Origin of the sequence: uncultured Alloprevotella sp. (genome assembly GCF_963536905.1) — a bacterium.
GTDB lineage: Bacteria > Bacteroidota > Bacteroidia > Bacteroidales > Bacteroidaceae > Alloprevotella.
The window spans coordinates 1-45,723 of sequence record NZ_CAUTBW010000019.1; the positions used below are offsets into that span (position 1 = coordinate 1).

At 42.2% G+C, this 45,723-nt stretch carries 38 protein-coding genes and 5 tRNA genes; 11 read left to right on the forward strand and 32 right to left on the reverse strand.

The features are described from left to right. Positions 1-681: 681 nt before the first annotated feature. Entirely contained in the window at positions 682-1,638 is a 957-nt protein-coding gene (locus ABLA33_RS04730; protein WP_347719443.1) for a transporter, read from the reverse strand. A 225-nt stretch (positions 1,639-1,863) separates the two neighbouring features. Between ABLA33_RS04730 and ABLA33_RS04735 the strand changes: the two genes are divergently transcribed. Continuing rightward, positions 1,864-2,799 (forward strand): calcium/sodium antiporter, encoded by a 936-nt coding sequence (locus ABLA33_RS04735; protein ID WP_347719444.1) that lies wholly within the window; start codon positions 1,864-1,866, stop codon positions 2,797-2,799. 206 nt (positions 2,800-3,005) lie between these two features. Here ABLA33_RS04735 and ABLA33_RS04740 read toward each other — a convergent pair whose 3' ends face one another. The 8 genes from ABLA33_RS04740 to ABLA33_RS04775 all read right to left on the reverse strand — a co-directional run bounded on the left by ABLA33_RS04740 (position 3,006) and on the right by ABLA33_RS04775 (position 13,074). Beyond that, on the reverse strand, positions 3,006-4,757 hold the full coding sequence (locus tag ABLA33_RS04740) for a DUF4091 domain-containing protein (RefSeq protein ID WP_347719445.1): 1,752 nt from the start codon (positions 4,755-4,757) through the stop codon (positions 3,006-3,008). A gap of 29 nt (positions 4,758-4,786) precedes the next feature. Then, complete coding sequence (locus ABLA33_RS04745; protein ID WP_347719446.1) at positions 4,787-6,154, reverse strand: hypothetical protein; 1,368 nt, start codon at positions 6,152-6,154, stop codon at positions 4,787-4,789. Between the two features lie 67 nt (positions 6,155-6,221). After that, the gene (locus ABLA33_RS04750) at positions 6,222-8,324 is read right to left on the reverse strand and encodes a tetratricopeptide repeat protein (RefSeq protein WP_347719447.1); all 2,103 of its coding nucleotides are present in this window, start codon (positions 8,322-8,324) and stop codon (positions 6,222-6,224) included. 30 nt (positions 8,325-8,354) lie between these two features. Beyond that, positions 8,355-9,206, reverse strand: coding sequence for an ABC transporter substrate-binding protein (locus ABLA33_RS04755; RefSeq protein ID WP_347719448.1), 852 nt, complete (start codon positions 9,204-9,206; stop codon positions 8,355-8,357). A gap of 785 nt (positions 9,207-9,991) precedes the next feature. Continuing rightward, positions 9,992-11,242 carry a phosphoglycerate kinase gene (locus ABLA33_RS04760; RefSeq protein ID WP_315090191.1) on the reverse strand — a complete coding sequence of 417 codons (1,251 nt, stop codon included), beginning with the start codon at positions 11,240-11,242 and terminating at the stop codon, positions 9,992-9,994. Positions 11,243-11,309: 67 nt separating this feature from the next. Then, the gene (gene nth / locus ABLA33_RS04765; RefSeq protein WP_311491056.1) at positions 11,310-11,957 is read right to left on the reverse strand and encodes an endonuclease III; all 648 of its coding nucleotides are present in this window, start codon (positions 11,955-11,957) and stop codon (positions 11,310-11,312) included. Next, positions 11,957-12,565 (reverse strand): riboflavin synthase, encoded by a 609-nt coding sequence (locus tag ABLA33_RS04770; protein ID WP_347719449.1) that lies wholly within the window; start codon positions 12,563-12,565, stop codon positions 11,957-11,959. Before ABLA33_RS04770 ends, nth begins: the two co-directional genes overlap by 1 nt. An 11-nt stretch (positions 12,566-12,576) precedes the next feature. Continuing rightward, on the reverse strand, positions 12,577-13,074 hold the full coding sequence (locus tag ABLA33_RS04775) for a hypothetical protein (RefSeq protein WP_347719450.1): 498 nt from the start codon (positions 13,072-13,074) through the stop codon (positions 12,577-12,579). 233 nt (positions 13,075-13,307) lie between these two features. On the opposite strand from ABLA33_RS04775, the gene rpsA reads away from it, so the two are divergent. Continuing rightward, the gene (rpsA, locus tag ABLA33_RS04780) at positions 13,308-15,080 is read left to right on the forward strand and encodes a 30S ribosomal protein S1 (protein ID WP_315090196.1); all 1,773 of its coding nucleotides are present in this window, start codon (positions 13,308-13,310) and stop codon (positions 15,078-15,080) included. A 509-nt stretch (positions 15,081-15,589) separates the two neighbouring features. Here the strand turns inward: rpsA and ABLA33_RS04785 are convergent. The 6 genes from ABLA33_RS04785 to ABLA33_RS04810 form a co-directional block, all read right to left on the reverse strand. Beyond that, positions 15,590-15,664 (reverse strand) — tRNA-Arg (locus ABLA33_RS04785). 56 nt (positions 15,665-15,720) lie between these two features. Next, entirely contained in the window at positions 15,721-16,365 is a 645-nt protein-coding gene (locus ABLA33_RS04790; RefSeq protein ID WP_315090198.1) for a hypothetical protein, read from the reverse strand. Positions 16,366-16,457: 92 nt separating this feature from the next. Beyond that, a tRNA-Gly gene (locus ABLA33_RS04795) sits at positions 16,458-16,530 on the reverse strand. A gap of 32 nt (positions 16,531-16,562) precedes the next feature. Continuing rightward, a tRNA-Leu gene (locus ABLA33_RS04800) sits at positions 16,563-16,645 on the reverse strand. A 31-nt stretch (positions 16,646-16,676) separates the two neighbouring features. After that, positions 16,677-16,759, reverse strand: a tRNA-Leu gene (locus tag ABLA33_RS04805). A gap of 27 nt (positions 16,760-16,786) precedes the next feature. Continuing rightward, a tRNA-Gly gene (locus ABLA33_RS04810) sits at positions 16,787-16,859 on the reverse strand. Positions 16,860-17,260: 401 nt separating this feature from the next. Here ABLA33_RS04810 and ABLA33_RS04815 point away from each other — a divergent pair. Then, the gene (locus ABLA33_RS04815) at positions 17,261-17,806 is read left to right on the forward strand and encodes a chromate transporter (RefSeq protein ID WP_347719470.1); all 546 of its coding nucleotides are present in this window, start codon (positions 17,261-17,263) and stop codon (positions 17,804-17,806) included. Continuing rightward, complete coding sequence (locus ABLA33_RS04820; protein ID WP_347719451.1) at positions 17,803-18,375, forward strand: chromate transporter; 573 nt, start codon at positions 17,803-17,805, stop codon at positions 18,373-18,375. Before ABLA33_RS04815 ends, ABLA33_RS04820 begins: the two co-directional genes overlap by 4 nt. 90 nt (positions 18,376-18,465) lie before the next feature. Here ABLA33_RS04820 and ABLA33_RS04825 read toward each other — a convergent pair whose 3' ends face one another. Next, on the reverse strand, positions 18,466-19,653 hold the full coding sequence (locus ABLA33_RS04825) for an aminotransferase class I/II-fold pyridoxal phosphate-dependent enzyme (protein WP_311491050.1): 1,188 nt from the start codon (positions 19,651-19,653) through the stop codon (positions 18,466-18,468). Between the two features lie 193 nt (positions 19,654-19,846). Between ABLA33_RS04825 and ABLA33_RS04830 the strand changes: the two genes are divergently transcribed. Next, entirely contained in the window at positions 19,847-20,893 is a 1,047-nt protein-coding gene (locus ABLA33_RS04830) for a YegS/Rv2252/BmrU family lipid kinase (protein WP_347719452.1), read from the forward strand. 582 nt (positions 20,894-21,475) lie between these two features. On the opposite strand, the gene ABLA33_RS04835 is transcribed toward ABLA33_RS04830, so the two are convergent. From ABLA33_RS04835 to ABLA33_RS04860, 6 genes are all read right to left on the reverse strand, one after another. After that, positions 21,476-22,171 (reverse strand): tetratricopeptide repeat protein, encoded by a 696-nt coding sequence (locus ABLA33_RS04835; protein ID WP_347719453.1) that lies wholly within the window; start codon positions 22,169-22,171, stop codon positions 21,476-21,478. Positions 22,172-22,175: 4 nt separating this feature from the next. Next, positions 22,176-23,192, reverse strand: coding sequence for a VWA domain-containing protein (locus ABLA33_RS04840; protein ID WP_347719454.1), 1,017 nt, complete (start codon positions 23,190-23,192; stop codon positions 22,176-22,178). A gap of 24 nt (positions 23,193-23,216) precedes the next feature. Then, a complete protein-coding gene (locus ABLA33_RS04845) occupies positions 23,217-24,221 on the reverse strand; it encodes a VWA domain-containing protein (protein ID WP_315091497.1) in 1,005 nt (334 codons plus the stop codon). Positions 24,222-24,272: 51 nt separating this feature from the next. Next, a complete protein-coding gene (locus ABLA33_RS04850; RefSeq protein ID WP_347719455.1) occupies positions 24,273-25,352 on the reverse strand; it encodes a hypothetical protein in 1,080 nt (359 codons plus the stop codon). An 87-nt stretch (positions 25,353-25,439) separates the two neighbouring features. Then, positions 25,440-26,306 carry a DUF58 domain-containing protein gene (locus ABLA33_RS04855; RefSeq protein WP_347719456.1) on the reverse strand — a complete coding sequence of 289 codons (867 nt, stop codon included), beginning with the start codon at positions 26,304-26,306 and terminating at the stop codon, positions 25,440-25,442. Between the two features lie 119 nt (positions 26,307-26,425). Continuing rightward, the gene (locus tag ABLA33_RS04860; protein WP_347719457.1) at positions 26,426-27,424 is read right to left on the reverse strand and encodes a MoxR family ATPase; all 999 of its coding nucleotides are present in this window, start codon (positions 27,422-27,424) and stop codon (positions 26,426-26,428) included. Positions 27,425-28,112: 688 nt separating this feature from the next. On the opposite strand from ABLA33_RS04860, the gene dnaE reads away from it, so the two are divergent. From dnaE to ABLA33_RS04875, 3 genes are read left to right on the forward strand one after another with little or no spacing between them, the layout of a single operon-like run. After that, positions 28,113-31,964: a DNA polymerase III subunit alpha gene (gene dnaE, locus ABLA33_RS04865; RefSeq protein WP_347719458.1), complete on the forward strand. Its 3,852-nt coding sequence runs from the start codon at positions 28,113-28,115 to the stop codon at positions 31,962-31,964. Positions 31,965-32,011: 47 nt separating this feature from the next. Then, entirely contained in the window at positions 32,012-32,326 is a 315-nt protein-coding gene (gene trxA / locus ABLA33_RS04870; RefSeq protein ID WP_347719459.1) for a thioredoxin, read from the forward strand. Between the two features lie 3 nt (positions 32,327-32,329). Further along, entirely contained in the window at positions 32,330-32,659 is a 330-nt protein-coding gene (locus tag ABLA33_RS04875; protein WP_347719460.1) for a hypothetical protein, read from the forward strand. 297 nt (positions 32,660-32,956) lie between these two features. Here ABLA33_RS04875 and ABLA33_RS04880 read toward each other — a convergent pair whose 3' ends face one another. Continuing rightward, positions 32,957-34,348, reverse strand: coding sequence for a glycoside hydrolase family 125 protein (locus ABLA33_RS04880; RefSeq protein WP_347719461.1), 1,392 nt, complete (start codon positions 34,346-34,348; stop codon positions 32,957-32,959). A gap of 42 nt (positions 34,349-34,390) precedes the next feature. Here ABLA33_RS04880 and ABLA33_RS04885 point away from each other — a divergent pair, with 42 nt between their 5' ends. Further along, on the forward strand, positions 34,391-35,038 hold the full coding sequence (locus tag ABLA33_RS04885) for an HAD family hydrolase (RefSeq protein WP_347719462.1): 648 nt from the start codon (positions 34,391-34,393) through the stop codon (positions 35,036-35,038). Here ABLA33_RS04885 and ABLA33_RS04890 read toward each other — a convergent pair. The 6 genes from ABLA33_RS04890 to ABLA33_RS04915 all read right to left on the reverse strand — a co-directional run bounded on the left by ABLA33_RS04890 (position 35,035) and on the right by ABLA33_RS04915 (position 39,672). After that, positions 35,035-35,772 carry a Crp/Fnr family transcriptional regulator gene (locus ABLA33_RS04890; RefSeq protein WP_311490902.1) on the reverse strand — a complete coding sequence of 246 codons (738 nt, stop codon included), beginning with the start codon at positions 35,770-35,772 and terminating at the stop codon, positions 35,035-35,037. The genes ABLA33_RS04885 and ABLA33_RS04890 overlap by 4 nt on opposite strands. After that, positions 35,769-36,791: an FAD:protein FMN transferase gene (locus tag ABLA33_RS04895; RefSeq protein ID WP_347719463.1), complete on the reverse strand. Its 1,023-nt coding sequence runs from the start codon at positions 36,789-36,791 to the stop codon at positions 35,769-35,771. Before ABLA33_RS04895 ends, ABLA33_RS04890 begins: the two co-directional genes overlap by 4 nt. Before the next feature lie 100 nt (positions 36,792-36,891). After that, positions 36,892-37,593: a DUF6048 family protein gene (locus ABLA33_RS04900; RefSeq protein ID WP_347719464.1), complete on the reverse strand. Its 702-nt coding sequence runs from the start codon at positions 37,591-37,593 to the stop codon at positions 36,892-36,894. Next, a complete protein-coding gene (locus tag ABLA33_RS04905) occupies positions 37,547-38,050 on the reverse strand; it encodes a DUF6452 family protein (protein ID WP_347719465.1) in 504 nt (167 codons plus the stop codon). The genes ABLA33_RS04900 and ABLA33_RS04905 overlap by 47 nt, the downstream gene beginning before the upstream one ends. Positions 38,051-38,090: 40 nt before the next feature. Then, positions 38,091-39,044, reverse strand: coding sequence for a glycosyltransferase family 2 protein (locus ABLA33_RS04910; protein WP_311490906.1), 954 nt, complete (start codon positions 39,042-39,044; stop codon positions 38,091-38,093). Positions 39,045-39,078: 34 nt separating this feature from the next. Further along, entirely contained in the window at positions 39,079-39,672 is a 594-nt protein-coding gene (locus ABLA33_RS04915; RefSeq protein WP_315091467.1) for a DUF4199 domain-containing protein, read from the reverse strand. Between the two features lie 326 nt (positions 39,673-39,998). On the opposite strand from ABLA33_RS04915, the gene ABLA33_RS04920 reads away from it, so the two are divergent. Next, a complete protein-coding gene (locus ABLA33_RS04920; RefSeq protein WP_347719466.1) occupies positions 39,999-42,119 on the forward strand; it encodes a putative porin in 2,121 nt (706 codons plus the stop codon). A 252-nt stretch (positions 42,120-42,371) separates the two neighbouring features. On the opposite strand, the gene ABLA33_RS04925 is transcribed toward ABLA33_RS04920, so the two are convergent. Genes ABLA33_RS04925 through yihA form a run of 3 tightly spaced genes read right to left on the reverse strand, consistent with a single transcriptional unit; the run spans position 42,372 to position 45,119 of the window. Further along, on the reverse strand, positions 42,372-43,253 hold the full coding sequence (locus ABLA33_RS04925) for a homoserine O-succinyltransferase (RefSeq protein WP_347719467.1): 882 nt from the start codon (positions 43,251-43,253) through the stop codon (positions 42,372-42,374). 14 nt (positions 43,254-43,267) lie between these two features. Beyond that, positions 43,268-44,497: a HAMP domain-containing sensor histidine kinase gene (locus tag ABLA33_RS04930; RefSeq protein WP_347719468.1), complete on the reverse strand. Its 1,230-nt coding sequence runs from the start codon at positions 44,495-44,497 to the stop codon at positions 43,268-43,270. 7 nt (positions 44,498-44,504) lie between these two features. Further along, positions 44,505-45,119: a ribosome biogenesis GTP-binding protein YihA/YsxC gene (gene yihA / locus ABLA33_RS04935; protein WP_311490911.1), complete on the reverse strand. Its 615-nt coding sequence runs from the start codon at positions 45,117-45,119 to the stop codon at positions 44,505-44,507. 66 nt (positions 45,120-45,185) lie between these two features. On the opposite strand from yihA, the gene recR reads away from it, so the two are divergent. Continuing rightward, positions 45,186-45,723: recombination mediator RecR (recR, locus tag ABLA33_RS04940; protein ID WP_347719469.1), on the forward strand; the 538-nt coding region annotated here is incomplete at its 3' end.

Consider the following 45,723-nt stretch of genomic DNA (forward strand, 5'->3'; position numbering starts at 1 on the left):
GGTACCCAACTGGGCGCACAAATGGTTCCGCCACAATGGCTATGTATCAAAAATGCTAAAGTAGAAAGCCTAATCTACAAATCGAGTAGGAGGTAAACGCTAATCAAAGGTATTTACCCCAATTCGATTTAAGAAACGCTCTTTCATGAGTTTCTTAAACCGAATTGGGGTAATAAGGGTATTGCAACACGAGGCATACGTTCCACAAAGCGTGTATAAGAAAGCAGATCGGGGAACTCTTTTTTTAGTTCTCGGCAAACATAGAAGAGATAGAAATGTTTGAAATTCCGAAAAGTATTGCTGTGAAACAAAATAAGAATTGTGATCATTTCGGCATCACTCATTCGTCCTTTTCTCTTGCGATGTTTTGGACTATTGGCAGAGGGATTTGAGAGCGAAAGAGAGGTTTTGTTCAATGCTAAATGATATTCTTTGCAGAAATCATCTGCAATACAATAGATTTCCGTAACTTTGCTGACAAGTTTCATGAGGATTGTTATTTTGTTATATGATTGATTTTCAACAGTAAATATACAAAAAACAATCCTCTTTTTAGGTTAGGCTTTTATTAAAACTTTTTTGAGGAAAAAGAAGAACTGCTTATCCCGAATTGGGGTTATCAGTAATCTCAGTTAGTTGCAATCATAAACCCCAAGAGAACTAACTGATGTCAACTAACCTTCATTTTTTCCTTTTTTCTTTCTGCCAAAGCTCGAAACTATTGATGATATTTTGCCATAGAATATAGCAACCGGGACCTACACTACTAAGAGGATTGAGATAGACAGAAGCAATCCAGATGGCAAAAGCAGTATTTTTTTGTCCCAAAGCCTGACCGCTTTCTATGATACTACCACAGCGAGCGCCTATCCGCCACCCCATGAAAAATTGAAGGAAACAGAGAAGCAAGCTCAATAGGGCTATAAGTAGGAGAAAAGAAGCTGAAGTCTGAGCGTGGCAGATATTTTTCACTGTTGTCCCTGTCACGATTGTCAAAGATGCGGCCCATAAATAGTAGCTCAAGTCTTTCACGTTAATAACCCAACGATGGAAGCTATGAAAGAAATGTTTCACGATATAAGAAAGTCCCATAGGAACAATCAAGACAAGTGCCACTTTATAAAGGATAAGAAAAAATGCTGTTGCAAATCCCATTGTAGCCTTAGACTCAATTAAAGGGAAAAATAAAGGAATGAGTATTGCTGTTATAAAATTAGAGATAAACGTGTAAGTCGTCATACTCTCCAAATTTCCTCCAAGTTTCGCCGTAACCACAGGAGCCGCCGAGGCACAAGGCCCTATAATACATGCCAGTACGCCTTCCGCCAAAATCAAGCTCTCACCTTCTAAAGAAAAAGCCAATATTACCCCTACAACAAGCAATACGAAAATTATTTGCTGCCCTCCAATCCATAGATGCCACTTAGATGGCAACATCTTTCGGAAATCTACCTTGCAGAAGGTCACAAAAAGGATCAAGAACATAAACATTGGTAAAATGGCATTCATAATAGGAGCAAAAAAACTACTAGCCTGCTCCAATCTCGGAGTATAAGCAAAAAGCAAATAAACAATCGCTCCAATAGCTATTGCCACAGGTAATGTCCATTTTTTCAAAAAACATATTATAGCATTCATATTCTTATTTCTTTTAATGATACAAAATTACTCATTTTATACCTGCACAACACCTCCTAAGTTTGAAAGCCATCAAAAAACTACAGTTCATCATGAAAGTTTGAGTAAATTTGCAGCTACAAAACTTAAATAGTCCTCTCTCGTGCCGTTCTCTTATTGACCTACGGCAATATCACTACACACTGTAGCCTTCAGAGATAACTTACATAACTTTTTATATTTTCCATGTTACTTAGCATCGCTTACATTCTCATTGGTGTCATCGCAGTACTCTGGGGTGCAGACAAGTTTACAGACGGAGCTGCAGCCATCGCACGAAAGATGAACATTCCCGAAATTGTCATTGGCCTAACAATTGTTGCTATGGGTACAAGTGCCCCCGAACTATTCACATCTGTTGTCTCAGCTCTAAAAGGCAGTACGGGATTAGCTTTGGGTAATATCGTAGGATCAAATATCTTCAATAGCTTGCTCATTGTGGGAGCAGCAGCAGTAGTAGCCCCAATCTCTATCTCGCAAGCGACTATTGTTAAAGATATTCCTTTTGCTCTCGTCTCTTCGCTCCTTCTGACAGCTGTTTGCCTTGACGGTAACCTCACACGCCTCGACTCGCTGCTATTGCTTATCGGCTTTGCACTCTTCCTTGCCTATACGTTACAGATGGCTCGCAATGGGAAAACGGAAGATTCTAAAAGCGAAATATCACAAGCGCTTTGGAAAAGTATTCTTTTTATTATCATCGGACTGGCCTGCTTGATTGTTGGCAGTAACTTATTTGTTAATGGCGCAAGCATAGTTGCCGAACAGTTGGGTGTATCGGATGCCATCATCGGTCTGACGATTGTTGCAGGCGGTACATCACTACCAGAACTCGCAACCTCCATCATATCAGCTCGCAAGGGACAGAGTGGCATCGCCATCGGTAATGTTGTAGGTTCTAATGTCTTCAATATCCTTGCCATTCTTGGTATCACTGGCTTTATTTCCCCTATGCGAGATTTGGGTGGTATCACAACCATTGATTTCACACTGCTTATCCTATCGATTATACTTGTGTGGGCAATGTCATTTACAAAACACAAAATTGAACGCTGGGAAGGCTTCACGCTCATTAGCATTTTTGCCCTCTATTTAGGTTGGCTTATTTATTCCGCTCTTTGAAAATATCTGTCTATCAACTTTGCCAGAAATGCCCTCAGTTGAATAAAATTAAAAAACAGTTCAATCAAAAGATAAGTTTCAGAAAAATATTGCAAAAGAAACAAAAGGTCTCAACAATCTGTTTTAGATTTTGAGACCTTTTATTTATAGATAACCAAAGTAGGTCTACACAATAGCTTATCCACTCAACATATCCATATCAGCGATCAATGCTTTTTGCCGAAAGTTTTTTGAGGTATATCATTAAGGAGGCTTTCCAGTTGATCTACATAAAAACTTGATGGTTTTTCTGCGGACACCGTGCCTGAAACAAAGTCTGAAACAAGCTCATTGAGTCGTTGAAGCTCAATTGTCTTGCCCGTTTGAGTATATTCCTCACGTAATAGTCTGACTTTTTCTGTTTGCTGAATTCCCTCGATAACTCGTTCAAAGCGAATGCTGCTTCGACCTCCAGGATAAACCATATATGTATCGCCTGGTGTAAACATTCGGAAACGTGTATCTTGCAGAGGGGCATCTGTCCAATTCATCCAAGCCCAACGCAAGAAACCATTAAAGCCATTAGCCAAACAATAGATCGGCAAGTAAGCCGCATCTGCCGGACTATTATTGGAACAAACGTTTGGTTCTGCATCGGGGCAAGCTGTATAAGTTGTCGTCACCCACCCCTTTGCATTTCGCATAGAGAGTTCTGCATCCGTAAAATGTTGCCCATAGGCCACACAATAATCATACAACTTATCGGCCAATTCTTTATGGTAATTGCCTGCTAGTGCCATCTTGATACCAGGCACTGCTTGCTGCGCCACACGATAAGCATCTATCATCGCATCAAGTCCGCGCTCATCCATGGCTATCACTGTTCTTTCAAACCATCCCTTTGCTTTCAGATGTTTGGCAAAACTACGAAAAAAGTCTGTCCAAAGTTCCTCATATTCTGTCGAAGAAGTAGAAGTTTTGAGATAAGCATACTTTTGGGATGCTTCATCCATATAGCGGAAGCTCATATCCCAAGGAACCATCGAGAAACAGTTTATCTGTCCATTTATGCCGCAACTATCCAAGAACGCAATCCAGCGATCAAAGATAGTGTAGTCGTAAGCCCAACTTCCGTCAACTTTTTTTGTTGTCAACACCATAGGTTCAAATTTATCATTACTCTGCGCTCCCCATGGCTCATAGAATAAGATGGCCGTACCCACTTTCTGACCTGCCTTAGCCAGCATCTGCATATAAGGGCGCAAGGCATCGAAGTGAGCCTGACTCCACGGACGGACACGATAGTAGCGACTAACGGCGTAGGGTTGCATCCAAAAGTTCAAATTAAACTTCCAATCGGAGGGCTTCGGTAACATTCGTTCTTGCACCACTACTTCTAGATTCAAGTGCCCCACTACTTTCTTTTGTACATTGAGCACTTCCAGACGAATACTATATGCGCCAGGTTTTGCAGCTTGAGGTATTTCAAACGTACACCATACGGGGCGTGTCGTTTCTTTCTCAAGACTTTTCGTTGTTTCTAAATCTATCACATCGGGGACTAAATAGGGATTCCATCCCGTGGGGTGATTACCACAACCACGAAAGTTGTCCGTCCAAACATAATTGACAAAACGAGCTGTTCCCCAAAAACCTTTTTTGCCAGAGATACGCAAAGAAAGAGGCCCTGTTTGCTCTCGAGAAAAAAGTACGGCCTGTACACCAATGCGCTCTCCTCTCCAAGCATAAACAACCGTATCTGTTGTCACACAAAACAGAGGAGGTTGATATTTCTCATAATGAACATCGCGCGAGCCCCAACTCATTTGCAACTTATTGGGCAATTTCTCCCAGGCTGTCCTTTCAACTGTAGCAGAATCTTCGGGCTCTGCATAATCGCCATAAATGCCTTCTTGTGCACTTATAAATGTGGCCCACAAAAACAAAGAGGAAAGGCTTAATACCTTTAAGATTTTCATGAATAAAATAAGGTTTTGAGATTTACACTTTAGTATTTCACCTCAATGGCAAAGGGATATATACGTTCAGCATCATAGAAACAAGCCAAACTATTGACCATCGCGCTCATGGTTGGTTCACAAAGCCCCGTCCACACAGTTGCTCCATTCACTCTCACTACAACGGGACGAGTAGAATCCATTTGTGCAGCAGTGAGATAGACTATCAAACGGCCTCCCGAAGCTGGCGTATAGGTACGCGCCGATTTTAGTTCAATGCCCCAACGAGAATCTTTTTCTAACGCCTGATAGTGAACATTTTGTATCGTCAAATCCACCACATTTCCCTCAATTCTTTCCTCATAACGGGTGCGCTCTGTAGCATTTGGGCGCTGAATAATTTGCAGATTGGCAAATCCGCGACGATGTCTACCGTCCATTTCAAAATCCTCCCAACTAACACGTGAAGGAGTCGGAACGCGCTTCCATTGCTTCAACCATATTGGGGTACGCCGATAGTCGATAGCGTGTCCAGCATTGGGAATCAGCTCTATCCAATGGTGGTATTCACCGCCATTCAGCCGGCCCAGACTATCCAAAGCCTCGCGGGTATAACGTGTCAGCAAGTTTCGATAGAAGCCCAAATCTTGTGCACCTGTTCGCAGGCTGAATGGGGTATTACGCAAGTTCTCAACAGGAGCATTCTTGAGCGGTTCGCCTCCTGCCATAGGACCTACGGCTGCCCAATAGTCAGCATAGAACGAAGCCAAACGCTGGCTACCATAGCCTCCCTCAGAGATTCCCATCAAATAAAGACGATTGGCATCTACCTGAGGATGGAGAAAAAGCTGACGGAGCAAGCGTTCCATAAACCACTGCTTAGAACGCTGATACCAACGATACCACTCCCCTTCTTGAGGAATTTGAGGAATAAAATAGATGCTGGGAGCATCGGCAAAGACTTGCGCCAACTTCAGTCCAGTAGCCCATTCGGCATCTCGTGGGCCACTGCCATGGAGATAGATGAAAGCTGGAATCTGAGCATCAGTCGATGCACCTTTTCGGCCATAGTAATAATTCAGTTTAGCATTGGGTTCAAGTGTCTCAGGAATAACCCATTGTCCGTGTGTCTGCTCAGAAAGCGTTGTAAGTGGGATGAGTTGTGGAGAATCTTGCGCATTAGCCTTAAGCCAACAATCCCACACTTCTTGCCGCGCTGTTTCAAGTTGGTCTGCTTTGAGCGGCTTCGACATTGGGAAGAGCGTTTCCTTTCCTTGGAAAGATTGAAGAAAGTATTTTGTAATAGCCCGACGTTGGGCAGAAAGCGGCATAAAAAGCAAGAACAAACCTATAGCAACACCTAGGCGCAGAACTTTTTGAAGCGATTGCATCTGAATGGAATACTTAAAATTTTTCATTTTATACTTCATTTTTACAAGAACAAGAAACTGACAGCAAACAATAACAGGCTACGCCAAAGATTCTTTAGTTTATTTTATTATTTATCGCATCACGCATTAGCAAAAGCTCGTTACGTGTCACGCCATGCTCTTTTAACAGCCAAGCATCATCGTCAAAGAAATCAGAAGGCACGAAATCCAGTTTGCTACTTTCGGCAGAAGCCTGATAACGATGAACTGCTTCAGCAATATTGTGGTTCAACCACGCAGAGTGTCCCGCATTGAAATAGTCAGAAGCTGACGGATTGAGGGTAAGAATTTTAGAATAGTATGTTTCTGCCTGTTCCAGATTACCCGAAAGCAGAGAGCACCAAGCCAGTGCACGCAAGGCTTTCCCGTCGGGCTGCAAATAGTCCGCCTTATAAAGCACGCTGAATGCTAACTTTGGCTGATGCAAAGACATATAACATTCCCCGATACGCAAGAGCAAATCGACATCTTCTGGACACAAGGCTTCCAAACGTTCGTAGTAGTCGAGGGCTTTCTCATAGTTGCCTGCCGTTACATTGAGTCGGCCCAGTTGCCGAAGTGTCCATTCTGAATCAGGACGTAAGCGGAGAGCTTCCTCATAGTATTCTACGGCTTCTGAAACAAATCCCCAAAGCTCTTCAGCATATCCCATTTTCTCCCACACAGAAGCTGTGCGTTGCTCAGGAGGAATGACCATAAAGAATGTAAGAGCCTCTTTCCAGAGCTCTTCTCTAAAGCAAGAATTGGCAAACTGCAAAGCAATGGGCGCAGAAGAGAAGAACGGACGTAAATGAGGATATGAGATTAAACTCAAATCCAGCTTGAAAGGATTGTTGTGTTCATTGCGAAAACGGAAAAGATGGAAGAAACGATAAAGATCTTGCAGGTAGAAACGAATTTGCTGCTGCAATTCTTCTTCGCCCGAGTCGAAAGTGTCCATCAGTTCTTCAGGAATATCGCTCATTTTACGGACTCCATCGCCCAAGTTATGCAGTTGCTCATCGGTAAGACTTTGAAGCATGAATACCATACAGTATTTCTCCGTGTCGCAAACGGGCCTATTGTTGAAAACGGTATCCATAGAAGAGTAAGCCTCACCGCGCGAACCAAAAACAGGATTCGAATAGCTGAAAGGCATAAACCAGTTGGCAGCATCATTAAAGAAAGCTTGTTGCCGAGAGATCTGTGCAAATGTAGTATAGAAAGTATCGCTACCACGTTGCTGCATTTCTAAGAATTCATGCATCTTTTTGCTAATTTTCGATTTCTCGCCGTCAGCATCCCATTCGGGATTGAGATGTGCCTCATTGATTTCTGCTAAGTTTGAAAGATCACCTTTGGTAAGGTCTTTCAGTTTGTGAGCTGCCTTGAGCAATTCGGGCATAATATCCTCACGCATCTTTTTATTGTCCTGCTGTGTTTGAATACTCAGAAACAACTGCGCCTGAACTTTATGAAGAGCATCAACAAAAGCAGCATCATCTTGCAAAAGTGTTAGCTGTGCCTCCAATTCAGGGTAGAAACGCAAGCGACCGGCATATTTAATCAACAGAAGTAAAGCACCAACGATGCAACGTGCACGCACTTTCGGAGGGGCAGAAACGGCTCCTTCCAACAAAATTTGCAACTTATTCAGATCGAACACTTCCAAAGTCGACAGAAACAAGGCTGCAGCCATAGTTTGTTGCTCTTCGATAGAATTTGTCGCATCAGTAAATCGCTGACGTTGCATTTGAGCTTCTTCCTTTCCCCAAGGAGCGCTAGCATAGGTAGCTTCAAACTGTTCAGACAAGCTACTCGCTACAGAAGCTCTTTCATGCGTCCGCTTCCACACGGAAGAAAAGTAGGAATTATCTTCTTCCAATAATTGCGCAAAATAATAATTGTCAGCAATTTCCGAAGCTTGTCGAAGAAATTGCTGGTGCATGGTTTTACGTGCTGGATCGTCCACACCCTTTTCCCAATAGTGCAACAGCATTCGATAGTTTTCTGTCAGCTGCTGAAGAGCATCTGGAATCATCATTGCCTGCCAACTATCAGCAGGAAACTGGAGGTTGACGGCAAGACCTTTGAGTGCTGATAAGGCATCAGAGAGTTGCTCGCTCATGATAGCCTTCACGGCATCGTCATATAGAACCTGAAAAGTTTTAGCATCCATCTTATTCTTTTTTCTAAAAAAGCGCAGCGATTATTTAGTTGCGCGAACGTGTGAATAATGGGGCAAATGCAAAGAGTCTGCCACTTGCTGAGAAATCTTATAGTGATTGAGCAGAATGGGCAGGCAACATTTCACACCATGCCGATTCAAACTGTCAACGGCTTGGTTATAACCACGGCGCAAAAGCTCCAAAAATTTCGCGTGCGACTTATCTGCAATATATTTGGAACGAAAGACAATCATTCCCCTACTTTTCTCTGCTCCTCGAGCTTCATACATTTGGCGCGCACCTAATAGGCGAGCTTCCGTAGCAAAAGGTTCGGGCAACACGGCAGCATCCAACTGATTGTTTTCCAGCATAGAAGCACACGTTCTATAACTATTCACTTGAACACGTACCAGCGCCGTTGGTTTCATACCTGCTTGTCGAAGAGCTTGATCGGCGAGGAGATTCTCTGTTGTACGTTGTGGTAGTCCTAAAACTCTATTGTCTAAATCTTTCATCTTTTTGATGCGCAACGTTCCCGAACTGAGCAATGCCCAATCCCCTTCTGTTTGCATTTCCCGAACGAGTGCTACACCACGTTTCTGATGAAAAGCAAAACGTTCGGCGTCCATGAAAGAACCATCAACGCTTCCACCCAACAACGCTGTATCACAATCATTCTGAGCTTCGAAAGGGCACAATTTCAAATGGAGTCCCAAACTATCGTAGAGCCCCATTTTCTCTGCATAATAGAAAGGTAAACAGTCTACTATAGGAAGAACTGCCAATCGGATATCCTCGTTTCCAGAAACAACTGATGGGGTCGCGTTCTCCTTCTTCTGGTTACACGCCATCAAAAGCCCTAAGGACAATAAAATCAAAAGAATCTTTCGCATGAAAACACTTTTTTCTTTGGATGACAAAGATAATAAAAAAATATGGGCGACTATCATCTCACGCCTCCTCTCAATTTATGAGCAGAACAAGAAGAGCTAACGACCTCCATTTCTTACCACTGAAGAGTATGCTTATAAGCACTTTTAATTCCCTACTGATGAGGAATAGGATACATGCAGAAAGTAGTCGTTTTATTTGACAAACCGTTCCCGTAATCTAAATGTTAAACAGCTTTAAATTGAACACACCGAAGATAGTTCTTGTAAAACGTAACTCAAAAAAGCGCAACAAAAGAAGGGATTTATATCGATTTTTCTCTTTCGTACCACTAGAAGTTAAGTAAAAGCACGTTTTTCTCCTTATTCCATCCAAGAATACAATAAAGATGTCAGCTGACAGGCTTATTGCAATTGAGATTATCTTTATTGTATTTTTAATTTGTCAAGGAGAAAATAAAATTCGTAGTATAGAAAATAAAATTCCTCCTTGAGAAATTCAAAATAGACCTATTTTGTGCCACGTCATATCTGCGTTATTTCCGCACACAGATAATAAAGTTGGATTTCAAACGATTCTCGACACCATAGATTAAGAAATATTTTTACAAATCAAAAAGCTACTATTAAAAGTGGAGCAAAGAAAAAAGATTTATCTTTTTCTCTTGCGCACGATCTTTAATGTTTTAGAAAAAACAAATAGAAAAGCAGTTACTACTCAATGAGGAGTAGCAACTGCTTGCATGAAATTTATTTGTTTCCGCCAAGTGAGCGAAAACAGATCTTTTTTATTCGCCTTTGATAGCCACAATTCCAGGAAGAGCCTTACCTTCGATAGCTTCGAGCAGGGCACCACCACCAGTAGAAATATAGCTTACTTTGTCAGCCATACCAAACTTGTTGATGCAAGCTACAGAGTCGCCACCACCAATAAGTGAGAAAGCACCATTTGCAGTAGCTTCAGCGATAGCATCAGCAATAGCGCGAGAACCACCAGCGAAATTGTCGAACTCAAACACACCTGCAGGGCCATTCCAAAGGATTGTCTTTGCACTCTTAATGGCAGCAGCAAAACTCTCACGAGTTGCGGGACCGGCATCCATACCTTCCCATCCTTCGGGAATATCATTGCTGAGACAAACCTGAGTGTTAGCATCGTTCTTAAAGTCATCGGCAGCAATGCAATCTGTACCGAGAATCAGGTTTACACCTTTTTCCTTTGCTTGCTTCATCACGTTGAGTGCAACATCGAGTTTGTCGTCCTCACAAATGGACTTACCAATTTTTCCACCCATAGCCTTTGCGAATGTATAAGTCATACCACCGCAGAGAATCAGGTTGTCAACCTTACCAAGAAGGTTTTCGATAATTCCAATCTTTGTGGAAACCTTAGAACCACCCATGATGGCAGTGAAGGGGCGCTTGATGTCGCTCAAGACAGCATTAACAGCTGCAACTTCTTTTTCCATCAGATAGCCGAGCATCTTGTGGTCAGCATCGAAGTAGTCTGCAATAACAGCTGTAGAGGCATGCTTGCGATGAGCAGTACCGAAAGCGTCCATTACATAGTAGTCAGCATAAGAAGCAAGAGTCTTTGCAAAATCCTTCTGACGAGCCTTCATCTCTTTCTTAGCTTCATCGTAAGCGGGATCAGCCTTGTCGATACCTACAGGTTTACCTTCTTCTTCAGGATAGAAGCGGAGGTTCTCCAAAAGGAGTACATCGCCAGGCTGCAAGGCTGCAGCTGCATCCTGAGCCTTTGCGCAATCGGGAGCAAACTGAACAGGAGTACCGAGAGCTGCACTAACGGCCTCCGTAATCTGACCGAGAGAGAATTTGGGATTTACTGTGCCTTTGGGCTTGCCCATGTGGCTCATGATAATGAGTGCACCACCGTCTGCCAATACTTTCTTCAGCGTGGGCAAAGCTCCGCGGATACGAGTATCATCAGTGATTTTACCATTCTCGTCAAGAGGCACATTGAAGTCTACGCGAACGATGACTTTCTTACCTTTGAAATCGCAATTGTCGATTGTCATATTGTTATTTTTTAGATGAAAAGATTTGTGCGCGAAGATACTGCAAAACAATGAAACCACAAAACGCTTACTTTGCTTTCGCTTTGATGGGACCTTTACAGAGATGTGATAGGCCACACTGTTCGCATTTTGGGCGCAAAGCTGTACAAGTGTATCGTCCATGAAGAAGCAGCCAAAAATGACTGTGTGCCACATCCTCCTCGGGGATAAACTTACGCAGAGCCATCTCAACCTTATAAGGAGTATTGGCACTGGCGGGGACTAAGCCTAAACGATGGGCTACCCTATAGATATGCGTATCAACGGCCAGAGCTGCCTGACCAAAGGCCACAGCCAAAACCACATTGGCTGTTTTTCTACCAACACCTGGAAGTTGTGTGAGTTGTTCTAATGTCTGAGGTACTTCCCCTTGATACTTTTCTACCAACATTTTTGCAAGTTCCACCAAATGTTTAGCTTTAGCATTGGGGTAGCTAACAGAGCGAATATACTCAAAAATGGCTTCGGGGGTGGCTTGCGACATCTCTACAGGTGTTGGAAACGATTCAAAAAGGGCGGGAGTTACCATATTCACCCGCTTGTCGGTACATTGTGCCGAAAGAACCGTTGCTACAAGCAATTGAAACGGAGTTTGAAAATGCAACTCCGTTTCAACATTGCCGTGAATCGGGGCTAAATAAGCCAAGACTTCACGGAATAAATCTATTTTCTTCATTATTTTTCCTCGAAATGCTGTAGACGGGCGATATACTTGCCGATAATATCAAATTCAATATTAACTTTTGTTCCCTCTTCTATAGCGTGGAAGTTTGTATGCTCATAAGTGTAAGGAATAATACTCACCTGAAACGAATTGTCGGTAGGATTGCACACTGTCAGGCTCACACCATTGACTGTAACACTGCCTTTGTCAACGCAAAAATAGCCTCTACGAGCCATTTCTGGATTGGCAGCATATTCGAAAGTAAAGAAGTAGCTTCCATCCATATTCTCCACTTTTGTGCAAACAGCAGTTTCGTCAACATGTCCTTGAACAATATGTCCATCTAGGCGACCGTTCATCATCATAGAACGTTCTACGTTGACTTCATCACCTTCTTTAAGAACGCCTAAATTGGAACGCTTCAAAGTTTCATCCATTGCCGTCACAACATACTGCTTCCCTTCTCTGCTTACCACAGTTAGGCAAACACCATTATGGGCGACGCTTTGATCAATACCTAATTCATCACCAAACGGACATTCAAAAGTGAAATGAATGTTCGTATTTTCACGTTTTATAGCTACGACACGTGCCGTAGTCTCTACAATACCACTAAACATAGGCTTTGTTATTATTCTGCTGATCTGTAAAATCTATCTCTCTTACCTGTTTTCAAATCTTTGAAAACAAGACTGTCATCATCCATACTAAGAACTTGAACAAACGTACTATCATCTAAGACTAATTGTCCATTCACAATGTGAAAAGCACGTGTAAACTCACGCACTTGAGTAACATTGATAGCTTGAGCTACTGAGGCGTCAGGAGTTCCTTTTTTATTTATAGTGAGTGCCCAACGATCGTTTTCGTGGCTACCTTCATAGTCACCAAAGATATTATTGTCGCCACGATCCAGAGTAAGAACTGTGCTCTGAGAATCGGGTAAGAAAGCAAAGGTTTCACCTCCCATCTCATCAAGAGCCACCTTACCATAAAGAGTACTATCAACCACAATAGTATCACTATCCTTGGATTTGGATTTATCAGCCCCCTGATCTGTCTTATTACCTACGCACCCCACAGCAGTAAGCAATGTGAGTGCTACAATATAAAAGAATGATTTCCGCATAAGTTTTTTATAAATTTCTGCTGCTAAATTACGCATTTTCCATAATACAGGCAAAAATACAAGCTTTCTTTGCAAAAAACAAACATAAGAGTTTGTTGTTCAAAGAGGAAAGTGTAACTTCGCGCCCGACTCGAAAGAGCCACAAGTTCACATGTTTAACTATTAATGGATGTGGGGCAACAGAAAGCAACAGACTTTCGGCCGCCATCCGCAAAACAACTACCAAAAAATTTATGGCAGATTTTAAAAATGTTCAGCCGCTCGACGGCTTTGATTGGGATTCATTCGAATCAGGTGCTGTAGCAACAAGCCAGAGCAAAGAACAAGACGAGAAGGCCTACACGCAGACCCTCGGTAAGGTAAACGACAACGATGTTGTTGAAGGTAAGGTCATCTCTATTAACAAGCGCGAAGTCGTTGTTAGTATCGGCTTCAAGAGTGATGGTATCGTTCCTGTGAGCGAATTCCGTTACAACCCCGACCTGAAAGTAGGTGACTCTGTTGAAGTTTACATCGAAAATCAAGAAGACAAGCGTGGCCAATTGGTGCTTTCTCATAAGAAAGCTCGTCTGAGCAAAGCTTGGGATCGCGTTAACGCTGCTCTTGAAAACAAAGAAATCATCAAGGGCTACATCAAGTGCCGCACTAAGGGTGGTATGATTGTTGATGTATTTGGTATCGAAGCATTCCTTCCTGGTAGCCAGATTGATGTTAAGCCCATCCGCGACTACGACGTATTCGTTGGAAAGACAATGGAATTCCAAGTTGTTAAGATCAACCAAGAATACCGCAATGTTGTTGTAAGCCACAAGGCTCTCATCGAGGCAGAACTCGAACAGCAGAAGCAAGAAATCATCAGCAAGCTGCAAAAAGGCCAGGTACTCGAAGGTACCGTTAAGAACATCACCACTTATGGTGTATTCATCGATTTGGGCGGTGTTGATGGTCTCATCCACATCACAGACCTCTCTTGGGGTCGCGTAAATGATCCGCACGAGGTTGTCGAACTCGACCAGAAGTTGAACGTTGTAATTCTCGACTTCGATGAAGAGAAGAAGCGTATCGCACTCGGTTTGAAGCAGCTCACTCCGCATCCTTGGGATGCTCTTGATGCAGACCTCAAGGTTGGTGACAAGGTTCACGGTAAGGTTGTCGTTATGGCAGACTACGGTGCTTTCGTTGAGATTGCTCCGGGTGTTGAAGGTCTTATCCACGTTAGCGAAATGTCTTGGAGCCAGCACCTGCGCAGCGCACAGGAATTCCTCAAAGTTGGTGATGAGGTTGACGCTGTTATCCTCACACTCGACCGCCAGGAACGCAAGATGTCTCTCGGTATCAAGCAGCTTAAAGACGATCCTTGGAAGAACATCGAAGAGAAATTCCCCGTTGGCAGTAAGCACACAGGTAAGGTTCGCAACTTCACAAACTTCGGCGTATTCGTTGAGCTTGAAGAAGGTGTTGACGGCCTCGTTCACATCTCTGACCTCAGCTGGACCAAGAAGGTTAAACACCCCTCAGAATTCACACAGCTCGGTGCAGAAATGGACGTTGTTGTTCTCGAAATTGACAAGGACAGCCGCCGTCTGAGCCTCGGTCACAAGCAGCTCGAAGAGAATCCTTGGGATGTATTCGAACAGAAATACAGTGTTGGTAGCGTACACAAAGGCACTATCACTCAGCTCATGGATAAAGGCGCAGTTGTATCTCTCGAAGATGGTGTTGAAGGTTTCGTAACTCCGAAACACCTCCAGAAGGAAGATGGCAGCAAGGCTCAAGAAGGCGAAACTCTCGACTTCAAGGTAATTGAATTCAACAAGGATAGCAAGCGTGTAATCCTCTCCCACAGCCGCACTTTCGAAGAGGGCGCAGCAGAGGAACGCCGTCCTCGTCGCACAGCTGCTAAGAAAGAAACTGCTGGCACAAACGTTCAAAACCAAGTTGCAACAAACAGCCTCGGTGATAACGATGCTCTCGCAGCTCTGAAAGCACAGATGGAAGGTAAGTAAACTTCCACTAAATAAAACCACTATCAAGTAGGTATGTCTTCTTAGACATACCTACTTTTTTATGATTCATCTCCAATATCCTTTCTTCATACAATCAACCCAATATCCTCCTACCAATAAAAGTTTTTTTGTTACTTATAAGCGTTTAAGCGTTCGCTGCACTCCCTCATTAAAGTGTCTATCCTCAGCATCGTCGTGTCGCATGCAAGGTCTATTCGGCACTCCTTGCTACGTCACTACATATAGCGCAGCTCTTTAGAACCTCTTTGTCAACTTCGATTACGGCTCTTTTCGCAACTAAAAACAACTGCTCCTCTTTTTTAGTCTTGGACGTATTTTATAGAAACGAAATAAAATAATAATAGAGTACGGTTGAAAAATCAGAAGAGAGTCAGGAGAAAGTCAGAAATTAATAGAAAAAGATATTTCTAACGATACATCTTAATACTGCCCACTTTCATAACTCACCAAAACAAAATAGGATACCTAAATATAGGCATCCTATTTTGTGATTCCGATGGGATTCGAACCCATGACCCACGCTTTAGAAGAGCGTTGCTCTAATCCAACTGAGCTACGGAACCATTAGCGAGTACAAAAGTAATAATTTAATTAGTGTCTGCAAAACGATTTTACAAATTTACGCTTCGCCCGTTCCAGTCTCAGCTATTTCAGGTTCCTCTGTTGATACAGAATCCTCTTTTAATGCTGTTTCTGGAGTATCTCCAACTAAAGTATCTCCTATGAATTCAAACTGAAAACTAGAACCTTTGGCAGAAGGAAACTGACTGCGCATATCAATATCTTGACGCCCCTTCAGATATTCCATCATTCTATTATAACACTCCTGACCATTATTTGCCTTAATAAGAGCCTCAAACGGAGTATCTTGATACTGAAATTTATTAGTCCCAGGAATCAATGTTACACGTTTAAAGGTAAGGGAACAATGATACCAACCAAAATTCTGAGTTGCCAAGAGCGAAACTTTATAGTCTTTACGATTCAACAACTCTGCTTGAACAGGTGCTGGTATTACTTGCTGTTTACGATTGGACTTAAACTCCTCCATTGTTTCAGCCGTTGTCTTTATTAAGATAAAATAAACTCGCGGGCGAATCTTATAACGTTTTGGATATGGCATATCGCTTTCTACATAACGATGAATATCGTCCACCAGTTCTTGAGATATTACAACATCTGGAATATTTTGAAGAAAATCTATTACCTCGTCAACAGAATGTACAAGAATGTCTTGATCGAAAAACCTTGCGTAAATGTTCATTTTTTGCGGTTATAAGCAGAGCTGTCTAATATGTAAAAAAAATCTATCATAACAAACTTGGTTTTACCCATGTAAGTTATAATAGAAAAGAGAGCGGCAAACGGGGCTCGGACCCGCGACCTCAACCTTGGCAAGGTTGCGCTCTACCAACTGAGCTATTGCCGCAAAACCTTCAGTACTTAACTGAAAGCATCTAGTGAAGAGGAGGAGACTCGAACTCCCACGACATAATGTCACTACCCCCTCAAAGTAGCGCGTCTACCAATTCCGCCACCTCTCCAAATAGATTTCTTGATGATCAACATGGGTAGTGCCCAGAACAGGACTCGAACCTGCACAACATTGCTGTCACTAGTACCTGAAACTAGCGCGTCTACCATTCCGCCACCTGGGCATAGCAGATCATCTGTTCAAAAAAGAGAGCGGCAAACGGGGCTCGGACCCGCGACCTCAACCTTGGCAAGGTTGCGCTCTACCAACTGAGCTATTGCCGCATTTTTCTACTTTTCAGCAGGCATTCCTCTCAAATGCGATGCAAAGGTACAACAATTTCTTAAACCTGCAAGGACTATCACAAAAAAATCATGTGAAATGTGAAACATTTTCTCAGTTATGCTTTGTTTGCAATGTTCACAAAGCAGTTTTCTAGTAAAAACTAGAAAACGGACTGCTAATAGGAGTAGGAGAAATAAGCATAATCTTACAGCAGAATTCCCCAAATCCGATATAATCATATTTAGGCATACTAGATAAAGCTATCTCTATCGGCCAAGTACCTATTGAGGTATATCAAAAATTAAGTTTTATCCTTCGGATCTTTACTCAAGAAAAAAGAAAGATTCTAGCAACTCATCCAAAAGATGTAACTTTGCAGAGAGAATTAAAAAGTATTGAGATGTTATTTAAATTTTTCTTATCTTGTAGTAAGATTGGAGCTTTCACTTTGGGTGGAGGATATGCTATGATTCCTATTATGGAGCGTGAATTTGTCGATAAGCACCAATGGATGGATAAACAGGAATTTATAGACATTATGGTAGTAGCCCAAACCACTCCGGGCATCTTTAGTATAGACATCGCTAGTCATATTGGATATAAACTAAAAGGCATCTGGGGCGGTATTGTTGGAGCAATGGGGATGGCACTCCCATCCATTATCATCATTACTTTGATAGCCATGTTCTTTCAAAACTTCAAGGACAATATCTATGTAAACAAATTTTTCTGCGGAGTACGTCCTGCTGTAGTCGCTCTGATTGCTGCTCCTTGCTTTAAGATGGCGAAAACAGCGAACATAACATGGAGTACCTCTTGGATACCACTTGTGAGTTGTCTACTAATTTGGCTAATGGGTGTCTCTCCCATTTGGATTATTTTAGCGGCTGGCATTGGCGGATATCTCTGGGGACAATACAATAAACATAAAGAACAAAGGCCATGATATTTCTAAAACTATTTTATGTCTTCTCAAAGATAGGCATCTTTAATTTTGGCGGCGGCTATGCTATGTTGTCACTTATCCAGAATGAAACGGTAGTCAAAAACCATTGGTTGACAAATGCTGAATTCACAGATATTGTTGCCATAAGTCAAAGCACACCTGGCCCTATCGGTATCAATGCCGCTACTTATGTAGGTTACACTGCCATTACCAATGCTGGCTATCCACATTGGGCTGCTGTTTGCAGTGCTGTAATGTGTTCTGTTGCTGTGATGTGGCTTTCATTTATCCTTATGATCTGCGTTAGCAAATACTTAATTTCTCACAAAGACTCGCAAGAAGTGAAAGATGTCTTCAAGACACTTCGCCCCACCATTGTTGGACTCATTGCTGCAGCAGCACTTTTGTTGATGACACCTGACAATTTTGGTTCACCGTCGAACACACCTTATATTTTTGGTTTGAGTATCATCATTTTTGCTGCGGCATTCTTTGCCACAAACGTCAAGAAAGTAAATCCCATACTCATTCTATTCATCTGCGGTATAATCGGATTAATATTCTATTAAGTAGAATTTACTGAACAAATAAAAGAACGAGAGAGGCACGAAATCCATCCGTGCCTCTCTCGTTCTTATTTAAATAGTAGGTTCTCCTAACTATTTAATAATATCGAGTTCTTTGAAGACTTTAGCCAAAATTTTCACTCCACGGTCCACTTCTTCTATGGTATGATTCGCCATCAAAGCGAAACGTACAAGAGTATCTTGCGGCGCACACGCAGGAGGAATCACAGGGTTTATGAAAACACCTTCTTCAAATGCTTTAGCTGTAACCAAGAAGGTCTTTTCCACATCACGCACATAGAGGGGAATAATTGGAGATTGTGTATCGCCAATCTCAAAACCTTCTTCACGAAAACGCTTCAGTGCATAGTTTGTCACTTCCCACAGATGTGCCAAACGTTCTGGTTCGCTTTTCAGAATACGAATAGCTTCACGCGCACAAGCTGTTGCAGCAGGAGTAGCAGAAGCACTAAAGATATAAGTACGAGCATTGTGGCGCAACCAGTTAATGATAGTCTTATCAGCAGCGATAAAACCACCGATACTTGCAAGTGACTTACTAAATGTTCCCATAATAAGGTCCACTTCATCCGTCAAACCAAAGTAATCACAAACACCACGCCCCTGACGACCAAAGACACCTAAGCCATGTGCCTCATCAACCATAATTGTAGCATCATATTTGTGCTTGAGTTTCACGATTTCTGGAAGATTACACAAATCGCCTTCCATAGAGAACACCCCATCCACAACGATAAGTTTCACAGACTTGGGCGAGCACTTCTGTAGCTGACGCTCCAAGTCTTCCATATCATTATGTTTATACTTCAAGCAAGTTGCAAAACTCAAACGGCGACCATCAACGATTGAAGCGTGATCTCTATCATCACAAATAATATAGTCTTCACGCCCTACTAATTGAGGTATAACGCCAGAATTAACCGTGAATCCCGTAGCAAAGCATAGAGCTTCATCTTTACCAACATATTCAGCAAGCTCCTTTTCCAACTGAACGTGAATATCCAACGTTCCATTCAGAAAGCGGGAACCAGCGCAGCCAGAACCATATTTACGCATGGCTGCTACACCTGCTTCAATTACACGATCATCGCCGGTAAGACCTGTATACGCATTAGAGCCAAACATCAAGACTTTGTGTCCACCCATCTCGACTTCAGTACCCTGCTTGCCTTCAATTTCTCGGAAGTAAGGATAGATTCCCTTTTCCATACACTCTTGAGGCAAAGTATACTTGGCCAATCTCTCGTCTAAAATACTCATATCAATTATTTGTGTATTTTTACTTTTGGTAATTTCGGCCGCAAAGATATGAATTTAATCTCTAAATAGGTAGGGCTATAACACATTTTTTTGATTTTTGGGCAATCGTTAATCACTCCAGAAGTTAAGGCTTTAGCTATATTTTATTTTCCCATATATTCTTTTTATCTTCGCACCACGAATAAAAAGCACAATGAGTAAAAAAAAGCTCCTATATATTGTCAACCCCATTTCAGGAAATGGGAAAAAGGCAAACATCATCTGCGATATCGAAAAGTATACAGACACAAATACTTTCGATTTTGAAATAAAAAAGACAGAATATGCAGGTCATGCGGCAGAAATTGCAAAAGCCGCGGCAGAAATTGGCATAGAAGCTATTGTTGCCGTGGGGGGAGATGGCACGATCAACGAAGTAGCCCGTTCCATTGTAGGCACACCATCTGCGCTAGGTATTATTCCTTGTGGCTCAGGAAACGGACTTGCTCGCCATCTGCAAATTCCGATGAACTCCGTTAATGCCATCAAGATCATCAACCAGAATGTAGTACATTGTCTTGATTATGGGCTCATCAATAATCATCCTTTCTTCTGCACTTGTGGCGTTGGCTTCGATGCGGTCATCAGCAAACGCTTTGCAGAAAGCGGACGTCGTGGTCCTATTACATATATAGAAAACGTATTGAGAGAAAGCCTCAGTTATAAGCCCGAAATATACACTATTGAGGACCTCTCCCCTACTTCTTCCGACAATCAGCCTCATATATATCAAGCATTCCTCATAGCTTGCGCCAATGCTTCACAATATGGAAATAATGCATACATAGCTCCGCAAGCATCTATGAAGGATGGATTGATGGATATCATCATTATTGAGCCGTTTAGTGCACTCGAAGCTCCGCAAATCGCTGTCCAACTCTTTAACAAGAGCCTGTTAAAGAACAGTCACATCAAAATGTTCCAATCATCCCACATTCGCATTTCGCGTACCTCGGAAGGTGCTGCCCACTGCGATGGAGAGCCGCTATCAATGAGCAATACCATCGATGTAAAACTCGTTCCTCAGCAGTTTAATATCATTGTAAATCCAGAGGCGCATACTCCCAAGAAAAAACTTTTCCAACTGCTCATGGAAGATGTAGACGAATGGTGGGTATCGCAACAAAGAGTGTTGAGGAAACAACAAGTGGGCATCAAGCGCCTCAACCGGAACATTCTCAACAAACTCAAAAAGTTGTAAGTTCCGTTTATTTACGCAAAGAACTGAGCGCATCTTTACTCTCTAAGGGTCACGAAGGAATAAATATTTTTCCTTGTGGCCTTTCTTTTATTTTGCAAACATATTTCTTATTTTACTGACTCAAGAATAGCTTAAAACTCAGGACAGCTATCTACAGCTGAAAAGGAAGCAAATTTAGAGTGACACAAAAATAGGGCTTTTCACAATTTCTCAAGGGCTTTCGAGAAATACAATAAGGGGATTTTCAAGCATAATAAGGATGTCGGCTGACATCCTTATTGTATTCTCAAATAGAATAAAGAGAAAAAGAAATTCTTAAACTAAAAAGCATGTACAATTCATGCTATTTCTGCATTATTGCTGATTTTGTTTCTACAAAATTAAGATACGCTGCAAAAAAGTAATAGAATTTTGCCTCTTATCCATCACTTTCCATTGTTTTCTCCTCATAATTTTCTCTGAAACAAAGAAATGTTTTGTCAAATTAAACAAACCTATATAGCTCAAAGAACACTCAAGAAAAAGGATAATGTAAAATCAAGAAAGAAAGTCGAAATATTCCACCATATTACAGTCTGTCATCTACCAATTATTTCTCTTACTCCTGTGCTTTGGCAGAGCCTTATTCACCTTCTCTTTAGCCTGTTCTTCCGACTGTCGCGCCAAATTAAGGAGTTGTTGCACTTGTTGATCGCTTTGCTGCTGTTGTTGATTAGACGATTTCTGATTTTGGGAATTCTGTTGCTGTTTTTGCTGTTGTTTTTGCTGCTGGTTGTTATCTTTTTGTTTTTTGTTGTTCTGCTTGTTCGAATCCTTATTTTTCTTGAGTTGCTTTTGGCAAAGAGCAAGGTTATAGCGGGATTGTTCGTTATCAGGATTTTGGCGCAAAGCATCTTTATAGTTATCAATGGCCTGTAGGAGCAAATGCTGTCTCTGATCAACTGACGCTGTCAAAGCTGCTCGCTGATTGATATACCCCATATTGTGGAAAGCCATACTCTTGATACGAGGATTTTTCTCGTAGCGAGTGGCCAACTTGAATTGTTGCATGGCAGCATCGGGATTTTTCTTGGCCATATAAGTATCTCCAAGATTAAAATAGGCACGTGCATTATTGGGCGACTGCAATAAAGCTTTGCGATAAGCCACCTCGGCAGCATCGTAACGTCCTGAACGAAACGCTCTATTCCCTATATGGATTTGTTTCCAATCTTCTGTTTGAGCATAGATTGAAACAGTACACATCAACAGCAGGAAAAATAAAAAACTTTTTTTCATACTTCTACTTCTTTCTAAAGATATGCAGACGATCAATCCAAGGATTCTGCGTCTCAAACATAAAAAATTCCATTATCAATAAAAATAAGACGATAAGCCCCACAGCCTGAAACTGCTCATTGTAGGCCGTTTCTGTGTCTTTTAGTGGTGCGTGTTGCATTTGATCCAGCTCATGTTGCAACTGTGTTTGGGCATTGCTTGTATTATCTATATGAAAATACTGTCCACTACCAGCCTTCGCTAGCTCCTTACACATATCCTCATTTAGACGCGTGATAACAGGTTGTCCATTTTCATCTTGCAGAGGTCCTTCAGACGTAGGAATCTGCGCTCCCTCTGTTGAGCCTACTCCTAAGACAAAAACTTGTCGTCCCTCTTTAGCAGCCTCTTGTGCAGCCTCAACAGCTCCCCCTTCATGGTCTTCGCCATCAGTGATTAAGATAATAGCCTTTCCCACATTCTTTGCATCTGTAAAACTTTTATCAGCTAAACGTATGGCCGCACCTATATTGGTACCTTGGGAAGTAACCATATCTGTAGAGATGGTATTGAGAAAAACTTTTGCCGAAGCGTAGTCACTCGTAATAGGTAATTGCGGATAAGCTTCTCCAGCGAAGACACCCAGCGAAACCTTATCGTTTTGCATTCTATCTATCATCGTAGAAACAAGTAGTTTTACTCGTTCCAAACGATTGGGGTGCACGTCCTCAGCAAGCATCGAGTTAGAAATATCGAGCATAAAGGCAACCTCAATACCCGATTTTTCCTTTGTTATCTGCCGCGCTCCCAGCTGTGGACGAGCAAGCATCACAAAGCACAACGCCAAGGCCGAGAGAAGCAAGGTAAACTTTGTCAGAGGACGCCAAGCAGAGATGCCAGGAACCAAAGACTTTAACATTTTCCGACTGCCCCAACGCAGCTCTTTATTGACACGTTGGAAAGAGGTGTATATATACAAGAGGACAAGTAGCGGAAGGACTATTAGTCCATATAAATATTCAGGATTTGCAAAATGAAACACGATACTTTCACTTTAAAATTTTACTCATGGAATACGTCTAAACCAAGTGATACGCAATAAAATCTCCAATAAGAGGCTCACACAAGCAATGAAAGCAAACAACTGGTAGGCTTCATAGTGGCGATCATAGTTGGCAACTTTCAGTTTTGTTTTCTCCAACTGATCTATATCTTTATAAATGTCGCGAAGTTTTTGCTTGCTGCCAGCTTGGTAAAAAATACCACCTGTAGATTGAGCTATCTCTTTTAGTGTTGACGGATCTGAAGATGTTTCGATAGGAGCGGTATATGTTTCTCCATTGGGCAGTGTAGCAACGGCTTGCTGCGTAGTTGTAGAAGAGCCCAGAAGAATAGTGTAAATACGGATTCCCAATTTCTTAGCCATATCCGCAGCTGTTAGAGGAGAGATCTCACCAGCATTATTTTCTCCGTCTGTCAAGAGAATAATGACTTTGCTGGGAGCTTTGCTTTTTTCCAAATGGGCTGCAGCGGAGGCGATCCCCATCCCAATGGCTGTTCCTTCGCTAATAACGCCTTGCGCCTGAAGATTACAGTTCACATTTTGGAACATACCCAAGAGTGCAGTATGGTCGGTGGTCAGTGGGCATTGTGTAAAAGCTTCTCCACCAAAGAGCGTCAAACCTATATTATCGTTGGGGCGATTGTTGATAAACTCATAAGCCACTTGTTTTGCGGCTTCTAGTCGGTTGGGCTGCAAATCGGGCGTAAGCATGCTTGTAGAGATATCCATAGCCATCATAATATCAATTCCCTCTGTTTCCTTCGTGCTCAAAGAAGTATTAGTTTGTGGTCGAGCTAGGGCTACAACCAATGCCGTGAAGGCAATGACACGAAGAAAGAACGGAACGTGTCGCAGACGTACGCGCAATGTTTGTGGTATATCTGTCATAAACTCCGTTGAAGAGAAAAGCAGCGACGGCTGACGCCGTTCACGAAAGAGAAAATGCCAAGCCACAAAAGGTATTAGCAACAAAAGTAAGAGGAAATATAATGGACTTTCAAAAGTCATTGTTCTATCGTTTTACTTAGAAGTTAATAGATAATACGATTACGATAATTATCAAAGGAAGGTATTAACGATTTCTTCCAACAGATAAACTAATAAAGCTAAGGAACCCAAGACCAAGAGAACTATACCTATATACATTCCGATACGTATGCGCTGCTGCCTTTGTTCGCCACCAATAATAACAACCTTCTTCTGGACTGGTCTCTCCATTTCGGGTTGTTTGGTTTCATTGACATAATTCACCGCCACAAGCAAACCATGTTTAGCTTCTGTAAAAGAGCTTTCATATTTGGCAAACTTAACGAGATCGGCTGTACTTAAAAGCTTCTGTAACTCCTTCAAACCTACTTTATCATTTGATATGGACAAGGCGTTAATAATTTCTTGAGATGTCATCTCTCGCGCATTGATACCGAAACGTTGATTAATGTAAGTTCGTAAGATACTGGTGAGTTGTTCGTAATATTCTTTGTGAGACAAAGCAGAAGAATCCACCTGTTGTTTCATCTTTTCAATTTCTTTCATTGCCACAAGGTGGGCAGCTTCGGGCTGCTGCACTGTTACAACTCGCGTAAGAGGAGCTTTATTGGACAAACGTATGGCCAACATCACAATAAGTGCTAGCATCACAATGAGCAGGATCGAAAGAAGCCACAAATGCCAAGTCCAAATAAAGGGCATTTCAACAGGAGCAAAGGGACCATTGAAACGGTCGTAGTGAGTTGTATCTACGGGGACTGTATTTACCTTCAATCCCACAGAATTTCTCGAGCGCACAGTGTCGCCATTCACTATTACATAGGGAATGATGTTATAGAGAGAGGAATCAAAACTTGTCACTGTGTAACGGCGCTTCAGCTCTATGCGCCTTCCTGCATTCAACAATGTAGTATCTACACGAGTGGCGACCAACACTTCAACACCAGGTATTAAATCCTGTCCTTTCTCATACTGGGGAAAAACCACACGTTGCGATTGTCCAGCCGTTACCTTTACTTGTATTTGCACCTGTTCTCCAATACGGATTTCAGCTGTATCAAGTTTTGATTCAACAACAACCTGCGCCATTGTGACCGAGGCTGTCATCCAAATAAGTAATAAAAGGATATTTCGAATAACAACAATTTTCATTCGCTCGTTATTTCTCGTTTATGTTTCTATCGCAACCCAAAGGCGCAGTAGCAAACGATTGAAAGCTACAAGGCTTTCTTCTTCTTTCTATCGATTGTGTAGCAAACGCTTTAACGCCTCGATGTAATCTTCATTTGTAGCCAATGAGGCTAGGCCGATGCCACTTTTTTTAAAAATATCTTCTAAACGCTTCTGCGATTTCACCCAATGAGCCTCATACCATTGACGCACTTTCTCGCTGGAAGAATCTAACAATTCAACATGGCCCGTTTCAGCATCTGCTACTTGCAGGAGACCGACATTGGGAAGCTGCGCCAAACGATTATCATAAACTCTTACAGCCACTAAGTCGTGACGATGAGCTACCATTCGGAGTTGCTGGCTATAATCTTTTGAATCTAAAAAATCGGAGAGTAGAAAAGCAATACTGCGACGCGAAATTGCACGCATAAGATGCTCTAAGCCTACACTTATATCTGTACGACGCGACTTAGGTATAAAGTTCAGGAGTTCTCGGATAATATAAAGTACGTGCTTACGCCCTTTCTTGGGAGGAATAAAGTGTTCCACTTGATCAGAGAAAAAGATGGCTCCCACCTTGTCGTTATTTTGCGCAGCAGAGAAAGCCAATGTTGCAGCAATCTCCGTGACCACGTCGCGCTGAGAACTCTCCCCCGAACCAAAAACAAGACTACCGCTCACATCAATCAGTAACATTACTGTTAACTCTCTTTCTTCTTCATATATTTTAATATGAGAGCGGTTGGTACGCGCTGTTACATTCCAATCAATGTCTCGAACATCATCTCCTGGCTGATACTCACGCACTTCGGCAAACGACATTCCTCTACCTTTGAAAGCCGACCGATATTCACCTGCAAATACATTATTTGTCAAAGCGCTGGTTTTAAGCTCTATACGCTTTACTCTCTTCAATAATTCTTCTGTATCCACGATATCTTGTCTTGGAATTTTACTCTCTTCCTACTTTCATCTTTTTACATTTATGCCACAGTTTCTCTAATCTATTCTTAAAGATGCTATCCGACTTAAAGAAACTGCTTCTAAAGAACTTAGGGTACTTCGACCTTATCAATAATAGCTTTAATAATGCCATCGGCTGTCATCTCCTCAGCTTCGGCCTCATAAGTAAGACCTATACGATGACGCAAAACATCATGAACAATTTCTCGTACATCTTCTGGCACCACATAGCCTCTACGTTTGAGGAAAGCTGTGGTGCGAGCAGCCAAAGCCAGATTAATACTAGCGCGCGGAGAGCCGCCGAAGTTGATATATTTCTTCAAGTCGGCTAGGCCATAATTCTCCGGATTTCTTGTGGCCATCACAATATCGGCCACATATTGCTCAATGCGTTCGTCCACATAAACCTGCTTTACGACTTCGCGGGCTTTTATTATACCCTTCACATCAATTACCGAATGTACCTCTTCTGAATAATCTGCCCTGAGATGAGAGCGAACGATGGTCTTCTCTTCTTCCAAAGTAGGATAATCCACCAAAGCCTTTAGCATAAAGCGATCCACCTGGGCTTCAGGAAGTTCGTAAGTCCCTTCCTGCTCTATTGGGTTTTGGGTAGCCAAGACCAAGAAAGGGTCAGGCAAAGAATAAGAGGTCTCACCTATCGTCACCTGGTGCTCTTGCATCGCTTCAAGTAGTGCACTCTGCACCTTTGCTGGAGCACGATTAATCTCATCTGCCAAAACAAAATTGGCAAAAACGGGGCCTTTCTTTGTTTCAAAACGTTCCTCACGCTGACTATAGATAAGTGTACCTATAACATCGGATGGCAAGAGATCGGGAGTAAACTGGATACGACTAAAATTTCCTTCTATGAGTTTCGCCAGTGTTTTAATGGCTAACGTTTTGGCAAGTCCTGGAGCACCTTCCAAAAGCACATGACCATTACTAAGTAAACCAACGAGCAAAGAACGAATTAGATATTTCTGCCCTACTATGACTTTCGACATACCTGTTTCCAAATCGGTCACAAAGCCTGTTTGAGCCTCTATTTGCTCATTTAATTCTCGAATATCTACTGATTTTGCCATATTTAATCGATTTTTATTTTGCTGACAAAAGTAGTTCTTTTCCCTTTAAGGCATCTATAAAAAGTGCAAAAAAGCAAGAAAGACATTATCTTCAAGAACAGTAATGCCAACTTTACTCGCGTTATTCAATATTTGGAGAAGAAACCTATACTCTCTAAGATTTAGAAATTATACTTTGTCAAAAATACTTAAGAAGAATTGCAAGAACATTGTACACAAATATTTCAATAAACAAAAGTCCATTTTGGGGACTTTTAATTCTTTTATATTATCTCAAATATCCTTATTACGTTTGGGAGGACAATAAGGCAATCAACTGACATCCTTATTTCGTTAGCTGACATCATTATTATAGCAGTGATTGCAATAAGGAAAACAAAATCAAGAAAGATTTTCTCTCCTTCTACTCCACCTTATTCTTTGTTGTCACGTCGTTACGTTGTCATATTTCTCCCATAAACAACTAAAAGTGTATGCATTATACGCGTGACAACAATGTGACAACAAAAGGTACCATTACTACTCAATTAAATCACTGTATATCAATTACTATACACCTTTGTGACAACATGACAACAATATTCTATATTTCTTGGTAAGGGAGAGTGCTAAATAAATGACAAGAACTTATAGGGTGTTCACTATTCTATATTTTCTTTGTACTTTTGGAAACTTTATCACAACAGATATGGAAGATTTCGTACACTTACACGTTCATACTCAATACTCTATTCTTGACGGACAATCCTCTATTTCCGCTCTCTTGAAAAAGGCCATGAAAGACGGGATGAAAGGAATGGCTATCACCGATCATGGTAACATGATGGGGATCAAAGAATTTTTCAATACTTCTAAGAAAGAAATCAAAAAAGCCAAAAATGAATTGGCTGCTGCGCAGGCAAAAATGGAAGCCCTTCAAGCAGGCACATACAAACGGCCGGAAGAAGACCCTAATGCGGGAGTATCTGATGAAGAACTATTGAAGAGTATCGAAGCACAAATGCCTCTATTAGAGCGGCGTGCTAATTTCAAGCCAATTTTAGGCTGTGAAATGTATGTAGCTCGACGTTCCATGAAGTTAAAAGAAGGACGTCAAGACCAGGGTGGTAACCACTTAATCGTTTTGGCCAAAAACGAAAAAGGTTATCACAATCTTATCAAACTGGTTTCAAAATCTTGGGTGGATGGCTTCTATATGAGACCGCGTACAGATCATGCCGAATTGGAAAAACACCATGAAGGGCTCATTATTTGTTCTGCTTGTATTGCAGGAGAAGTTCCATCAAAAGCTCTACGTGACGACATTGAAGGTGCAGAACAGGCGGCCTTGTGGTTTAAAAATATCTTTGGAGATGACTACTATCTTGAACTTCAGCGACACGAAGTAAAAGATAAGACGATCAAAGCAAACAAGGAAACTTTTGGCTTACAACAACGAGCAAATAAGGTTCTTATTGATATAGCTCGTAAACACAATATAAAACTTGTATGTACTAACGATGTACACTTTGTAGAAGAAGAGAACGCAGAAGCACACGACCGCTTGATATGCCTTTCTACTGGCAGAGATTTGGACGATCCGAAAAGAATGATGTACACCAAACAGGAATGGTTTAAAACGCAACGGGAAATGAATGAGATATTCTATGACATTCCCGAAGCTATACAAAATACGAGTGAGATTTGCGACAAGGTAGAGATATACAGCATTGATCACTCGCCTATTATGCCTAACTTTGCCATCCCTGAAAGTTTTGGTACAGAAGAAGAATATCGCCAACGCTTAACTGAAGAAGATCTTTTCAAAGAATTTACTCGCGACGAGAACGGGAATGAGATTATGAGCGAGGAAGAGGGCCGTAAAAAGATTGAGAATCTTGGTGGCTACGACAAACTCTACCGAATTAAGTTTGAAGCTGACTATCTTGCAAAAATATCCTACGAAGGAGCTATTGCACGATACGGTGAACCCCTGAGTGATGTGGTAAAAGAACGCATCAACTTCGAATTGCATATAATGAAGACCATGGGTTTTCCGGGCTACTTTCTCATAGTGCAAGACTATATCAATGCCGCACGCAAAGAATTGAATGTTAGCGTGGGACCAGGACGCGGTTCCGCTGCAGGAAGTTGCGTAGCCTATTGCTTGGGAATCACACAACTTGACCCTATCGCCTACGATTTACTGTTTGAGCGTTTCCTCAACCCCGACCGTATATCTTTGCCCGATATTGATGTTGATTTTGATGATGACGGACGTGGACGCGTTTTAGAGTGGGTTACACAAAAGTATGGAGAAGAAAACTGTGCACATATTATTACATACGGCACGATGGCCACAAAATTGGCTCTCAAGGACGTAGCGCGTGTGCAGAAGTTACCTCTTGCCGAAAGCAACCGCCTCTGCAAACTCATTCCCGATAAACTCCCTGAAGGACCTGATGGGAAGTCGCCTAAGATGAACTTAGATAATTGCATAAAGGCAATACCTGAACTTCGTGAAGCAGAGACGTCTCCCAATCCGCTCATGCGCGATACCATCCGTTATGCTCGCATGCTAGAGGGAAATGTACGCAACACTGGTGTACACGCCTGCGGATTTATCATTTGTCGTGATAAAATCAGCGATTGGGTACCTGTATCTACTGCTGAAGACAAACAGACGGGAGAAAAACTCCACTGCACGCAGTATGAAGGCCGCGTCATTGAGGAAACTGGGCTCATCAAGATGGACTTCTTGGGACTAAAAACTCTGACGATTATTAAGGATACATTGGAGAATATTCACGACAGTCTTGGTATTGAAGTAGATATTGAAAAGATACCTCTTGATGACGATGAAACTTACGCGCTCTTCAGCCGTGGGGAAACGATTGGTACGTTCCAGTTTGAATCTCCTGGTATGCAAAAATATCTACGCGAATTGCAGCCTAACTGCATAGGCGACCTTATTGCGATGAATGCTCTCTATCGTCCAGGACCTATTGCTTATATTCCTTCGTTCATTAAACGTAAGCACGGTGAAGAACCTATTACTTACGACTTACCTTGCATGGAGAAATATTTGAAAGATACTTATGGAATCACCGTTTATCAAGAACAGGTGATGTTGCTGAGTCGTGAAATTGCCGACTTCACCCGTGGAGAGAGTGACACATTACGCAAAGCTATGGGTAAGAAGCTCATCGATAAGCTAAACCATATGTACCCCAAATTCATCAAAGGTGGAACAAAGAAGGGGTATGATGAAAAGACACTGGAGAAAATATGGAATGACTGGCGCGCCTTTGCTTCTTATGCCTTCAATAAGAGTCACGCTGCTTGCTATGCTTGGATAGCTTATCAAACAGGCTATCTGAAAGCACACTACCCTGCACAGTTTATGGCAGGCGATATGAACTCGTGGCTAACGAATATCACAACACTCACAAAGTTGATGGACGAATGCAAACGCTTAGGAATAGATACCTTAGGTCCAGACATCAATGAATCGATGATGAAGTTCAGCGTCAATCACCATAGCCAAATTCGTTTCGGACTTGCTGCTATTAAAGGTTGCGGAGAGGCGGCAATGAAAAATATCATTGCCGAACGAAAGAAAAATGGGGTATTCAAAGATATCTACGATTTTGTGGAACGTATCGACCTATCAAGTTGCAACAAGAAGAACATCGAAAACCTGGCAACAGCAGGAGCTTTCGATAGCTTTGGCATAGCTCGTGAACAGTTTGTTGAAAAAGGCGAAAACGGGGAGACCTTTATTGATATACTTGTTCGCTACGGCCAACAATTCCAGATGGAGAATAACACAGCCCAAAATTCACTCTTTGGAGACTTCAATGCCATAGAAATTTCTAAGCCTATGATTCCTCAAGGCCTCCCAGAATGGAGTAACTTAGAGAAACTCAACAAAGAACGCGACCTTATTGGCATATACATTTCAGGACATCCGCTCGACAACTTCAAAGTTATTATCGAGAAAATATGTACAACCAGAATGCCCGAACTAGAAGAAGTATCAGCCTTGGCTAAGCGCGATATCACATTTGGCGGCATTATCACCAATGTACGAACAGGTTTCACTAAAAAGAATGGAAATCCCTACGGCTTTGTTACGATAGAAGATTATAGCGGTAGTGGTGAGATTGCATTCTGGGGAGAAGACTGGGCTCGCTGGAGTGGTTATATGAACATTGGTAATTCCGTATTCATCACTGCCTTTGTTGGGCCAAGACGTTACAATCAAGATGAATACGAAGTACAAGTCCGAAAAGTAGAGTTCTTAGGTGACGTGAAAGATAAAATTATTCAACGCATCAATATAACTATTCACGTGAATCGCCTAGACCAAAACACGGCAACAGAACTTGCTTCAATAATGAGCCGCGATGAAGGCCATACTGAAGTTATATTCCACGTTTACGACGATGAAACAAAGATGAACGTCCAGCTGATGTCGCAAAGTTGCTTTGCACTTGTAGATACAGATCTCATCACTTTCCTAGAAGAAAGTCCTTGTTTAGAATATGAAATTGGATAAATGGCATTATCTTTGTCCCGCATACATTGAACTAAAACAAATATAATATGGAAAAAATTATCACTGAACAGAATTTCGATGCAGAATTAGCGTCAAAGCAACCTCTTGTAGTTGACTTTTCAGCCACTTGGTGTGGTCCTTGCAAAAAGGTAGCCCCAATTATGACTGAATTGGCAGAAGAATACGAAGGCCGTGTTACTGTAGGCAAGGCTGATGTTGAAGAATGTGCAGGATTGGCTGCTCGTTATGGTATTGCTAGCGTTCCAACAATCCTATTCTTCAAAGATGGAGAACTTGTCGACTGCATGGTAGGTGCTGCTCCCAAAAGCAAGTTTGCTGAAAAGTTTGACACACTCCTTTAAGACATGGCAAGTTTTGAAGAAGAACTCCAGCAAGACGAGCTCGATGACGCACAGACTGTTGCCTTTATTCAACAGCAAATACCGCAGGAGCTAAAAGAGAAGTTCACTGAAGAACAACTCTACTACTTCCTAGATGTCATCACTGAATACTACGCTGAAAGTGGTATCCTTGATGCAGAGCCCGATAAAGATGGATTCATAGATATCGATATTGAAGCTATTGCTGCTTACTTAGCAAAAACAGCTAAACGAGAACATATCGGTAATTTTTCTCCCGAAGATCTTATCTTCGTCGTAGAAGCCGAAATGGATAGCCACTCTCTAGACGAATAAAAGCATAAATAAAAAAGACCGTAGCCATATAGGCTGTGGTCTTTTTTATTTTATATCATCGCATCTTACGCCTTTTCGTAAATATCCTTATCCTGTCAGCTGACATCCTTATTACGTCAGCTGACATTTTTATTGTATTTTCAAATGCAATAAGGAAATTTGAGATTTTGTAAAAGGGGATGCATAATACTATTTATTCATACACAATAAAGCTACCTGCAAGCCCTCGTCTCTTTATAACAAACCGAGAAAAGCTTGCAGGTAGCCAACAAGTAAAATAACTGTTCGCTCAAAGCCTTATTTGAGAGAATTCAAAAGTTCTAATTGATTATTGTCAATAAGATGCAAAACAAGTTCTCCGAAAAGAGTATTAGCCCAAGCAAACCAAGTACGTGTAAACTTAGAAGCATCTTCTTGACGATAAGCTTCATGAATAAAATTGGTTCCAGCATCTGTGGTAATGAGGCGCTGTAGAGCTGCTTTAATTTCAGTTGAATCAGTAGAAGTCATAGCCAGCATAATGTCAGACATAGGCCAGATATAGCCAATTCCTTCATGAGGACCGCCAATACCTTCACCTGCTTTCCCCGAGAAGAAATAAGGATTAGATTTACTCCAGACGAAGCGACGCGTGTTTTGATAAATGGGATCATTGACAGGAACATCGGCAATATACGGGAGAGAAAGCAACGAGGGGATATTTGCATCGTCCATCAGTAGATGAGAACCAAAACCATCAACTTCAAAAGCATAAACTTCACCAAAATCTGCTGTTTTTACCACTGCGTATTGCTTGAGAGCGGCTTGCACCTGCTCGGCCAATGCTTGACAGCTATCAGCCAAAGCCCATTCTTTGTTCACATCACGAAGAATCGTAGCTGCCTTGCGAAGACAACTCACAGCAAAGAAGTTTCCAGGAATATTATAAGGAAACACTGTACTGTCGTCGGATGGACGGAACGAAGAAGCAATAAGTCCACAAGGTTTTCCAGGATGCCCGTAGCCACTATTGGATTGTGTGTCGTGCATTGCGTGCGTACGACGCATAAAAAGATATGGAGAAGTGCCATCCATACGCTGCTGAGCACGCAGAGTTGTAAGCACCTCTCGAATGCAATCCACCCAAAGTTTATCGAAAACTGTCTTATCCCCCGTTGCCTTCCAATAGCCATAAGCCAAGCGTATGGGATAGCATGGAGAGTCGAGCTCATACTTACGTTCAAAGACGCCTTTCTTCATTTCAGTGATGTCGCCCGTCCAGTTGGTACTCATCGAATCAGGAGATTCCATGAAAGCATTTGCATAAGGATCGATAAGCAAACTCCGGAACTGGCGGCGCAATACACCTCGAATCAAACGAGCTAACTTGGGATCTTTGGAAACAAAACGTAGGTAAGGCCACACTTGAGCACTGCTATCACGCAACCACATAGCAGGAATATCTCCCGTGATAACAAACGTGTCGTCGTCGCCATCTGATGTTTTTCCATAACGAACCGTGGTATCCAAGGTGTTGGGAAAACACTGCGCAAACATCTCACGCACTTTGGGTTGAGTGATACAGGCAGAAATCGTTTTGATACACTTCTCCACAACGGGAGAACTAAAATTACGTTGTGAAAGTTCTGGGCGCTGGGCTGAAATCGACAGCGACAAGAAGGCCGCAAGGCCAAACAAGTGATATTTCATAAGAGATTCTTTATCTTTGCATTTGCAAATATAGTAGAAATAATGATAACGACAGTCATATTTGATTTAGATGGAACTTTGCTTGATACTCTACAGGATTTAGTGGACAGTGTAAACTTTTCCCTCTGCGCTCACAACTTTCCCAAGCGTTCCCTCTCTGAGATTCGCATGTTTCTGGGCAATGGCTATAAATATCTCATCTCACACGCCGCGCCAGAAAATACATCAGAATGTAAAATTGCAGAAGTTTTAGATACTTTTAAGTCGTATTATCAAAAGCATTGTTTGGACACAACCGAACCTTATGCAGGTATTCGAGAAATGCTCCAAAACCTAAAAGAGAAAGGTATAAAGATGGCTATCGTTTCTAACAAGGGAAACGATGCTGTGAAAGAATTAGCTCATCGTTTCTTTGAAGATTGTATTCCTATCGCCGTAGGTGAAAGTGCAAAAGTGCGGAGAAAACCCAATCCCGATACAGTGTGGGCAGCAATGCAACAATTAGGAAGTGGAAAGAACGAGAGTGTCTACGTTGGTGATAGCGAGGTGGATTTTGAAACAGCAAAAAACGCAGGTATCCCTTGTATCTCTTGTTCATGGGGCTTTCGCGATGAAACCTTTCTGCAAGAGATAGGAGTCACTACAATTATTCATCACCCCGCTGAGCTACTTACTTCGTTATTGCCCTAACTATTAACGAGTTGCTCAAAAGCAGGAATCGTGATTCTCTGCCTGTTACTTTCCAAGAGCCCTTTTGCTTCCAATTTGCGTAACATAAAGGAGACACTTAGGCGCGTTTCTCCGAGTTCTTCGGCCAAACGCGTCATTTTTATTTTCAGTTCCTTTTTTCCAGCAGGACGCTGTGAGCGGCGCAGAATAAACTGAACAAAACGCGCTTCTATTGTTGTAGCATAATTTTCCCACAGCCTACGCATATATTGTTGCGACTGCCAACAGGAAATATTCAGAAAGTTGATACGAAACGTAGGGAAGTCAAACAGAAAATCGCGCACCGCTGATTTTGTAATCTCAAGCAGTTGAACTTTCCCTGCAGCATAAACACTACGAAGATAGCGTGTCTGAACGCCAAAAAGACATTCTGGTTGAATCACATGAGGAAGATTTATCCATTCCGTGAGCTGATAGCCACGATCTGCACTCGACGTGTAGGTACAAACCTCCCCTTCTACTACAAAAATGAGGCTTTGACAAACGCTTCCTTGCTCTACAATGCAAGCCCCCTTCGCTTTTTGCACAAAGCCAATCTTGGCTCGACCTGCAATAGCCAACACATCTGCACGTCCCATTCCCTGCCAAAGAGGGAGTTGCAAAAGTTTATCAAAAATAAAACTCTCTGAAGGCGGAGAAGATAAATCAGCCCCATGAGGTTGCAAATCTTTGCCAGATTGTTTTTCCATCATCATTCTACTATATTTTTTTCCAAGCCTGGCGACATCCAAACTTGTAGTTTTCCATTCTGCTCATAAATCAAATAAGCCTTCAGTTCAGGATGCTTACTCAGTATTTTCTTTGCACCATCCAGACCTAACACCATAAAACTTGTGGCGTAGGCATCAGCCGTGGCACAATCGGATGCAATAACAGAAGCAGACAGCAAACTATGCTGCACAGGATACCCCGTACGAGGATCTATCGTATGAGCATAACGATGCCCGTTCTTCACATAAAAATTGCGATAATTCCCACTAGTTGCCAAAGCCTTTCCCTGAAGATGCATTGCAGACAAAACCTCATTTTCTCCAACCACAGGACGTTGGATCCCAATAGTCCACGGCTTTCCCTCAAAGTTTTTTCCATGCGTTCGAACCTCTCCGCCAATCTCTATCATATAATCGCTAATTCCCAAGCGATTAAACAAACGTGCCACACAATCCACGCCGAATCCTTTGGCAATAGCTCCACAATCGAGCATCACTCTCGGGTCTTTTTTCTTCAACATTATACCATCTAAACTCACTTTGTTAAAACCCACGAGTGAGCGCAAACTATCCACTTGCAACTTTGTGGGCAACTGCTGATTTTTAAAGCCGAATCCCCACGCATTCACCAAAGGAGCCACAGTGATATCAAATGCTCCGTTAGTTTCCTTCGATATGTCTTCTGCCAAGGAAAAGACCTCTCGAAAAAGCTCATCAGTCTTTGAGTCAGTCCCCGCATTGATTTTCGAAATCGTAGAAGTTGGATTAAAAATGGACATAGAATTATCCACACGGTCCAGTTCTGCAAGAATCTCTTTATTTAGATTGTGATCATATTTATACTTAATATGATATACTGTTCCAAAGATAGGGCCTTCGTCGTACTGCGGAACAGCTGAGTTCGATTTTCTAAGAATAAAGATCGTTGCTACAGTGAGTGCAAGAAAAAGGAGAACACCCCATTTGCTACGCCAAAACTTGCCTAAAGGAAAAGGGCCAATCATTCTATCAAATATTAAAATAAAAGTTCTTTTACCGTTGCAAAACTTCTATTCCGTACACATTGCAACCGTAAGAAAGATGTTGTACAGAAACTCTTGTATCCTAAATATCAAAGACTACATTAAAACTTCCTCCCAAGCCATTCGAACCATACTTACCGAAACCAGGGACATACCAAGCATTATCTACAGCCGTTTTACCTTCATGGAGCCGCAGCTTATAGCGAACCGACCAGCCCACATGAAAAAACTTCCAGATCTTAGCCTCTACACCAAACACCACCTCACTCCACAACATATTTCCTTTGATGCCTGATAAGTTGAAAGGAACTGTTGTCCCATAAATAGGGTCTTTCAAATCGGGAGCTGAGAGATCAAACTTGTAAGAAGTATAAGCAAAACGAACACCTCCAAAGAGACGATTACCAGAATGGGAATCTCTCAGAAAATTATAGTCCACTCCTAAACGGAAATACGGAGAGGCTGTTTTATACTTAATGTTTGAAGTATCGTCTGTATGATTGCTGATTCCCAGACCTAACTCAGCTGTTGGGAAGAACCGATTTTTGAGATTTAGTCGAAACATACCCTCATATTGCCCAAAGGGAGTAGCCAGCGCCATCACAGTTCCACATAAATCGTACCCCACACTGCATCCAGCCCAAAAAGGCTCTTTCTTAGTGGCAGGTTTCAACACTGTCGAACGTGGCTGCGCCTGAATCGTATCACGCTCCATTGCAGTGGCAGAAAGGTCACAACTACTGAGCAGTACGCAAGAAAATACGAAGGTTCTCAATATTCTCATAATTCACTATAGGTCTAACTAAACTCACACTATCTATCGTCACAGGCATCACAGAGATGTTGTGTGACGACCAGCGCACCGTTTGCAGCGTGTGGAAGATGCTCAACGGACAATCTGCACTCTCAAAATGCTTTTGGTTTGTTTTCTTAATCCAGATGGTATCTGTTGCACTCTGTCCTTCAGCATTAGAAAAATGAAACAACAATGTATCCATATTCCCAGCATAGCTCAATGGAAGAACAAAGGATTTAATATTTTGTGCCTTATTGAGCAGTATACTATCACTATGAAGTGGTGTGATAGTCAATGTATCTGTCAGTGTAAACGGCGTTTTTTTATCGGCAGAATACAATCCGCACGTCATTTCCACAATGTTATCCAGTGGACAATCTATATTGCTACACGCTTCTAATATAAACAAGGAAGCGATGAAGGGGAAAATTTTACCTATATTCATCGTATGAAATCATTAGAGCAGCAAGGTATCCCAAACCTCACTATATTTCTTTCTCTATCTGATAGTTGTTGCGGCCTTCAGCATTGCGAGAGATAAGTTCGCCCAAGAAGCCAGCGACAAAGAGCTGAGTTCCAAGAATCATCATAGTAAGAGCAATGTAGAAATAAGGAGAATTCGTCACCAAAGGAGCAGGAACACTCTGGCAGATAGCCACTAACTTCACACCACCAACAACTAATACTGCAATAAAACCAAGGATAAACATCAGACTACCTAAGAAGCCAAAGACGTGCATAGGTTTCAAGCCAAAACTATTAAGGAACCACAGACTCAGCAAGTCCAGATAACCATTAAAGAAACGGTTCCAACCACCAAACTTAGTTTGTCCAAACTTACGAGCTTGATGCTGTACTACCTTCTCTGCAATCTTGTCGAAACCAGCATTCTTTGCCAACCAAGGAATATAACGGTGCATTTCGCCGTAAACCTCAATGTTCTTCACAACATCTCGCCGATAGGCTTTTAAGCCGCAGTTAAAATCGTGTAGATTCTTAATACCACTCACTTTTCTTGCAGTAGCATTGAACAGTTTTGTAGGAAGTGTCTTAGAAATGGGATCATAACGTTTCTGCTTATAACCCGAAACGAGATCATATCCATCTTCTGTAATCATCCGATACAATTCTGGAAGCTCATCTGGGGAATCTTGAAGATCAGCATCCATTGTGACCACAACATCTCCTTGCGCCTTTCGGAAGCCACAAAACAATGCGGGCGACTTACCATAGTTTCGGCGAAACTTAATACCATGGACATTGGTATCTTCTTTCGAGAACTTCTCAATTATATTCCATGATTCGTCCGTACTACCATCGTTAACGAAGATAATCTCGTACGTGAAATTATGCTCCTTCATAACTCTGACAATCCAAGAATATAAGTCGGGCAAACTTTCAGCCTCGTTAAAGAGAGGTACTACTACTGATATATCCATTATATTTTTATATATTACATTAGAATTCAACAAACTACACTCCCATACCTCGACGCATGGTAAATAGTCCAATAAAAATAGAAATTATGGGATCAACGAAGAACGTTAGAGAAAGCACTGACGAAGCCCAAACAGAAGCCGGCAAGATGCGGAAAGCATCCGCCAATTGCTGTGGTGTTGTAGCACCAGTGAGTTCGTAGAGATTTGACATTCCTCCTTGTTGTTGCATTTCTTGTAAGAATTGTTGACTATGAGGCTGACTGGCAGCAAACAGAAAAGCATCTGCAAATACACCATTATCAAAAAAGGCAAACCACATGTATAGGCCCATTGCTATCAGTATACCAGCATAAATACCCATTAAAAGACAATGAACATAACCTTTCCCAAATGAGAACGGAGCGTTGCGTTCTGTGATTGTCTCTCTGAATCTGACACAAAGGAAGGCGCCAACGAAAGGACTGGAAAGAACAAGTAAGAATCCCAACATAGAAACTTGCGAATAGCGTAGACCTACGGCATAAACTACCAAACTAAGGAGACCATAAGTCCCCAATAGCGCCCCATTTTGAGCTGCAAAGGCGTTTATTTGCCGCCAATCCCATTCGTTTTGTTTATCTTCTAACATGATTTTGCAAATTTAATGCAACAACTGTGAACTACAAAATTTTACTTCGTGAAGGAAAAACATAAAAACATCAGAGAAAACTAAGTTTTAAAGCAAAAGCTATGCAAAATAAATAGTACATAGAAAATAACATGTGCTACTGAAAATTAGCTATACTCCGTACAATCTTCTCATCAACGCTCTTTCTTTTTTAATTTTTCCAGAAACAAGAAGAAAACCGACAAATCATTCTTAGAAGAGAGGTGTCGGACAGCACATCATCTTTGGTCACTATTATTTCATGAAAAATGTATAACTTCGCATCCCAATAGAAAAGGCTTATTAGAATGTATATCAAATATTTTTTTCTTATCGTCCTGTGTCTGCTGTTTAAGCCGCTTGACGCCCAACACCTCCTGCAAAACACCGACACGCGCGGAAATCATTTTGCAACCGACTCTATCGAAAAAGAGGACGTACCCGAGGGCATTTATGCTTGGACTATTGACAGTCGTTTCGGTTCTGTACGCCCTGCAAACTATGACACCATCCCTCATCTCTTTCCCAATGAAGCATTCACAGAAGGAATAAGAGGACACTATAACTTTACGGGCAATTTGGGAGCTCCGCGATTGAGTCGCATCTTCACAGATCGCACGGAGAATAGTTTTCGCGATGGACAATTTCTATTTTCTCAGCCTTTTGATTTCTTTCTTCGTCGCCCCGATCAAATCCTATTCACAAACACTAAATCTCCGTTCACTAATCTGACTTATCATGAATGTGGCAATAAGCAGAATGGTGAAGACCGCATCAGTGCTCTTTTCTCAACCAATGTAAATCAGCAGTTAGGTTTGGGCTTCAAGCTCGATTATCTCTATGGACGTGGCTACTACGATAGTCAAGCCACATCTGCATTCAATGGTACGCTCTTCGGTTCATACCGTTCTGATCACTACTCCCTTCATTCGTTCTTTGCAGCCAACCATTTGAAGAATCGCGAGAATGGAGGTATCGAGACCGATGCTTATGTAACAAGTCCTGAGTCTTTTCCTACGCGCTACGATACGGATGATATGCCCATCAATTTGGCTCGCAGCAACAGCAAGCAACAAGATAATACTTTCTTCCTTACCCATCGCTACAGCATTGGCCTGACACGTTGGACAGACAAAAACGGAAAAATTGTATCAACGCGGGCCGATAGAGCAGCAACCAAAGTTACGACACTCACAGATTCTACCCAACAAAGAACAAATGTAGACTCACTGAAACTCACCCCCCACTTTGTGCCTGTTACCAGTCTAATCCACACGTTGCGAATGGACTTCAACAACCGCCGCTTTATCAGCGATGCAGCCAATGGTGGACGTAGTTTTTTCAACGACTATTATCTGAACAACGATTCGGCTCGTGATAAAACGAATTATACCCATGTGGAAAATTTAGTGGCGTTGGAAATTAACGAGGGCTTCAATCGCTGGGTCAAAACAGGCATGCGGCTCTTCGCCAAACACGAATACTATCGATTCACCTTACCCGACACTACGGCAAGCGGTACACAGTACGTGCAGAAATACTCAAATCATTACATCACCTTGGGCGCGCAACTGATGAAGAAGCAAGGCCGCGTGTTCCACTACGATGTATTGGGCGAAATCCGCAGTAATGGTTCAAATTGGGGAGAGTTTAACATTGAGGGCACAGCAGATGTAGATATGCCTCTCTGGAAAGACACAGTATCTGTACGCTTAGATGGCTTCATTCGTAACGAGCAACCCAATTTCTACTTACGCCATTTTCACGCACGCAACGCTTGGTGGGACAAAGATCTCGACAATCAATTGACGGTGCGCCTCGGCGGTAGCCTTTCTTGGAAGAATACGCGCTTTTCCTTCCACCTGCAAAACATTCAGAAGTTGGCCTACTTCGCTGAAACCTTAACTCCGTCGGACTTTACCAACAATGTGCAACACTACACTCATAGCATTGGTGTGCGGCAAAATAGTGGTAGCGTGCAACTCCTTACGGCCTCCTTGCGCCAAGACTTTCACTTGGGCATTCTGCATTGGGAGAATGAACTCATATATCAGGCTACGACCGACAAGGACAGCTACCCCCTCCCTGCCTTTTCCGTTTGGACCAATCTCTATTTGAAGTTCCGCTTAGCACGTGTTCTGCAAACAGAATTAGGCGCAGACATGCGCTATTTCACCAAGTATTACGCACCTGCTTACTCGCCCATCATGGGACAATACGCCATACAAGACCCTAACTACCGCATACAGTTGGGCAATTATCCGATGATTAACGCTTATGTTAATTTTCATCTCAAGCGCACGCGATTCTATGTAATGGCAAGTCATGTCAACTATTCTAGCGGTGCAGGAAATCCATTCCTTGTACCTCACTATCCGCTCAACCGCCTGGTTCTGCGCCTCGGCATTAGTTGGAATTTTATCAACTAACAGCATTTTCTGCTCAACCAATAAAGGGAAAAAGATAACCGATACCCTGCTTTATGGATCAATAACTCACTGTTTATGAGCGTTATAAAGCAGGGCATCGGTTTCCTTATTGTATTTCAAAATTTCCTTATTGTGTCAGCTCACACAATAAGACTGTCAGCTGACGCGCTTATTGTATTTTCAGACAGTTCAAAGCCTCTTTCTTAACTGCGTAGAACGGAATAAAAAAAGAGAAAGAAAGAGAGGACGATATTAAAGTTCCAACCAATTCCGATAGAACTGACGAGCATGCTCTTTCCACTGCCATAGGATTCGCCCATTAGGGTCATCGGCTTCATAATAATGTTGAGGCGGCAGAATCGATAAACCTTTGGCCAAGTCCCGCTTATATTCATTTTCCAAAGTATGAGGTTCGTATTCCAAATGGCCAACAATAAACGTGCTACGATGTGCCGCATCATAGGCTACCCCTACTCCACTTTCTTGGCTTTCCGCTACAATCTGCAACTGAGGAGCAGAAAAATCAGAACGTCTCACTTCCGTATGTCTACTGTTGGGCATAAAGAACGCAGGCGAAAGCCCACGCATGAGAGGACACTTATCGTCGAGCACATCTTGAGAAAAAACACCGAAACACTTTGCCGTTTTGTCATACTTTGGAATGCCATAATGGTGATAAAGGCCAGCTTGCGCGCCCCAGCAGATATATAAAGTATTGAGCCGTTGGCGGAAAGCCCAGTCCATAATCTCACAAAGTTGTGGCCAATATCGCACTTCCTCAAAAGGCATCTGCTCAACAGGAGCACCTGTAATGATGAGCGAAGGAGCAGAAGAAAAGTGAAGTTTGTTGGACAATATCGTTTCTATATCAACATAATACGCCAGGATATGTTCAATCGGCGTAGTTTTATAGGTTTGCCCTGCTATGCGCACAGGTAACAAAAGCACATCAGTATCGGGAAACGACAAAGCGCGAGCAATATCCAGCTCCGTCACGGTCTTTTGCGGCATAAGATTGAGGAGCAAAACCACACGAGCATCCGTAGGAACAGCCCAGAGGTTATACTCTGCTACTGCGTATCCTTCAGCCTGCAACGTTTCCACAGCAGGCAATCCTTGAGGAAGTCTCAACATTTTTTATTTAGTTTTTATGTGTTCTGTAAATCTGCTTTCAACTGGATGCAGAAAGTAGTTCCGTGGTTGATTTCGCTTGCTTTCACAAAGATATGTCCTTCGTGATATTCTTCCACAATACGCTTGGCAAGCGATAAACCTAATCCCCATCCGCGACGCTTCGTGGTGAACCCAGGTTTGAAGACACGTTTCCAACGTTTCTTAGATATACCTTTTCCCGTATCTGAAACCTCTATATTTACCACTGCTCCACGCTGACGCACACATATATTGATGTGTCCAACACCAGCCATAGCATCGATGGCATTCTTACATAAGTTCTCAATGACCCATTCAAAAAGTGGAGCATTAACACGAACAAAAACAGAAGAAGCAGGGAAATCTGTAGTTATCTGTACCTTATCAGAAGTTCTGCGCCCTATATATTCCACCACACGTGGTATGATTAGACACAAATCCTCATTGACCAAGGCTGGAGCAGAACCAATTTTCGAAAATCGTTCAGCAATGAGTTGTAAACGTTGCACATCTTTGTCCATTTCCGGCACTAAAGCCTCATCGGGATAAAGATCTTTGAGCATTTCCACGCCCGCCATGAGCGAAGATATGGGAGTACCCAACTGGTGAGCTGTTTCTCGAGAAAGTCCCACCCATACTTTGTTTTGTTCGGCCCGCTTACTACTCAACAAGGCCAACAGAGCCACAACGATAAACAAGGCCACAACTCCCAATTGAATATAAGGATAAAGCGCCAAGCGGCGTAGCATCAAAGAAGGTTCGTAGAAGATAGAAAGTGTGGTTTGTGTCCCCGCACCATCCAAACTCATCTTCATCGTATAGCCTTCGCGCTGCATTTGCGCCACCTTCTGCTGCAACTGCAAGAGCAGCTGTTTGTGGGAAGCAGTATGCGGTTCGGTAATAGCTATATCTATGGAATCTTGCACCAAGCGATTTTTCCAAAAAACAAAGCCTCCATCGTCTTCGATATTGCGGGCAGCCAAAATGTCGCCCCGACTGTCCTGCACTATCACGGGAATAGTATTGTTTCCATTGATAACCTTCAGCACTAAGTTTAGATCCGTATTTTCATCGGCGCGCGTTAGAGAACGCATAGCTTCGGCCCAAACTTCCATGCGCGATTGTTCCTCACGCGTCAAGTCGCGCACGAGCAAATTACTCACCAGCAACGATACGGAAGCTATGAGAACTGCAGCAACAACAAGAGCCACTTTAACATGGCTCATGGATAAATTATTTAGTACTGGTATCTTCAATGGATTTGTTGATATTTTCTATATAGTTCAGAAGTTCTTCGCGGCCCAGTCGACTTTCACTACTCGTAATAAAATGAGGCGGCAATTCTTCCCACTGCTCACGTAAAGTAGCTAAAAAGGTATCGACATTTTTTCTTAGTTCACCCTTCTTATTCTTATCAGCTTTTGTAAATATTATACTGAAGGGAACACCATTTTCACCCAACCACTCGATAAATTCCAAGTCGATTTTCTGCGGTTTCAAGCGAGAATCAATCAGCACAAACAGATTCGTGAGTTGCTCGCGCTCAAGGACATAGAAAGAAATGATATTCTGCAATTTTTCTTGGTCTTTCTTGCTACGCTTCGCATAGCCGTAGCCAGGCAAATCCACAAGATACCATTCATCATTAATACGGAAATGATTGATAAGCATTGTCTTGCCTGGAGTGGAAGAAGTCATGGCGAGCCCTTTGCGCTGTGTCAACATATTTATAAGCGAACTTTTCCCTACATTACTACGTCCAATAAAAGCGTATTCGGGGATGTTGCTCTTGGGGCATTGGTCTGCACGACTATTACTAATCTCAAATTCTGCGGAATTTATCTTCATAAAAGCACTACTATATTTGCAGCAAAGATACTAATTCCAAATTGTTTTTTTAACTTCGCAGTGAAAATGAATGAAGTATATCCCTCGAAACTTTTAGAACGGACAGTAGGAGAATTCTCAAAACTTCCAGGTATCGGACGGCGCACTGCCCTCCGGCTTGTCCTGCATTTGCTCCGTCAGAAACCCGAAACAGGGCATGCACTTTCGGAAAGTCTCAGCCAGCTCATTGATGGCGTGAAATACTGTAAAGTTTGTCATAACATTTCCGATACAGACATTTGCGACATCTGTTCCAATCCGTTGCGCGATCAATCAACAGTTTGCGTAGTGGAGAACATCCGTAACGTCCTGAGCATTGAGAACACGGGTATTTATCGTGGACTTTATCATGTGCTGGGTGGGATCATCTCTCCCATGGATGGTGTCGGCCCTAATAATCTAGAAATCGAAAGTTTGATAAAACGTGTTGAAGAAGGTGGGATTCAAGAAATCATCTTCGCCTTGAGTCCAACAATGGAAGGCGATACGACAAACTTTTTCATTTCTCGCAAGCTCGCTCCTTTCAACGTACGCCTGACAGATCGGAAGAGCACACGTCTGAACT

Bases quoted from the DNA above. Each gene is read 5' to 3' on its own strand.
- ABLA33_RS04730 (WP_347719443.1), bottom strand. From the start codon at position 1,638: ATGAATGCTATAATATGTTTTTTGAAAAAATGGACATTACCTGTGGCA.
- ABLA33_RS04735 (WP_347719444.1), top strand. From the start codon at position 1,864: ATGTTACTTAGCATCGCTTACATTCTCATTGGTGTCATCGCAGTACTC.
- ABLA33_RS04740 (WP_347719445.1), bottom strand. From the start codon at position 4,757: ATGAAAATCTTAAAGGTATTAAGCCTTTCCTCTTTGTTTTTGTGGGCC.
- ABLA33_RS04745 (WP_347719446.1), bottom strand. From the start codon at position 6,154: ATGAAAAATTTTAAGTATTCCATTCAGATGCAATCGCTTCAAAAAGTT.
- ABLA33_RS04750 (WP_347719447.1), bottom strand. From the start codon at position 8,324: ATGGATGCTAAAACTTTTCAGGTTCTATATGACGATGCCGTGAAGGCT.
- ABLA33_RS04755 (WP_347719448.1), bottom strand. From the start codon at position 9,206: ATGCGAAAGATTCTTTTGATTTTATTGTCCTTAGGGCTTTTGATGGCG.
- ABLA33_RS04760 (WP_315090191.1), bottom strand. From the start codon at position 11,242: ATGACAATCGACAATTGCGATTTCAAAGGTAAGAAAGTCATCGTTCGC.
- nth (WP_311491056.1), bottom strand. From the start codon at position 11,957: ATGAAGAAAATAGATTTATTCCGTGAAGTCTTGGCTTATTTAGCCCCG.
- ABLA33_RS04770 (WP_347719449.1), bottom strand. From the start codon at position 12,565: ATGTTTAGTGGTATTGTAGAGACTACGGCACGTGTCGTAGCTATAAAA.
- ABLA33_RS04775 (WP_347719450.1), bottom strand. From the start codon at position 13,074: ATGCGGAAATCATTCTTTTATATTGTAGCACTCACATTGCTTACTGCT.
- rpsA (WP_315090196.1), top strand. From the start codon at position 13,308: ATGGCAGATTTTAAAAATGTTCAGCCGCTCGACGGCTTTGATTGGGAT.
- ABLA33_RS04790 (WP_315090198.1), bottom strand. From the start codon at position 16,365: ATGAACATTTACGCAAGGTTTTTCGATCAAGACATTCTTGTACATTCT.
- ABLA33_RS04815 (WP_347719470.1), top strand. From the start codon at position 17,261: ATGTTATTTAAATTTTTCTTATCTTGTAGTAAGATTGGAGCTTTCACT.
- ABLA33_RS04820 (WP_347719451.1), top strand. From the start codon at position 17,803: ATGATATTTCTAAAACTATTTTATGTCTTCTCAAAGATAGGCATCTTT.
- ABLA33_RS04825 (WP_311491050.1), bottom strand. From the start codon at position 19,653: ATGAGTATTTTAGACGAGAGATTGGCCAAGTATACTTTGCCTCAAGAG.
- ABLA33_RS04830 (WP_347719452.1), top strand. From the start codon at position 19,847: ATGAGTAAAAAAAAGCTCCTATATATTGTCAACCCCATTTCAGGAAAT.
- ABLA33_RS04835 (WP_347719453.1), bottom strand. From the start codon at position 22,171: ATGAAAAAAAGTTTTTTATTTTTCCTGCTGTTGATGTGTACTGTTTCA.
- ABLA33_RS04845 (WP_315091497.1), bottom strand. From the start codon at position 24,221: ATGACTTTTGAAAGTCCATTATATTTCCTCTTACTTTTGTTGCTAATA.
- ABLA33_RS04850 (WP_347719455.1), bottom strand. From the start codon at position 25,352: ATGAAAATTGTTGTTATTCGAAATATCCTTTTATTACTTATTTGGATG.
- ABLA33_RS04860 (WP_347719457.1), bottom strand. From the start codon at position 27,424: ATGGCAAAATCAGTAGATATTCGAGAATTAAATGAGCAAATAGAGGCT.
- dnaE (WP_347719458.1), top strand. From the start codon at position 28,113: ATGGAAGATTTCGTACACTTACACGTTCATACTCAATACTCTATTCTT.
- trxA (WP_347719459.1), top strand. From the start codon at position 32,012: ATGGAAAAAATTATCACTGAACAGAATTTCGATGCAGAATTAGCGTCA.
- ABLA33_RS04875 (WP_347719460.1), top strand. From the start codon at position 32,330: ATGGCAAGTTTTGAAGAAGAACTCCAGCAAGACGAGCTCGATGACGCA.
- ABLA33_RS04880 (WP_347719461.1), bottom strand. From the start codon at position 34,348: ATGAAATATCACTTGTTTGGCCTTGCGGCCTTCTTGTCGCTGTCGATT.
- ABLA33_RS04885 (WP_347719462.1), top strand. From the start codon at position 34,391: ATGATAACGACAGTCATATTTGATTTAGATGGAACTTTGCTTGATACT.
- ABLA33_RS04890 (WP_311490902.1), bottom strand. From the start codon at position 35,772: ATGATGATGGAAAAACAATCTGGCAAAGATTTGCAACCTCATGGGGCT.
- ABLA33_RS04895 (WP_347719463.1), bottom strand. From the start codon at position 36,791: ATGATTGGCCCTTTTCCTTTAGGCAAGTTTTGGCGTAGCAAATGGGGT.
- ABLA33_RS04900 (WP_347719464.1), bottom strand. From the start codon at position 37,593: ATGAGAATATTGAGAACCTTCGTATTTTCTTGCGTACTGCTCAGTAGT.
- ABLA33_RS04905 (WP_347719465.1), bottom strand. From the start codon at position 38,050: ATGAATATAGGTAAAATTTTCCCCTTCATCGCTTCCTTGTTTATATTA.
- ABLA33_RS04910 (WP_311490906.1), bottom strand. From the start codon at position 39,044: ATGGATATATCAGTAGTAGTACCTCTCTTTAACGAGGCTGAAAGTTTG.
- ABLA33_RS04915 (WP_315091467.1), bottom strand. From the start codon at position 39,672: ATGTTAGAAGATAAACAAAACGAATGGGATTGGCGGCAAATAAACGCC.
- ABLA33_RS04920 (WP_347719466.1), top strand. From the start codon at position 39,999: ATGTATATCAAATATTTTTTTCTTATCGTCCTGTGTCTGCTGTTTAAG.
- ABLA33_RS04925 (WP_347719467.1), bottom strand. From the start codon at position 43,253: ATGTTGAGACTTCCTCAAGGATTGCCTGCTGTGGAAACGTTGCAGGCT.
- ABLA33_RS04930 (WP_347719468.1), bottom strand. From the start codon at position 44,497: ATGAGCCATGTTAAAGTGGCTCTTGTTGTTGCTGCAGTTCTCATAGCT.
- yihA (WP_311490911.1), bottom strand. From the start codon at position 45,119: ATGAAGATAAATTCCGCAGAATTTGAGATTAGTAATAGTCGTGCAGAC.